54 protein-coding genes (2 of these 54 cut by a window edge) are annotated in these 54,916 nt (G+C 63.2%); 21 read left to right on the top strand and 33 right to left on the bottom strand.

The window, feature by feature from the left end:
• Nucleotides 1-363, top strand: partial view of a 2-amino-4-hydroxy-6-hydroxymethyldihydropteridine diphosphokinase gene (gene folK / locus BHMPCIPO_RS10335; protein ID WP_173516647.1) — the 3' portion only. Its footprint begins 162 nt before the window's first position; only the last 363 of its 525 coding nucleotides appear in the window; its start codon lies beyond the left edge, outside the window; the stop codon is at nucleotides 361-363.
• A gap of 87 nt (nucleotides 364-450) precedes the next feature.
• Here folK and BHMPCIPO_RS10330 read toward each other — a convergent pair whose 3' ends face one another.
• The 4 genes from BHMPCIPO_RS10330 to BHMPCIPO_RS10315 all read right to left on the bottom strand — a co-directional run bounded on the left by BHMPCIPO_RS10330 (nucleotide 451) and on the right by BHMPCIPO_RS10315 (nucleotide 4,443).
• Nucleotides 451-1,002, bottom strand: coding sequence for a hypothetical protein (locus BHMPCIPO_RS10330; protein ID WP_173516646.1), 552 nt, complete (start codon nucleotides 1,000-1,002; stop codon nucleotides 451-453).
• Between the two features lie 207 nt (nucleotides 1,003-1,209).
• Nucleotides 1,210-2,301, bottom strand: a complete 1,092-nt coding sequence (locus tag BHMPCIPO_RS10325; protein WP_173516645.1) for a YcjF family protein — start codon at nucleotides 2,299-2,301, stop codon at nucleotides 1,210-1,212.
• Nucleotides 2,298-3,794 carry a YcjX family GTP-binding protein gene (locus BHMPCIPO_RS10320; RefSeq protein WP_173516644.1) on the bottom strand — a complete coding sequence of 499 codons (1,497 nt, stop codon included), beginning with the start codon at nucleotides 3,792-3,794 and terminating at the stop codon, nucleotides 2,298-2,300. Before BHMPCIPO_RS10320 ends, BHMPCIPO_RS10325 begins: the two co-directional genes overlap by 4 nt.
• A 130-nt stretch (nucleotides 3,795-3,924) precedes the next feature.
• Nucleotides 3,925-4,443, bottom strand: a complete 519-nt coding sequence (locus tag BHMPCIPO_RS10315) for a SixA phosphatase family protein (RefSeq protein ID WP_173516643.1) — start codon at nucleotides 4,441-4,443, stop codon at nucleotides 3,925-3,927.
• A gap of 435 nt (nucleotides 4,444-4,878) precedes the next feature.
• Between BHMPCIPO_RS10315 and dksA the strand changes: the two genes are divergently transcribed.
• The gene (gene dksA, locus BHMPCIPO_RS10310; protein ID WP_043614592.1) at nucleotides 4,879-5,298 is read left to right on the top strand and encodes an RNA polymerase-binding protein DksA; all 420 of its coding nucleotides are present in this window, start codon (nucleotides 4,879-4,881) and stop codon (nucleotides 5,296-5,298) included.
• Nucleotides 5,299-5,427: 129 nt separating this feature from the next.
• Here the strand turns inward: dksA and BHMPCIPO_RS10305 are convergent, their stop codons facing one another.
• Nucleotides 5,428-6,414: a flagellar biosynthetic protein FliO gene (locus BHMPCIPO_RS10305; RefSeq protein ID WP_173516642.1), complete on the bottom strand. Its 987-nt coding sequence runs from the start codon at nucleotides 6,412-6,414 to the stop codon at nucleotides 5,428-5,430.
• A 268-nt stretch (nucleotides 6,415-6,682) separates the two neighbouring features.
• On the opposite strand from BHMPCIPO_RS10305, the gene cckA reads away from it, so the two are divergent.
• The gene (gene cckA, locus BHMPCIPO_RS10300; RefSeq protein WP_173516641.1) at nucleotides 6,683-9,307 is read left to right on the top strand and encodes a cell cycle histidine kinase CckA; all 2,625 of its coding nucleotides are present in this window, start codon (nucleotides 6,683-6,685) and stop codon (nucleotides 9,305-9,307) included.
• Nucleotides 9,308-9,433: 126 nt separating this feature from the next.
• Here cckA and BHMPCIPO_RS10295 read toward each other — a convergent pair whose 3' ends face one another.
• Nucleotides 9,434-10,363: a pseudouridine-5'-phosphate glycosidase gene (locus tag BHMPCIPO_RS10295; protein ID WP_173516640.1), complete on the bottom strand. Its 930-nt coding sequence runs from the start codon at nucleotides 10,361-10,363 to the stop codon at nucleotides 9,434-9,436.
• Between the two features lie 31 nt (nucleotides 10,364-10,394).
• Nucleotides 10,395-11,342 carry a carbohydrate kinase family protein gene (locus BHMPCIPO_RS10290; RefSeq protein WP_173516639.1) on the bottom strand — a complete coding sequence of 316 codons (948 nt, stop codon included), beginning with the start codon at nucleotides 11,340-11,342 and terminating at the stop codon, nucleotides 10,395-10,397.
• A 321-nt stretch (nucleotides 11,343-11,663) separates the two neighbouring features.
• On the opposite strand from BHMPCIPO_RS10290, the gene recA reads away from it, so the two are divergent.
• Nucleotides 11,664-12,752, top strand: a complete 1,089-nt coding sequence (gene recA / locus BHMPCIPO_RS10285) for a recombinase RecA (protein ID WP_173516638.1) — start codon at nucleotides 11,664-11,666, stop codon at nucleotides 12,750-12,752.
• A gap of 228 nt (nucleotides 12,753-12,980) precedes the next feature.
• Complete coding sequence (gene alaS, locus BHMPCIPO_RS10280) at nucleotides 12,981-15,644, top strand: alanine--tRNA ligase (RefSeq protein ID WP_173516637.1); 2,664 nt, start codon at nucleotides 12,981-12,983, stop codon at nucleotides 15,642-15,644.
• Between the two features lie 44 nt (nucleotides 15,645-15,688).
• Here the strand turns inward: alaS and BHMPCIPO_RS10275 are convergent, their stop codons facing one another.
• Nucleotides 15,689-17,362: a SulP family inorganic anion transporter gene (locus BHMPCIPO_RS10275; RefSeq protein WP_173516636.1), complete on the bottom strand. Its 1,674-nt coding sequence runs from the start codon at nucleotides 17,360-17,362 to the stop codon at nucleotides 15,689-15,691.
• Between the two features lie 173 nt (nucleotides 17,363-17,535).
• On the opposite strand from BHMPCIPO_RS10275, the gene BHMPCIPO_RS10270 reads away from it, so the two are divergent.
• The gene (locus BHMPCIPO_RS10270; protein ID WP_173516635.1) at nucleotides 17,536-18,384 is read left to right on the top strand and encodes an AraC family transcriptional regulator; all 849 of its coding nucleotides are present in this window, start codon (nucleotides 17,536-17,538) and stop codon (nucleotides 18,382-18,384) included.
• A 212-nt stretch (nucleotides 18,385-18,596) separates the two neighbouring features.
• The gene (locus BHMPCIPO_RS10265; RefSeq protein ID WP_173516634.1) at nucleotides 18,597-19,568 is read left to right on the top strand and encodes a carbon-nitrogen hydrolase family protein; all 972 of its coding nucleotides are present in this window, start codon (nucleotides 18,597-18,599) and stop codon (nucleotides 19,566-19,568) included.
• Nucleotides 19,569-19,727: 159 nt separating this feature from the next.
• Here the strand turns inward: BHMPCIPO_RS10265 and BHMPCIPO_RS10260 are convergent, their stop codons facing one another.
• A complete protein-coding gene (locus tag BHMPCIPO_RS10260; protein WP_173516633.1) occupies nucleotides 19,728-20,942 on the bottom strand; it encodes an NADP-dependent isocitrate dehydrogenase in 1,215 nt (404 codons plus the stop codon).
• A gap of 277 nt (nucleotides 20,943-21,219) precedes the next feature.
• Between BHMPCIPO_RS10260 and BHMPCIPO_RS10255 the strand changes: the two genes are divergently transcribed.
• From BHMPCIPO_RS10255 to murI, 3 genes are all read left to right on the top strand, one after another.
• Nucleotides 21,220-23,196, top strand: coding sequence for an FUSC family protein (locus BHMPCIPO_RS10255; protein ID WP_173516632.1), 1,977 nt, complete (start codon nucleotides 21,220-21,222; stop codon nucleotides 23,194-23,196).
• An 85-nt stretch (nucleotides 23,197-23,281) separates the two neighbouring features.
• On the top strand, nucleotides 23,282-24,127 hold the full coding sequence (locus tag BHMPCIPO_RS10250; protein ID WP_173516631.1) for an RNA methyltransferase: 846 nt from the start codon (nucleotides 23,282-23,284) through the stop codon (nucleotides 24,125-24,127).
• Complete coding sequence (gene murI, locus BHMPCIPO_RS10245; RefSeq protein WP_173516630.1) at nucleotides 24,114-24,959, top strand: glutamate racemase; 846 nt, start codon at nucleotides 24,114-24,116, stop codon at nucleotides 24,957-24,959. The genes BHMPCIPO_RS10250 and murI overlap by 14 nt, the downstream gene beginning before the upstream one ends.
• A gap of 36 nt (nucleotides 24,960-24,995) precedes the next feature.
• Here murI and BHMPCIPO_RS10240 read toward each other — a convergent pair whose 3' ends face one another.
• Nucleotides 24,996-25,217 (bottom strand): hypothetical protein, encoded by a 222-nt coding sequence (locus BHMPCIPO_RS10240; RefSeq protein WP_173516629.1) that lies wholly within the window; start codon nucleotides 25,215-25,217, stop codon nucleotides 24,996-24,998.
• A gap of 274 nt (nucleotides 25,218-25,491) precedes the next feature.
• Between BHMPCIPO_RS10240 and BHMPCIPO_RS10235 the strand changes: the two genes are divergently transcribed.
• Nucleotides 25,492-27,009 (top strand): helicase HerA domain-containing protein, encoded by a 1,518-nt coding sequence (locus tag BHMPCIPO_RS10235; protein WP_173516628.1) that lies wholly within the window; start codon nucleotides 25,492-25,494, stop codon nucleotides 27,007-27,009.
• Nucleotides 27,010-27,089: 80 nt separating this feature from the next.
• Here the strand turns inward: BHMPCIPO_RS10235 and BHMPCIPO_RS10230 are convergent, their stop codons facing one another.
• On the bottom strand, nucleotides 27,090-27,425 hold the full coding sequence (locus BHMPCIPO_RS10230) for a cupin domain-containing protein (protein ID WP_173516627.1): 336 nt from the start codon (nucleotides 27,423-27,425) through the stop codon (nucleotides 27,090-27,092).
• Between the two features lie 116 nt (nucleotides 27,426-27,541).
• On the opposite strand from BHMPCIPO_RS10230, the gene BHMPCIPO_RS10225 reads away from it, so the two are divergent.
• From BHMPCIPO_RS10225 to BHMPCIPO_RS10205, 5 genes are all read left to right on the top strand, one after another.
• Complete coding sequence (locus tag BHMPCIPO_RS10225) at nucleotides 27,542-28,069, top strand: MarR family winged helix-turn-helix transcriptional regulator (RefSeq protein ID WP_173516626.1); 528 nt, start codon at nucleotides 27,542-27,544, stop codon at nucleotides 28,067-28,069.
• A 227-nt stretch (nucleotides 28,070-28,296) separates the two neighbouring features.
• Entirely contained in the window at nucleotides 28,297-28,914 is a 618-nt protein-coding gene (gene rpsD, locus BHMPCIPO_RS10220; RefSeq protein WP_173516625.1) for a 30S ribosomal protein S4, read from the top strand.
• A 136-nt stretch (nucleotides 28,915-29,050) separates the two neighbouring features.
• Complete coding sequence (locus tag BHMPCIPO_RS10215; RefSeq protein ID WP_173516624.1) at nucleotides 29,051-29,998, top strand: glutaminase; 948 nt, start codon at nucleotides 29,051-29,053, stop codon at nucleotides 29,996-29,998.
• A gap of 133 nt (nucleotides 29,999-30,131) precedes the next feature.
• Nucleotides 30,132-31,016 (top strand): tRNA 2-thiocytidine(32) synthetase TtcA, encoded by an 885-nt coding sequence (gene ttcA / locus BHMPCIPO_RS10210; RefSeq protein ID WP_173516623.1) that lies wholly within the window; start codon nucleotides 30,132-30,134, stop codon nucleotides 31,014-31,016.
• Complete coding sequence (locus tag BHMPCIPO_RS10205) at nucleotides 31,013-31,837, top strand: inositol monophosphatase family protein (protein ID WP_173516622.1); 825 nt, start codon at nucleotides 31,013-31,015, stop codon at nucleotides 31,835-31,837. The genes ttcA and BHMPCIPO_RS10205 overlap by 4 nt, the downstream gene beginning before the upstream one ends.
• Before the next feature lie 120 nt (nucleotides 31,838-31,957).
• On the opposite strand, the gene BHMPCIPO_RS10200 is transcribed toward BHMPCIPO_RS10205, so the two are convergent.
• From BHMPCIPO_RS10200 to BHMPCIPO_RS10180, 5 genes are all read right to left on the bottom strand, one after another.
• Complete coding sequence (locus tag BHMPCIPO_RS10200) at nucleotides 31,958-33,247, bottom strand: multidrug effflux MFS transporter (protein ID WP_173516621.1); 1,290 nt, start codon at nucleotides 33,245-33,247, stop codon at nucleotides 31,958-31,960.
• A 148-nt stretch (nucleotides 33,248-33,395) separates the two neighbouring features.
• Nucleotides 33,396-34,634: a multidrug effflux MFS transporter gene (locus BHMPCIPO_RS10195; RefSeq protein WP_173516620.1), complete on the bottom strand. Its 1,239-nt coding sequence runs from the start codon at nucleotides 34,632-34,634 to the stop codon at nucleotides 33,396-33,398.
• A 480-nt stretch (nucleotides 34,635-35,114) separates the two neighbouring features.
• Nucleotides 35,115-35,453: a Grx4 family monothiol glutaredoxin gene (grxD, locus tag BHMPCIPO_RS10190; RefSeq protein ID WP_173516619.1), complete on the bottom strand. Its 339-nt coding sequence runs from the start codon at nucleotides 35,451-35,453 to the stop codon at nucleotides 35,115-35,117.
• A gap of 235 nt (nucleotides 35,454-35,688) precedes the next feature.
• Nucleotides 35,689-35,937, bottom strand: a complete 249-nt coding sequence (locus BHMPCIPO_RS10185; RefSeq protein ID WP_173516618.1) for a hypothetical protein — start codon at nucleotides 35,935-35,937, stop codon at nucleotides 35,689-35,691.
• Between the two features lie 6 nt (nucleotides 35,938-35,943).
• Nucleotides 35,944-36,177, bottom strand: coding sequence for a BolA family protein (locus BHMPCIPO_RS10180; protein ID WP_057248940.1), 234 nt, complete (start codon nucleotides 36,175-36,177; stop codon nucleotides 35,944-35,946).
• Between the two features lie 302 nt (nucleotides 36,178-36,479).
• On the opposite strand from BHMPCIPO_RS10180, the gene BHMPCIPO_RS10175 reads away from it, so the two are divergent.
• Nucleotides 36,480-36,935, top strand: a complete 456-nt coding sequence (locus tag BHMPCIPO_RS10175; protein ID WP_173516617.1) for an ester cyclase — start codon at nucleotides 36,480-36,482, stop codon at nucleotides 36,933-36,935.
• Here the strand turns inward: BHMPCIPO_RS10175 and BHMPCIPO_RS10170 are convergent.
• Together BHMPCIPO_RS10170 and purL are read right to left on the bottom strand one after the other, a co-directional pair.
• Nucleotides 36,921-37,826 (bottom strand): LysR family transcriptional regulator, encoded by a 906-nt coding sequence (locus tag BHMPCIPO_RS10170; protein WP_173516616.1) that lies wholly within the window; start codon nucleotides 37,824-37,826, stop codon nucleotides 36,921-36,923. The two genes, BHMPCIPO_RS10175 and BHMPCIPO_RS10170, sit on opposite strands and share 15 nt — an antisense overlap.
• 44 nt (nucleotides 37,827-37,870) lie before the next feature.
• A complete protein-coding gene (gene purL / locus BHMPCIPO_RS10165) occupies nucleotides 37,871-40,102 on the bottom strand; it encodes a phosphoribosylformylglycinamidine synthase subunit PurL (RefSeq protein ID WP_173516615.1) in 2,232 nt (743 codons plus the stop codon).
• Between purL and BHMPCIPO_RS10160 the strand changes: the two genes are divergently transcribed.
• Nucleotides 40,089-40,256: a hypothetical protein gene (locus BHMPCIPO_RS10160; protein WP_173516614.1), complete on the top strand. Its 168-nt coding sequence runs from the start codon at nucleotides 40,089-40,091 to the stop codon at nucleotides 40,254-40,256. The genes purL and BHMPCIPO_RS10160 overlap by 14 nt on opposite strands.
• Before the next feature lie 45 nt (nucleotides 40,257-40,301).
• Here BHMPCIPO_RS10160 and BHMPCIPO_RS10155 read toward each other — a convergent pair whose 3' ends face one another.
• Both BHMPCIPO_RS10155 and BHMPCIPO_RS10150 read right to left on the bottom strand, forming a co-directional pair.
• On the bottom strand, nucleotides 40,302-40,883 hold the full coding sequence (locus tag BHMPCIPO_RS10155; RefSeq protein ID WP_173516613.1) for an acyloxyacyl hydrolase: 582 nt from the start codon (nucleotides 40,881-40,883) through the stop codon (nucleotides 40,302-40,304).
• 92 nt (nucleotides 40,884-40,975) lie between these two features.
• Nucleotides 40,976-42,394 (bottom strand): aminotransferase-like domain-containing protein, encoded by a 1,419-nt coding sequence (locus BHMPCIPO_RS10150; RefSeq protein WP_173516612.1) that lies wholly within the window; start codon nucleotides 42,392-42,394, stop codon nucleotides 40,976-40,978.
• 82 nt (nucleotides 42,395-42,476) lie between these two features.
• Here BHMPCIPO_RS10150 and BHMPCIPO_RS10145 point away from each other — a divergent pair, with 82 nt between their 5' ends.
• Nucleotides 42,477-42,731 (top strand): DUF1127 domain-containing protein, encoded by a 255-nt coding sequence (locus tag BHMPCIPO_RS10145; protein ID WP_173516611.1) that lies wholly within the window; start codon nucleotides 42,477-42,479, stop codon nucleotides 42,729-42,731.
• A gap of 144 nt (nucleotides 42,732-42,875) precedes the next feature.
• Here BHMPCIPO_RS10145 and BHMPCIPO_RS10140 read toward each other — a convergent pair whose 3' ends face one another.
• The 5 genes from BHMPCIPO_RS10140 to purC are packed head-to-tail and all read right to left on the bottom strand — an operon-like array spanning nucleotide 42,876 to nucleotide 45,611.
• A complete protein-coding gene (locus tag BHMPCIPO_RS10140; protein ID WP_173516610.1) occupies nucleotides 42,876-43,283 on the bottom strand; it encodes a hypothetical protein in 408 nt (135 codons plus the stop codon).
• A gap of 57 nt (nucleotides 43,284-43,340) precedes the next feature.
• Nucleotides 43,341-44,012: a phosphoribosylformylglycinamidine synthase subunit PurQ gene (gene purQ, locus BHMPCIPO_RS10135; RefSeq protein ID WP_173516609.1), complete on the bottom strand. Its 672-nt coding sequence runs from the start codon at nucleotides 44,010-44,012 to the stop codon at nucleotides 43,341-43,343.
• A complete protein-coding gene (locus BHMPCIPO_RS10130) occupies nucleotides 44,009-44,566 on the bottom strand; it encodes an RNA 2'-phosphotransferase (protein ID WP_173516608.1) in 558 nt (185 codons plus the stop codon). Before BHMPCIPO_RS10130 ends, purQ begins: the two co-directional genes overlap by 4 nt.
• A 20-nt stretch (nucleotides 44,567-44,586) precedes the next feature.
• Nucleotides 44,587-44,829: a phosphoribosylformylglycinamidine synthase subunit PurS gene (gene purS / locus BHMPCIPO_RS10125; RefSeq protein ID WP_034794427.1), complete on the bottom strand. Its 243-nt coding sequence runs from the start codon at nucleotides 44,827-44,829 to the stop codon at nucleotides 44,587-44,589.
• Between the two features lie 17 nt (nucleotides 44,830-44,846).
• Nucleotides 44,847-45,611 carry a phosphoribosylaminoimidazolesuccinocarboxamide synthase gene (gene purC, locus BHMPCIPO_RS10120; RefSeq protein WP_173516607.1) on the bottom strand — a complete coding sequence of 255 codons (765 nt, stop codon included), beginning with the start codon at nucleotides 45,609-45,611 and terminating at the stop codon, nucleotides 44,847-44,849.
• 231 nt (nucleotides 45,612-45,842) lie between these two features.
• Here purC and BHMPCIPO_RS10115 point away from each other — a divergent pair, with 231 nt between their 5' ends.
• Nucleotides 45,843-46,157, top strand: coding sequence for a DUF1476 domain-containing protein (locus BHMPCIPO_RS10115; protein WP_173516606.1), 315 nt, complete (start codon nucleotides 45,843-45,845; stop codon nucleotides 46,155-46,157).
• 43 nt (nucleotides 46,158-46,200) lie between these two features.
• Here the strand turns inward: BHMPCIPO_RS10115 and BHMPCIPO_RS10110 are convergent, their stop codons facing one another.
• Both BHMPCIPO_RS10110 and BHMPCIPO_RS10105 read right to left on the bottom strand, forming a co-directional pair.
• Nucleotides 46,201-48,735 carry an EAL domain-containing protein gene (locus BHMPCIPO_RS10110; protein ID WP_173516605.1) on the bottom strand — a complete coding sequence of 845 codons (2,535 nt, stop codon included), beginning with the start codon at nucleotides 48,733-48,735 and terminating at the stop codon, nucleotides 46,201-46,203.
• Between the two features lie 204 nt (nucleotides 48,736-48,939).
• Nucleotides 48,940-49,494: an RBBP9/YdeN family alpha/beta hydrolase gene (locus BHMPCIPO_RS10105; RefSeq protein WP_173516604.1), complete on the bottom strand. Its 555-nt coding sequence runs from the start codon at nucleotides 49,492-49,494 to the stop codon at nucleotides 48,940-48,942.
• A gap of 259 nt (nucleotides 49,495-49,753) precedes the next feature.
• Between BHMPCIPO_RS10105 and BHMPCIPO_RS10100 the strand changes: the two genes are divergently transcribed.
• A complete protein-coding gene (locus tag BHMPCIPO_RS10100; protein ID WP_173516603.1) occupies nucleotides 49,754-50,569 on the top strand; it encodes a DUF2189 domain-containing protein in 816 nt (271 codons plus the stop codon).
• Between the two features lie 99 nt (nucleotides 50,570-50,668).
• On the opposite strand, the gene BHMPCIPO_RS10095 is transcribed toward BHMPCIPO_RS10100, so the two are convergent.
• From BHMPCIPO_RS10095 to BHMPCIPO_RS10070, 6 genes are all read right to left on the bottom strand, one after another.
• On the bottom strand, nucleotides 50,669-50,974 hold the full coding sequence (locus tag BHMPCIPO_RS10095; RefSeq protein ID WP_173516602.1) for a PilZ domain-containing protein: 306 nt from the start codon (nucleotides 50,972-50,974) through the stop codon (nucleotides 50,669-50,671).
• Nucleotides 50,975-51,229: 255 nt separating this feature from the next.
• Nucleotides 51,230-52,531, bottom strand: a complete 1,302-nt coding sequence (gene purB / locus BHMPCIPO_RS10090; protein ID WP_065373606.1) for an adenylosuccinate lyase — start codon at nucleotides 52,529-52,531, stop codon at nucleotides 51,230-51,232.
• Between the two features lie 62 nt (nucleotides 52,532-52,593).
• Nucleotides 52,594-53,151 (bottom strand): hypothetical protein, encoded by a 558-nt coding sequence (locus tag BHMPCIPO_RS10085; RefSeq protein ID WP_173516601.1) that lies wholly within the window; start codon nucleotides 53,149-53,151, stop codon nucleotides 52,594-52,596.
• Nucleotides 53,148-53,891 (bottom strand): DUF2259 domain-containing protein, encoded by a 744-nt coding sequence (locus tag BHMPCIPO_RS10080; RefSeq protein ID WP_173516600.1) that lies wholly within the window; start codon nucleotides 53,889-53,891, stop codon nucleotides 53,148-53,150. Before BHMPCIPO_RS10080 ends, BHMPCIPO_RS10085 begins: the two co-directional genes overlap by 4 nt.
• Nucleotides 53,888-54,565 (bottom strand): ribulose-phosphate 3-epimerase, encoded by a 678-nt coding sequence (gene rpe / locus BHMPCIPO_RS10075; RefSeq protein WP_173516599.1) that lies wholly within the window; start codon nucleotides 54,563-54,565, stop codon nucleotides 53,888-53,890. Before rpe ends, BHMPCIPO_RS10080 begins: the two co-directional genes overlap by 4 nt.
• 75 nt (nucleotides 54,566-54,640) lie before the next feature.
• On the bottom strand, nucleotides 54,641-54,916 hold the 3' portion of the coding sequence (locus tag BHMPCIPO_RS10070; RefSeq protein ID WP_173516598.1) for a P1 family peptidase. Its footprint extends 732 nt past the window's final position; the window shows 276 of its 1,008 coding nt (coding positions 733-1,008); the start codon falls outside the window, past its right edge; it ends in the stop codon at nucleotides 54,641-54,643.

Here is a 54,916-nt window from a genome sequence, read left to right as displayed (position 1 = left end):
ACCGACCAGGCGTGGTTCTTCAACGCCTGCGCCGCGGTCGGCACGACTTTGGAGCCTGAGGCTTTGCTCGACACCTGTCTCGACATCGAGCGTTCGATGAAGCGGGTGCGTGACGAGCGCTGGGGACCGCGCACGCTGGATATCGACGTGCTGACCTATGAAGGTGTGGCTCAGGCGGAGACACGACTGGAACTGCCGCATCCCAGGATGACGGACCGAGGCTTTGTGCTGAAGCCGCTCGCCGATATCGCCGCCGACATGCCGGTTCGCGGACGCACGGTTAGCGACTGGCTGCGTGGGGCGGATGTGACCGGCATCGAGGTCGCCGATGGCGACATGACCTGGTGGCGTGCCAAGTCCTGATCAATTCCGTTCAGCCGAGGAGCTTTCCCGAAACAGCAAAGCCCCGGCGAAGACGACCGGGGCTTTGTCGCTTGGCTGTGTCCGGAACTACTTGATCGAGCCGACAGCGATCGTGTCGACCTGGCGATTGAGGCTGACGCCGATAACCGGGACCATCGTCTCCTCGACCTTGACGGAGATGGTGATGTTCATCGTCTGGTCGTCCTGAAGGCGGGCGATCATGGCGCCGTTCAGCTTCTTGCGGTTGATGCCGACGACGACCTTGTCCTTGGCGACGTTGCCGGAAACGATATCGAGACCCTTGCCCTCGGCGCCGTCGAGAAACTTGCCCGTATAGCTGTTGCCCTTGCTGGTGATCAGCGCCGACATCGGCTGCTTGAACACGCCGACGCGGCAGAAACCGTCGAGCTTGATGCCGGTATCGTCACCGGCGACCGGTTCGCCCGAGAGGTCGCAGGTGAACTTGGTGCCCTTGTATTTGCCGGCGACGATCTCGCCCGGGCCTTTCCACTGGCCGGCGACCTTCTCGAAGAAGGCCTTGTCCTTGACGCCGGAAAAGGCTGGCGTCGCAGCGCCGACGGCGGCTGCAAGCGCGATGGCGGCAGTGCCGCGGGCGATCAAAGAAGGGCGCGAGAACATAAACGATCCTTGATGGGTCAACGTCCGAAACTGAAAGCCACATTTGCGCGGAAATGGTTAATGGAGCGTTTCCAGACGGTGGCTATCAAGGCAACTTTGTGGCCGTGACGCCGATTATGCACCGAGCTTTCGGGCCCACCAAGGCCAGCCGCCGCACGTTTTCCGCAAACCGGCTTCAGGACTCCGGCGGAAGGCCAGGAAGGCGGTTCAAGCGAATCGATCGCCGCCTTCGCTGCCGGCGCGCCCGGCGCCGGAACTCAAGTCGGCGAGAAAGTCGCCGATACCCGGGCGTTTCAAAGCGCGGAACGGCATGGGACGGCAGAGATCCATGGCCGCTATGCCGATGCGCGCGGTCATCAGGCCGTTGATGACGCCTTCGCCAAGACGCGCCGAGAGCTTCGAGGCGAGGCCGTGCCCAAGCACCTGCTGGATGAGGCTGTCGCCGGCGGCGATCGAGCCGGTGACGGCAAGGTGGGCGATGACGTCGCGCATCAGCCGCAGCAGGCCGAGGGTGCCGGGGCGGCCGCCGTAGAGCTCGGCCATGGCGCGGATCAGGCGCGCGGATTCGTAGAGCACATATCCAAGGTCGACGAGGGCGCGTGGGCTGACCGCCGTGACGATCGAGACGCGCTTGGAGGCGGCAAGGATGAGACGGCGCGCCTCGCGGTCGAGCGGGCTCAAGAGCTCGCGCTCGGTAAGCTCGATCAGATGCGGTCCATCGATGATCTCGCCCTCGGTCTCCTTCAGTCGCGTGCGGCCGCGTGCCGTTCGCGGATTGGCGGCCAGCAGATGCGCGAGCTTGGTCTGCGCCGACCGTGCGAGCTTGGTATTGCCGGAAGTCGCCGCAGTCACCGTTTCCGCTTTCAGCTTCTGGATCGCGGTAAGCTGCATCATGCCGGAAAGCTCCCGGATGACGACGATCAATAGGGCGAGGAGGCCGATGACGACGACCGCGAGGGCGGCGTAGCCAAGCCAGTCAGCACGGGTGAAGAGATCGCGCAGCAGCCGGTCGACCCACAGGCCGGCGGCAAGCGACAGGATGATGCCGAGGGCGCCGATCGCGATCTTGCCGACCGACAGACGGCGCTTGCGCGGGGCCGCCTCCGGGAGCGTCAGTGCCTCGACCACCAGCGTGGTCTCGCGGAACGGGTCTTCCGCATCGGGCGTCAGCACGACGTTGTCGTCGAAGCTCGCGGGCGAACGCGGCGCGCGTGTCTGAGGGCCGGGCTGAACGGGCTTCTCCTCTCCAACCGAAAAGGCACCGGGTCGGCGGCGGCGGTCATTGCTATCGTCACTCATGCGAGCCGGTCTCCGAACAGAAATTGCATGGCCCGGTCGAGGCGGATATGCGGTACCGACAGCTTTAAGCCGCCACTGGTTTCTTCGAGATGCGGCGGACGGAAGCGAACGAAGCTGAGCTCCGGCAGCGGGTGGGCGCTTTCGACGAAGGTAGTCCCGCCCGACTGCATCTCGATTGCTTTGAACAGCACTTCAGGATCTTCCGGCAAGTCACCGGGAAATATCGCAGTTTTCTTTTCGCCGTCAAAGATTTCGCCGTTGATCTTCTCACCGGCGATCGGCGTGCCGACGATGACCGGCAGCGTATGGCCGTCGTGGTTGACGGTTGCTTCCCGGGTCGCCCTGACCGAGGCGAGCGCCATGACCTCGAGGCCGGCGCCACTCATGCCGATGCTCTCGGCCGCGCGATCGACCAGGCGCGCGGCGATGCGCTCCAGACGGTCGTGGCTTTCGTGGTGGAGATGATCCGCCTTGGTTGCGGCGATCAGCACCTTGTCGATCCGGCGCGTCAGGAAAGACGAGAGCCAGTTGTTGGTCCCCGGGCGGAAGCAGGCGAGCACGTCGGCCAGCGCCTGTTCGAGATCGAGCAGCGCCTCCGGGCCGTTGTTGATTGCCTGCAGCGCGTCGACCAGCACGATCTGGCGGTCGAGCCGTGCGAAGTGCTCGCGGAAGAACGGGCTGACCACGTGTTTCTTGTAGGCCTCGTAGCGCCGCTCCATCATCGCCCAGAGCGAACCCTTGGGCGCGCGTCCGTCGGGAAGATCGGGAAGTGGCGAGAAGGTGAGCGCCGGCGACCCTTCGAGATCGCCCGGCATGAGGAAACGACCAGGTGGCAGGGTCGAGGGGGACCGTTCGTCCGCCTTGCAGGCCCTGAGATAGCCGGTGAAGCTCTCGGCAAGCCGGCGGGCGCTCGCCTCGTCGGCAATGGCCGTCGACCCTGCGGAAGAGGCCAGCGTCAGCCATTCCGCCGAAAAGGTGCTCCGGCTGGCGGCGCGGGCGCGCGCCACGGCGTTGTTGCTGAACGTGCGGAAATCCTGCGCCAGCAGCGGCAGGTCGAGCAGCCATTCACCGGGGTAATCGACGATATCGAGCGATAGGCGGCCCGGCGAGAACAGTCGATTCCAGCCGCTGGCGCTCTCATAGTCGAGCGTGATGCGCAGTTGCGAAATGGCGCGGGTCGAATCCGGCCAGATGCGATCGCGGACCAGCGCGGCAATATGATCCTCGTATTGGAAGCGCGGGACGGCATCATCCGGCTGCGGCTCGAGCCTGACCTTCGAAACGCGCCCGGAGCGCACCGGCTCGAACACTGGCAGGCGTCCGCCGTTCAGCAGATTGTGCACCAGCGACGAGATGAAAACGGTCTTGCCGGAGCGCGACAGGCCGGTGACGCCGAGGCGGATGGAGGGGTTGACGAGGCCGGAGGCTCGGTCGGCCAGATTGTCGAGCGCAATCAGGGCGTCGTCTTTGAAGCTGGTCAGGTTAGGCGCCAAATCTTGCTCTTTCTTGCGGCGTATGTCCGAAGGTCGATCTTCCGCCGTCGTCCGGCAGAACTGTCGCACGCAGGCAGCCACCGCGATATAGGCAATATTTCCCCGCCCGCAACGAGGCGTGGCAAATCTTCTATTGGTTCGGTAGCAGGATCGAGACCAGTGTCGCGGTCTCAATGCCGTCTTCCGGCGCGACTGCCGGCAGATCGAGGATCGAGAGCCCCGCCGGCGGATAGCCATGGGGCATTGCCTCATGCGCGGCGTCGTCGCCGATCAGGCGGTGAAGCAATTGCTCGATCATCGGATTGTGCCCCACGAGCATCAGGGAATTCAGATGCCGATGAGCGTCGATGAGATCGAAATAGACGCTCATCGGACCCGAATAGAGCGCGTCGATATAGCGGATATCGAGGTTTTCGCTGACGGTGCGAAAGAACGGTTCGGCGGTCTCGCGGCAGCGCACGGCCGTGGAGCAGAGGATACGTTCAGGGCGGATACCCCGGTCGGCGGCAATCTGTGCGAGCCGTTCCGCATCGACGTAGCCGACATCGTCCAGCGCCCGGTCGAAGTCCCGTTGCCCGGGCAAAGCCCAGCCGGAGCGCGCGTGTCGCAGCAGGTAGAGGCGAAGGACCTTGGGGGCGCTGTCTTGCATCGAGCGGGTTCCGGTGGCTGCCTGCTGCTTGTAGCGACAGGGGTCGAATTGTAGCGACAGGGGTCGAATGTGGTTGGCTGGGCAGCTTTCGCGTCGTCCGGCCGACCTTCACCTTTTCCCGCAGGGATCGCAAAGATCAAGCTGCCGGCCGCTTTTTTCCGGGGATCGGCGCGCTGCTGCGCTTTGCCGCGGTCGCGATCAGACGATCCAATGACGCAAACACATCAGTCTCACTTTTCAGCGAGGTCCGCCGAACGCAACGGTGCGCGCAAGCAGGAAATCAAGTTCCAATGTGTAATTTTGATGAAATATTCGTCAGTTAGCCTGAATCGCGAGCAATATTAAAATACCGTTGAGTGTCTGTTCCGAGGCTTGAATCACGGCTTCCATAGGTCTATACACCGCCGCAATGAGATGTTCTTCAGGAGAATCGCGTTGAGTGAGAAGATCGATCTTAGTACCTTTGTCCTCTCGGAGGACGAGGAATTCATGAATGCCAATCACCGGGCGTATTTCCGGGCCAAGTTGAACGCTTGGAAAAACGACATCCTTCGCGAGGCACGCGAGACACTGGATCACTTGGCGGAGGAGAGCGCCAATCATCCCGATCTCGCAGACAGAGCTTCTTCCGAAACAGATCGGGCAATTGAGCTCAGGGCCCGTGACCGCCAGCGCAAGCTGATCTCCAAGATCGATGCGGCGCTGCAACGGCTCGACGAAGGCACCTATGGCTATTGCGAGGAAACCGGTGAGCCGATCGGCCTGAAGCGGCTGGATGCACGCCCAATCGCAACCCTGTCGATCGAGGCGCAGGAGCGCCACGAGCGTCGGGAAAAGGTCTACCGGGACGAATAAGATATCCGGCTTTCGGAACTGTCTGAAAAAAGGCGCGGGTCAAACCGCGCCTTTTTATTTGGTCCGAAAGCATGCCAGGGGCGGACGTTTTCGCGCGATGTCGAACGGCGTCACCCCTGAGAGCGAAAGCTACGGTTTCCGGCCGGCGGAGATATCGGCCAGCATGCGGTTCATCTCTTCTTCGATGGTCGGTTCCCTGCGGCCGGCGTCGGCACCGGGCGTGCCAAGCGTCGGCTCCTGCCGGCCGGATGGCGTCAGGGAGCGGCTCTCCGGGGCGACCATGCCCAAGGCGGCAGCCGGGCCCTGGCCAAGGCGCTGGAGGTCGCCGCTGATCTCCGCATCAAGCAGGCGCTCGAAGTCCGTGAGGCCGGCCGTCGGCGCCGGCTGCGGCTGTTGGACGGAGGGGGCTGGGCGCTGCACCTGCACCGGCTGCGACGGGATTGGCTGCGGCGGGACCTGCTGGGCCGCTGCAATGGGCCTGTCCAGGGATACGTCGAAGTTTGCCTGGGGTGCCGAAGCGGCCGCCGCGGCCGGGCTCTCCTGAGCCGGCTGCACGGACGGACGGACAAGCGGACGCTGTTCGGCTGTCAACCCGGGGGCCGCCAGCGGACGCTGCTCGGCGACGATGCGTGGCGGCGCGGCCGGCTCGACACGGGTGGCCGGTTGCTGCTCCTGCGGTCGGGCAACGGGCTGCACCGGCGTGGCCGCGGCGACGGGTTCGGATTGAAGCGAAGGTGCCGTTTGCTGCGGAAGCTCCCTGGCTTCCGGTCGACTCTCCACTCCCTTCGGCTCCGCAATTTTGCGTTCTGCAATGGGCGCACGCTCTTCGGCGCTCCCGATCCGGCTCTCGATGACGATATCCGTCGGACCACCGATCATGATCAGGTGTTCGACATCGTCGCGGCGCACGAGGACCAGACGGCGGCGGGTGTCGACGGCGGCGGCGTCGAGCACGGCAAGCCGGGGCTGGCGGTTCTTGCCGCCGCGAATGAAGGGCGAGGAGGGGCGGTTGCGCATGATCCAGAGGACGACCACGAGGCAGAGAAGCCCGATCGCGACGGCCGCGGCGGCGATGACGAACCGGCTGCCGTTGTCGGCGATGATCGTTTCCATCATGGACTGAACTCCTTCTGCCTTTCGAGTGCCAGTATTTGACGGCTTTTTTCGGGCTCGGACAAGGACTTCGCCGACATTCCCTGTGAATTGGCCGCAATGCTTCCGCCGAGGTGCTTTTTGCTGTTATCTCTGATTGTTAAAGATGATTCTTGTCCGAGTGATCGAGGGCGTGTCGGGAATGGCCGATTTCGCCCGGCGGATCTTGCGGATGCCGGCCGGAAGGGCTGGGCCGCGCCCGCGCGCGGCGCCGGCCGCATAAGAGGACCCGATGACGAAATTGCGGCAGTCAGGCGACTACCAGATGCCGGTTGTTGACCGTGGCGTCAGGCCGGGCACCGTGCTGCGGATCGTTCTGCTCGCGATCGTCCTCACCGTATCGGCCATCGCCTTCGTGATCTTCAAGAACGAGATGGACAACGAGATCGTTCTCGGCATCCTCGGCGTTCTTGCCATGGTCGGCATCTTCTTCCTCGTCTCCTCCGTGATCGGTTTCATCGAGGTCATGCCGCAGTCGCGCCCGGACGAACTGGCGCGCGCTTTTCTCGACGCGCATGAGGACGGCACCATCGTCACCGATCGCAAGGGCCGGATCATCTATGCCAACGCCGCCTACGGCGCTCTGACAGGCGCCAAGAGTGCAGCCGGCATCCAGTCGCTCGAAACCATCCTGTCGCGCAACCGCGAGGCGACGGAGGCGATCTACCGGCTGACCAACGGTCTGCACGAGGGCAAGCAGGGGCATGAGGAATTTCGCCTGCTGAAGCCGCTGGCGACCACCACCTCCAGCGGTTCCGGTGCCCATTGGTTCCGCTTGAAGGCGCGGGTGCTGCCGCTCGAAGATAACGCACGCAATCCGCTCTATCTCTGGCAGATCGCCGACATCACCGCTGAGCGCGACGATCAGGAGCGCTTCTTCAAGGAATTGCAGAACGCGATCGATTATCTCGACCACGCGCCGGCCGGCTTCTTCTCCGCCGGGCGCAAGGGCGAGATCTTCTACATCAATGCCACGTTGGCCGATTGGCTCGGTATCGACCTGACCAAGTTCCAGCCGGGCTCGATCAGCATCGGCGACCTGGTGGCCGGCGAGGGGCTGACGCTCGTCCAGGCCGTACAGGCCGAGCCCGGCCTGAAGAAGACGAAGATGCTCGACCTCGATCTGCGCAAGATGAACGGGCAGAGCCTGCCGGTGCGCATGATCCACCGCGTCTCCTCGACGCGCGACGGCGCGCCTGGCGAAAGCCGCACCATCGTGATGTCGCGCGAAGGCGGCGAGGACAGCGAGCAATCGGCGTCCAGCGCGGCCATGCGCTTCACCCGCTTCTTCAACAACACGCCGATGGCGATCGCCTCCGTCGACGGCAATGGCCGGATCCTGCGCACCAATGCGCCGTTCCTGAAGCTCTTCTCCGGCCTCGTCTCGCAGGACGACGTCGAGCGCGGAGCGCTGATCGAGGCCGTGGTGCACGAGAACGAGAAGGGTCGCCTGCACGAGGCGCTGGCAGCCGCGAAGGATCGGCAGGGCGACATCGCGCCGATCGATGCGCTGCACCCGACGGACGGAGAGCGTCACTTCCGCTTCTACGTCAATGCCGTGATCGACCAGAGCGATCAGTCGCCGGAGGAAGCGGCGATCATCTATGCGCTTGAAATCACCGAGCAGAAGGCGCTCGAGAACCAGATGGCGCAGACCCAGAAGATGAACGCCGTGGGCACGCTCGCCGGCGGCATCGCGCACGATTTCAACAACGTGCTGACGGCGATCCTGCTCTCGTCCGACCACCTGCTTCTGTCGGCCCGTCCGGCAGATCCGAGCTTTGCCGATCTCATGGAGATCAAGCGCAATGCCAACCGCGCCGCGGTTCTCGTGCGGCAGCTGCTCGCCTTCTCGCGCAAGCAGACGATGCGGCCGACGGTGCTCAACATGACCGACGTCATCGGCGACCTGCGCATGCTGGTCGACCGCATGACTGGAACCAACGTCAAGGTCGAGGTGGAGTACGGCCGCGATCTCTGGCCGGTCAGGACCGATCTCGGCCAGTTCGAACAGGTGCTTTTGAACTTGGCGGTCAATGCCCGCGACGCAATGCCCGAGGGCGGCACGATCACGCTTCGCACCCGCAACCTGCCTGCCGCCGAGGTTGCGGCGTTCGGACGACGCGAGTTGCCGGACGAAGATTTCGTGATGGTCGAGGTCGCCGACCAGGGGACCGGCATCCCGCCGGAGATTCTCGACAAGATCTTCGAGCCGTTCTTCACCACCAAGGAAGTCGGCAAGGGCACGGGTCTCGGCCTGTCGATGGTCTATGGCATCGTCAAGCAGTCGGGCGGCTACATCTATCCGGAATCGGAAGTCGGCAAAGGCACCACCTTCCGCATCCTGCTGCCGCGCTACGTCGAGGCGCCGGCAGCGGTCGGAGAGACCGAGGCGGCGACCGCAGCGGCGCAGGCCGCGCCAGCGCCGGCGGCGCAGGCGGTTGCGACACCGACGGCAAAAGCCGAGGAGCCGGCCGATCTCACGGGCGATTCAGCCGTCGTCCTGCTCGTCGAGGACGAGGAGGCGGTGCGCCGCGGCGGCAAGCGCATGCTGGAAACGCGCGGCTACACGGTCTACGAGGCCGGCTCCGGCGTCGAGGCTCTCGATATCATGGATGAGCTCAACGGTGCGGTCGACATCGTCGTTTCCGACGTGGTGATGCCGGAGATGGATGGGCCGACGCTTCTGAGCGAACTCAGAAAGAAGTATCCGGACCTGAAGTTCATCTTCGTCTCCGGCTATGCCGAGGACGCCTTTGCCCGCAACCTGCCGGCGGATGCGAAGTTCGGATTCCTGCCGAAGCCGTTCTCGCTGAAGCAGCTTGCGGTCGCGGTGCGCGAGATGCTGGACTCCTGAATTAGGGCCGCAGATCCAAGGGAGACGGTCCGGATCGATGGGTGCTCCCGCCGTTAATCGCCAATGTAAAAGCCCGGCGCTTGCGTGCCGGGCTTTTCAATTTATCCGCGTCTTTGCGGAGGGGAATTACTTGGCGTTCAACGCGACCGCGATCTCGCCGGCGAGGCGCGCATTGTTCTCGACCAGCGCGATGTTGGTCTCGAGGCTGCGGCCTTCGGTCATGTGGAAGAGATTGTCGAGCAGGTAAGGCGTGACGGCCTTGCCGGTGATCTCGTCGCTCTCGGCATTGTCGAGCGCGCGGGCGATGTAGATTTCCATTTCCTCGCGCGGGATTTCGCTTTCCGCCGGGACCGGATTGGCGACCAGCATGCCGCCGTCGACACCGAGCAGTTCGCGCATGTTCTGGAAGTTTGCGATCGCCGCCGGGCTGTTCAGCATCAGCGGGCTCTTGAGGCCGGAATCGCGCGACCAGAAGGCCGGGAAGATTTCGCTGTCATAGGTGACGACGGGGACGCCGCGGGTTTCGAGCACTTCGAGCGTCTTCGGAATGTCGAGGATCGCCTTGGCGCCGGCGCAGACGACGATGACGGCGGTGCGGGCGAGCTCATCGAGGTCGGCGGAGATGTCGAACGAGAGTTCGGCTCCGCGGTGCACGCCGCCGATGCCGCCGGTCGCAAAGACGCGGATGCCGGCGCGGGCGGCTGCAATCATCGTCGCGGCGACGGTGGTCGCGCCGGTGCGGCGTTCGGCGATCGCGAAGGCGAGGTCGGCGCGCGAGACCTTCATCGCCCCTTGCGTCTTCGCCAGTTCTTCGAGCTTGGCGTCATCGAGGCCGATGTGCAGCACGCCATGGATGACGGCGATCGTTGCCGGCACGGCACCCTGTTCGCGGATGATCGCTTCGACGCTGCGGGCCATGTTCAGATTGCCCGGATAGGGCATGCCATGGGTGATGATGGTCGATTCCAGCGCCACGATCGGCGCGCCACGCGCCTTGGCGGCGGCGACCTCGTCGGAAAATTCCATCGGCAGGGAGGGAGAAGCGGGTTTGGTCATGGTCGTTCCTTGGGAGTTCTGCTGGCAAGTGTCATGACAGCATTTGGGGCGCGGACACAAGGGCCAGCGCCTGTTCGAGATTGGCCGCGGACATCTCTTCGGATGCGGCCAAGGGAGAGCGCAACGTGATTCCGGCGGCTGCGATGCCGTGCCGCAGGCACTCGGCAAGATTGCGGCCCGCGAGGCGCGCGGAAAGGAAGCCGGAGGCAAGCGCATCGCCTGCACCGGTGACATCGGCAAGTGCCGGGAGCGCCGGCGGAACGGCGACGCAGGCGCCATCGGCGTCAAAAGCGACGACCGCGCGGCCGCCGCGCGTCACGACACCGCCCTTGAGACCCGCGTTTCTCAGCAACGACGGCCATTCCTCCGCCTCGGCCGTATCCTTGCCGGTCAGCGCCCGAGCCTCGGCTTCGTTCATGAACAGGAACGAGAGATGCGGGAGGCACGGCCGGTAGCGGATGACCTTGGCGGGCGACACGGCAATGCCGGCGACGAGGCGTCCGTTGCCTGCGGCCGACTGGGCGAGCGCCGTGATCGTTTCTTCCGGCAGGTTGGCGTCCGTGAGCACGAGCTTGCTCGCGGCGATGACGTCGCGGAACGCGCGGCGCTGCAACTGCCGCGGCGAAAACAGCCGGTAGAGCTCCATGTCCGCGAGCGCGATGACCAGGTTGCCGTCGTTTTCGAGGATTGCCGTGTAGCTCGGCGTCTGGCGATCGAGAAAGGTGAGGGGGCTGTCGATGACGCCGGCAGCGGCGGCCGCCGCCGTCACCATCTCGCCGGCGGCATCGCCGCCGCGGGTGCTGATCATACGCACCCCGTGGCCAAGGCGAGCGAGGTTGCGGGCCGCGTTGAAGCCGCCGCCGCCGGCCTCCTCGAACCAGGTGCCGGGATTGCTGGAGCCCGGTGCGGTCGCGCCCGATATGCGGCCGCGCCTGTCGATGTGCGCGCCGCCGAAGACGGCGATTTCAGCTTCCGTCATGAATATTCCTCTGCTTGGCCCATCGGCCGAAAAATCTGTTGGCTTTCTGCAATGGCCGAGGCGCGAATTCCAAGGGCCGGATGCGCCCGACGTCTCCGTCTCAGGCGAATCGGCTCAGCCTCGCCGGGCAGCTTCGAAGGCGTGGCGCGCGCATTTCAGAACCTATGGTTTCAATCCGTGAACATGAAAAGAACGAAACAAAGATAATGGTTGTTTTTCAATGCGTTGCCCTGCGCTTGCAAATACGGAACAAAACATGTACAAAAACTCCTGCGGCGGCTTCATTGCCTCGGTAGCTTCAATAACCTAAAGGTGGACCAAATGGCACAAAACTCTTTGCGGCTCGTAGAGGACAAATCGGTGGATAAAAGCAAGGCACTTGAAGCGGCACTTTCCCAGATCGAACGGTCGTTCGGCAAGGGATCGATCATGAAGCTCGGTGGGAAGGACAGCATCATCGAGATCGAAACCGTCTCGACGGGTTCGTTGAGCCTCGATATCGCGCTCGGCATTGGCGGCCTGCCGAAGGGCCGCATCATTGAAATCTACGGCCCGGAAAGCTCGGGCAAGACGACGCTGGCGTTGCAGACCGTCGCGGAAGCACAGAAGAAGGGCGGCATCTGCGCCTTCGTCGACGCCGAACACGCGCTCGATCCGGTTTACGCCCGCAAGCTCGGCGTCGATCTCGAAAACCTCCTGATCTCGCAGCCGGACACCGGTGAGCAGGCGCTGGAAATCACCGACACGCTGGTACGCTCGGGCGCGATCGACGTTCTCGTCGTCGACTCGGTTGCAGCGCTCGTGCCGCGCGCCGAAATCGAAGGCGAAATGGGCGACAACCTGCCGGGCATGCAGGCCCGTCTGATGAGCCAGGCGCTGCGCAAGCTGACCGCTTCGATCTCCAAGTCGAACTGCATGGTCATCTTCATCAACCAGATCCGCATGAAGATCGGCGTTATGTTCGGTTCGCCGGAAACCACCACCGGCGGCAACGCGCTGAAGTTCTACGCTTCGGTTCGCCTCGACATCCGCCGCATCGGCTCGGTCAAGGAGCGCGAAGAGGTCGTCGGCAACCAGACCCGTGTCAAGGTCGTCAAGAACAAGATGGCGCCCCCCTTCAAGCAGGTCGAATTCGACATCATGTATGGTGAAGGCGTATCGAAAACCGGCGAACTCGTCGACCTCGGCGTCAAGGCCGGCATCGTCGAGAAGTCGGGCGCCTGGTTCTCCTACAACAGCCAGCGCCTCGGCCAGGGCCGTGAAAATGCCAAGCTGTTCCTGCGCGACAATCCGGATCTCGCCCGCGAGATCGAGATGGCGCTTCGCCAGAACGCCGGCCTGATCGCCGATCGGTTCCTCGAAAACGGCGGCCCGGAAGCGGACGACGGCGACGAGGCTCCCGAAGCGTAAGCCGCTGCGGCCCACGGAAGCTGCCTGGAAACCGGTCGTCCCATGGCGGCCGGTTTTTGCTGCCGTCTGGACAGTATGGTACGTGAACGATAAAAGCCTTTGGTTCCGGCGACCGAGGGCGTTGGAGGGCGCAGCCATCAAGGGTGGCTGCGGGGTTTAAGGACAACGGCTGATGGCGCGGCGATGGCCGCGGCCGGGCCGGAATTGGTGCTAAGAATAGGACGCAAGATGAGCGGCGTGAATGAAATCCGGTCGACCTTTCTCGACTATTTCCGCAGGAACGGTCATGAGGTCGTGTCGTCGAGCCCGTTGGTGCCGCGCAACGACCCGACATTGATGTTCACCAATGCCGGCATGGTGCAGTTCAAGAACGTCTTCACCGGGCTGGAGCAGCGTCCCTATTCGACGGCGGTGACCGCGCAGAAATGCGTGCGCGCCGGCGGCAAGCACAACGACCTCGACAATGTCGGCTACACCGCGCGCCATCACACCTTCTTCGAAATGCTCGGCAACTTCTCCTTCGGCGACTATTTCAAGGAGCGCGCGATCGAGCTTGCCTGGAACCTGATCACCAAGGAATACGGTCTCGACGCCAAGCGCCTGCTGGTCACCGTCTACCACACCGACGACGAAGCCTTCGGCCTCTGGAAGAAAATCGCCGGCTTCTCCGACGACCGCATCATCCGCATTCCGACCAGCGACAATTTCTGGGCCATGGGCGATACCGGCCCCTGCGGCCCGTGCTCGGAAATCTTCTATGACCACGGCGACCAGATCTGGGGCGGACCGCCCGGTTCGACCAATGAAGACGGCGACCGCTTCATCGAGATCTGGAATCTCGTCTTCATGCAGTACGAGCAGGTCACCAAGGAAGAGCGAGTCAACCTGCCGCGTCCTTCGATCGACACCGGCATGGGCCTCGAGCGTCTTGCGGCCGTGCTGCAGGGCGAGCACGACAACTACGACATTGACTTGTTCCGTGCGCTGATTGCCGCTTCGGAAGAAGCGACCGGCGTCAAGGCGGCGGGTGACCGCCGCGCCAGCCACCGCGTGATCGCCGACCACCTGCGTTCGTCCGCCTTCCTGATCGCCGACGGCGTGCTGCCGTCGAACGAAGGCCGCGGCTACGTTCTGCGCCGCATCATGCGCCGCGCCATGCGCCACGCCCAGCTGCTCGGTGCGCAGGATCCGTTGATGTGGAAGCTCTTGCCGGCTCTCGTCGGCCAGATGGGCCGCGCCTATCCGGAACTGATGCGCGCCGAAGCGCTGATTTCCGAGACGCTGAAGCTCGAGGAAACCCGTTTCCGCAAGACCCTGGAGCGCGGCCTCAACCTCTTGTCCGACGCCTCGGCCGACCTTTCCGAAGGCGACCAGTTCAGCGGCGAGACCGCCTTCAAGCTCTACGACACCTACGGCTTCCCGCTCGACCTGACCCAGGATGCGCTGCGCGCCAAGGGCATCACCGTCGACACCGATGCCTTTTCGGCAGCGATGGAACGGCAGAAGGCCGAAGCCCGCGCCAACTGGGCCGGCTCCGGCGAGGCTGCGACCGAGACGATCTGGTTCGAGCTCAAGGAAAAGCACGGTGCAACCGACTTCCTCGGTTATGACACCGAGACGGCCGAAGGCGTGATCCAGGCGATCGTGCGCGATGGCGCCGTTGTCGCTTCCGCGGCCAAGGGCGACACCGTTCAGGTGGTCCTCAACCAGACGCCGTTCTACGGCGAATCGGGCGGCCAGATGGGCGACACCGGTACGATCACCACCGAAGGCGGCAAGCTCACCGTGACGGATACGCAGAAGCGCGGCGAGGGGCTCTTCGTCCACTACGCCGTCGTCGCCGAAGGTTCGATCAAGACGGGCGATGCCGCCCAGCTCGACGTCGACCATGCGCGCCGCACCCGTCTTCGCGCCAACCACTCGGCAACCCACCTGCTGCACGAGGCGCTGCGCGAAGTGCTCGGCACCCATGTCGCCCAGAAGGGCTCGCTGGTGGCACCGGAGCGGCTGCGCTTCGACGTTTCACATCCGAAGCCGATGACGGCCGAGGAGCTGAAGGTCGTGGAAGACATGGCCAACGAGATCATCGTGCAGAACACGCCGGTGACCACGCGCCTGATGAGCGTCGACGATGCGATCGCCGAGGGCGCCATGGCACTCTTTGGCGAAAAGTATGGCGACGAGGTCCGCGTCGTCTCGATGGGCCGCGGCATTCATGGTTCCAAGGCCAACCGGCCTTACTCCGTCGAACTTTGCGGCGGCACCCACGTGTCGGCCACCGGTGACATCGGCCTCGTCCGCGTCGTCTCGGAAAGCGCCGTCGGCGCCGGCGTCCGCCGCATCGAGGCGCTGACCGGCGAAGCTGCGCGCGCTTATCTCAACGAGCAGGACGAGCGTGTGAAGACGCTTGCCAGCACGTTGAAGGTTCAGCCGGCCGACGTGCTCGGCCGCGTCGAGGCGCTGCTCGACGAGCGCCGCAAGCTGGAACGCGAGCTGACCGAGGCGAAGAAGAAGCTGGCGCTCGGCGGTGGCGGCGAGGCCGGTTCTGCCGATGCGGCCCGCGACATCGCCGGCGTTCGCTTCCTCGGCAAGGTCGTCTCGGGCGTCGAGCCCAAGGACCTGAAGAGCCTTGCTGACGATGGCAAGAAGAGCCTCGGCTCCGGCGTCGTTGCCTTCGTCGGCGTTTCCGGCGACGGCAAGGCGAGCGCCGTCGTGGCCGTCACCGACGACCTGACCTCGAAGCTCAGCGCCGTCGACCTGGTTCGCGTGGCCTCTGCCGCACTCGGCGGCAAGGGCGGCGGCGGACGCCCGGACATGGCGCAGGCCGGCGGTCCGGATGGCGGCCGCGCGGCGGAGGCCATCGAGGCCGTCGCGGTAGCGCTGGCGGGCTGAGCGTCTGTAGAGAACAATGAAAAGGGCGCTGCGGGCGCCCTTTTTTATGCCGCCTTTTCGCTTGCGGCCTTTTCGCTCCGGATGGTCTGGAGCGCCGCCTCGACCGAGGCGCGCATCAAAACCCGCGGAGGCCGGACGTCATGCTGGTAGAGCGTGCGGCGCACCTGTGACCTGGCGCCCGTGATGATGAATCGAACCCCCGTCCGCTCGGCTTTCCGCAGCGTTCCCTCGATGACGTTGGCGGCGGTCGAATCCATGAAAGGCACTTCCGAGCAATCGAGGACGAAATTCTGCCGCTGGTCGGCGATGCGGTCGAGGACCGTGCCGACGGTTGCGGCCGAGCCGAAGAAGAAAATGCCGGATATCCGATAGATCACCGTATCCGGATCGTCGGCGATGAGGGGATGTTCCTCCTCGCCGTTCTCCGGCTTGCCGGGCGCCAGCGGTTTGGTTTCACCGATGGAGATGCTCTTGGCCATGCGGTCGATGAAGAGAACCGCGCCCAGAGCGAAACCGATGACGATGCCCTCCGTCAACTCACGGAAGACGACGATGAGGAAGGTTGCGAGCAGCACGACCGCATCACCGTAGGAGGAGCGCAGCAGCGCCATGAAGGCCGGCTTCTCGATCATGTTCCAGGCAACGATCGCGAGCACGCCGGCAAGCGAGGCGAGCGGGATGTAGCTCGCGAGCGGCGCCGCGAGCAGCATGAAGAGCAGCAGAAAGACGGAATGCAGCATGCCGGAGACCGGGCTGGTGGCGCCGGCCCGGACATTCGTCGCCGTTCGTGCGATCGTGCCGGTGACGCAGATGCCGCCGAAGAGCGCTGAACCGATGTTCGCGATGCCCTGGGCGATCAACTCGACGCTGGAGCGATGCCTGCGCCCGGTCATGCCATCGGCAACGACGGCCGACAACAGCGACTCGATCGCACCGAGCAGAGCAAACGAGACCGCATCCGGAAAAACGGCCATTGCCTTTTCGAGCGAAAGCGGCGGCAGGGCGGGAAGCGGCAGGCCGCGCGGAATGCCGCCGAACCGCGTGCCGATCGTTTCCGCCGGAAGTTGCAGCAGGGCGACGAGGGCCGATGCCGCGGCCACGGCAATCAGCATGCCGGGCCAATGCGGTCTCAACCGACGCAGGCCGAGAATGATGCCGATGGTCAGGCCCGCCGTCAGCACCGCCGCCCCGTTGAGCGTACCTGCGGCGTGGGCGAGCACCGCGACCTTGTCGACGATCGGACCGGGCTCGGGGCCGCCGAGCGTCAGGCCGAATAGGTCACGCAACTGGCTGGCGAAGATGATGACGGCGATGCCGGCGGTGAAGCCGACCGTGACGGGGTAGGGTATGAACTTGATGTATTGCCCGAGCCGGAGATAGCCTGCCGCAACCAGCATGATCCCGGACATGGCGGTCGCGAGCAGCAGGCCGTCGAGGCCGTGCCGGGCACCGGTTGCCGCAACGAGCACGATGAAGGCCCCGGCGGGACCGCCGATCTGCACCCGGCTGCCGCCGAGAAGCGAAACGAGGAAGCCGCCGACGATCGCGGTATAGAGTCCACGGTCGGGCGTCACCCCCGAGGCGATCGCGATCGCCATGGAGAGTGGCAGTGCGACGATCGCGACGGTCAAACCAGCGAGCGCGTCTGCTTTCAAGCGGGTAAAGCCATATCCTTCCGCAAGAACGCTGATTGTTTTCGGAACAAGAGAATCGGGCATCGGACTCTCCAGAGGCACCGCGTTGGCTGGATCGAACATGGCGGGCATGCTCAGCCTATCTGAGTCGCGATGCGGTACAAGCGGGCGCGGCAGAGGTCCGCAGGATTTGTCAATTCGATCTGTGATTTGAAGGGTTTCGAGCGAAACGCGAGAGGTTCGACAGGGAGCACGACATGGGTGACGATACATGGGCAATCTACGAGCGGCGGCTCCACCGCGTCTCGGCCTATATTTACGCACATCTCGACGGCGATCTCGATCTCGATCGTCTTTCCGAGATCGCTTGCCTGTCGCCGCACCATTGGCACCGGATTTACCGGGCCGTTCATGGTGAGACGCTGGCGGCCACGGTGAAGCGGTTGCGGCTGCAGCGGGCCGCGGCCGACCTTGCCCAGTCCGATCTTCCTGTCGAAACGATCGCGCAGCGCTCTGGCTATCCCAATCTGCAGTCCTTTAACCGCACGTTCAAGGCGTCCTATGGGCTGCCGCCGGTGCGCTATCGCAAGGAGGGAAGCCATGTGGCCTTTGAAACCGACTCAACGGAAGGAATTACGGATATGTATGAAGTCACCCTCAGGGATGTCGAAGCCATCGACCTCGTCGGCGTCGCCCATAGCGGCTCCTATATGGAAATCGGGCGAGCGTTTGAGACGCTTTACGGCACCCTATTTTCACGGCAATTGTTCCGGCCGGACATGGAAATGATCGGCATTTATCTCGACGATCCGGAACTGGTGCCAGTCGAGAATCTGCGCTCCTTCGCCTGCGTTAGTGCGCGTGAACAGATGCCGACTGACGCTCCATTGACACGACAGCACATCGACGGCGGCCACTACGCGGTACTGCGCCACAAAGGCCCCTATGCGGATATGCCGAAGGCCTATCAATGGCTCTACGGTACCTGGCTGCCGCAATCCGGCCGTGAGATCCGCGACAGCCTGATGTTCGAGAAATATCTCAACAATCCCCGCGAGGTTCCGCCGACGGAACTGTTGAGCGAGATCTATCTGCCGTTGAAATGACTGGCGTCGGGTCGCCGCGTTGGAATTGACGAATCGGCGGCTCAGCGGCGCCTTTGGTTCGGCGTGGCCTGCGCCGAACCTCCAAAGATCGTCCCCAGCACGGTCCTTTCACGGGGGGCAAAGGGACTTCAGTCTCGGGTCTGCAAACCTCGGTCCCACCGTTTCGGGTCCGGTTGCTGGGGAACTTGCCCGAGACGCGAAAGGCCTTCGCTATGACTGAAAACCGAAATTTCAAACGGCGCGTTCGCGCCCGCGCCGCCAAGACCGGCGAATCCTATACGACCGCGCTCATGCATCTTCGCGATGCGAAGGCGCGTGGCGCGCCTCGTCAATCAAAGTCGCTGCGCTTGGCCGTGGCGCAATCCGGCTATTTCGACGACCCCCGCGACGCGGCAGCACTTCGGCTTGCCGGAGAAAAAATCCGGAACCTGATGCAGGAGGCGCATCGGGCACGAGCCCGCGTAGTGCATTTCCCGGAGGGAGCGACGTGTTTTCCGAACAAGCGCATTATGTCCGCTATCGGTCCCCGCGAAATAGGTCCATCCGATTGGCACCGGTTCGATTGGGCAGTTCTGCGCGAGGAGCTTGATGCCACGCGAACGCTGGCGCGGGAACTCGGCCTATGGACAGTCCTCGGGTCAGTACATCCGCTCACCGAACCTCATCGCCCGCACAACAGCCTGTATGTAATCTCGGACAAGGGAACGGTCGCAACACGCTACGACGAGCGCATGCTGTCGAACACGAAGATCTCGTTCATGTACACGCCCGGATCGATCCCGCTGACATTCGACGTCGACGATGTCCGCTTCGGCTGCACGCTTGGTATCGAGTGCCACTTTCCCGAGCTTTTCATCGAATACGAGCGGCTGAATGTCGATTGCGTCCTGTTCTCGACTTCCGGCGGCCCTATGCCAATCGACCTGGCTTTTGCCGCCGAGGTGCAAGGGCATGCGTCGAGCAATTGCTATTGGGCGAGTTTCGCCGTTCTCGCACAGCCGGGCCTCGCGGCTCCCTCGGGTATCGTTGCCCCCGACGGCCAATGGGCCGCGCGATGCGCCGGAGACGGGCCTTCGATTGTCGTGGCCGATATCGGCAACGATCCCGGCGATCCGGCCCGGCCATGGCGTCGACAGGCCCGAGACGGAATCTACGCTCCGCATATCGTGGGCGACGACCCGTGAAGCAACAGCCGTGACATGTTCTAGGCGATTCTGGGAAGCTCGGCTCTAGCGGAGGCGAGCGCAGGCCGCGGAACGGTGATCGGGGCTTCGGAATTGCGATCAGCCAAAAAGAAACCCGGCTCGAGGCCGGGTTTCGTTGCCTTCGGGTCCGGCGCCTTATCAGGCGGCCATGGCCTTCTTCAGGTTCTCGTCGATCTTGTCGAGGAAGCCGGTGGTCGAGAGCCAGGGCTGATCGGGACCGATGAGCAGCGCCAGGTCCTTGGTCATGAAACCGGCTTCGACGGTGTCGACGCAGACCTTCTCGAGCGTGTCGGCGAACTTCGCGAGTTCGGCATTGCCGTCGAGCTTGGCGCGGTGGGCGAGGCCACGGGTCCAGGCGAAGATCGAGGCGATCGAGTTGGTCGAGGTTTCCTCGCCCTTCTGGTGCTGGCGGTAGTGACGGGTGACCGTGCCGTGGGCGGCTTCGGCTTCGACCGTCTTGCCGTCCGGCGTCATCAGAACCGAGGTCATCAGGCCGAGCGAGCCGAAGCCCTGGGCAACGATATCCGACTGGACGTCGCCGTCGTAGTTCTTGCACGCCCAGACATAGCCGCCAGACCACTTCAGCGCCGAGGCAACCATGTCGTCGATCAGGCGGTGTTCGTACCACAGCTTTTCGGCCTTGAACTTCTCGGCGAATTCTTCCTCGAAGACCTTCTGGAAGATGTCCTTGAAGCGGCCGTCATAGGCCTTGAGGATGGTGTTCTTGGTCGAGAGGTAGACCGGAACCTTGCGCTGCAGGCCGTAGTTGAACGAGGCGCGGGCGAATTCGGTGATCGATTCGTCGAGGTTGTACATGGCCATCGCAACGCCGGCGCCGGGGGCGTCATAGACGTCGTGTTCGATCGTCTGGCCGTCATCGCCAACGAACTTGATCGACAGTTTGCCCTTGCCCGGGAACTTGAAGTCGGTGGCGCGGTACTGGTCGCCGAAGGCGTGACGGCCGACGATGATCGGCTTGGTCCAGCCCGGAACCAGGCGCGGAACGTTCTTGCAGATGATCGGCTCGCGGAAGATGACTCCGCCGAGGATGTTGCGGATCGTGCCGTTCGGCGACTTCCACATCTTCTTCAGTTTGAATTCCTCGACGCGGGCTTCATCCGGCGTGATCGTGGCGCACTTGACGCCGACGCCATGCTTCTTGATCGCGTTGGCGGCGTCGACCGTCACCTGGTCTTCGGTGGCATCGCGGTTTTCGACGCTGAGGTCGTAATATTCCAGATCGATGTCGAGGTAGGGATGGATCAGCTTGTCCTTGATGAACTGCCAGATGATGCGGGTCATCTCATCGCCGTCGAGCTCGACGACCGGATTGGCGACCTTGATCTTTGCCATGAATATGCCTCGTAGCTTGTGCGGGACAGCGGGAGCGATGTCCCTTCCTCTCTGAAAAATCCTGTGCCCTATAGCACTCAGAACCGGCAAGGCAAAGCATGCTTGGCTGAAACTTTGGATCGAGCCGAAGGCTCGCGTCGACCGAGCGTTCGGCAACGCTTTGCGGGGCGGCCCAGGACGCCATCGGCCTTGCAAAGATCGCTTCTGTCGTTATGCAGGAAGGAACCGGCGAGGCGGCGCCCGTTTGAGGCGAGCGCAAACAAGCAATAGGCGTCCGATGGCATTTCGCTCCCGCGTGCGTGACTGGCTTCTTGCCAACGATCCCGCTTTCTCCCGCCTGCGGCAGGCCTCCCGCATCACCACGACGATCGTCGTTTCAATCCTGATCCTGATGGCGGTCCATTACCTGATCGCGCCCTTGCCGCCGGCGGCCTATGGTCTTGCCGCATCGCTTTCCATCGAGGGCGGGCTGGCAGTCCGCGACCACACCGTGGCCGGCCAGCGCCTCACGCGCATCATCGCCGTTCTCGTCGGTGTTTCGATGGTCGGGCTCGCCTCGCTCCTGGAAGATCATCGCTACGTCTCGGACGTCGTCTTCCTGCTGATCATCTTTCTCGCCGTCTACGGCCGATCCTTCGGTCCCCGCGGATTTGCCGTCGGCATGTTTGCTTTCATGTCCTACTTTACCGGCGCCTACCTCCAGCCGACCGCGGACCAGTTGCCGGCACTGTTCTTTGGGGCGGCGGTGTCCGCGACGGTCGCGCATCTCGTTCGCACGCGGCTGCTGCCGGATGACCGCTACCGTGACCTGCTGCGCGCTGCAGCGAGCGTGCAGCGTCGTGTCGACCGCATGCTTCTCGAATTGGCGGAGATTGCCCGCAAGCCGGTTCTTTCCGAGGTCGATCGGCGGAGGCTGCACACGGCCGAAGAGCGGCTAAAGGAAGCCGTGCTGATGGCCGAGAGCTTCATTCCGACCGAGAACCGACGGCCGCAACCCGAGCCCGGAGTGGCGTCCGCCGATCTCGTCATCAATCTTTTCGATCTGCATCTCGCGGCCGAAAGCGTCATCGTCCTAAGCTTCCAGTCGATGCCACCGCCAGCGCTGGTGGAGGCGATGATCGCGCGCGACGGCGAGAGGATCGACGAGGAGATGGCCCGGCTTGGCGATGCCGCACCGCGCCGCCAAGAAACGGTGAAGGCGCTGCTCTGGCTTCGGAATGTCAGGCAGAGGCTCGCCCGCAGTCTGGCGAAGCTGACACCGGCCGATCTCGAAGAGCCGCTGGCGCAATCAGGTGGCGCGGCAAGCCGATGGAAACCGTCGCTTGCCGAACCGGCGCTGAAGGCCGCGATCCAGATCACCCTTGCCTCCGGCATCGCCATGGTGTTCGGGCTGATGCTATCGCGCGAGCGCTGGTTCTGGGCGGTGCTTGCGGCGTTTCTGGTCTTCACGAACACGCGCTCGCGTGGCGATACGGCGGTGAAGGCCCTGCAGCGCTCTGCCGGCACGCTCTTCGGTATCGTAGTCGGCATCGTCGTCGGCACGCTGGTCGGCGGCAACATCTATCTGGTGCTGCCGCTGAGCGCGCTCTGCGTCTTTCTCGCCTTCTATTTCCTCGCCGTGTCCTATGCGACGATGACCCTCTTCATCTCCGTCGTGCTGTCGCTGGTCTACAGTCTCATGGGCGTGCTGACGCCGCATCTGCTGCAATTGCGTCTCGAGGAAACCATGATCGGCTCGATCGCCGGTGCGGCCGTTGCCTTCGTCGTGTTTCCGACCCGGACCCGCACCACGCTCGATGCGGCCGTCGCTGCCTGGTGCGACGAACTGACGGGTCTGCTGCAGGCGGCGAGGGACGGGGCTTCGGGCTTGGCGCTCATCACCCGATCGCAGGCGCTCGATCGCGCCTATCGCGATTTGGCGGCGGCGGCAAAACCGCTCGGGCTGCCCTGGCAACTCGTCACCCGCCCTGGCCATGTTCGTCAGGCACTGGCGATCTTCATGGCCTGTACCTATTGGGCACGGGTCTTCGCGCGGCGCGTCGGCACGGATGCCGAACTGGAGGGGGGCGATTTCAACGACGACATCGACGCCAATCTCGAACTCGTCCAGTCGGTTCGCGACAAGGCTTCGGCCTATTTCTATCAAGTCGGCAGGATCGGCGCGCCGGTCGATCGTCACCTGCCGATATCGAAGGACGACGCCGAGCTTGGTCTGGAGATGATCGGGATCTCTCTCAACCGTCTTCATCTGTAGCTGCACTGCCCAAAGCCAAGCCGGACTTTAATTTCGCCAACATTTGTGCAAGGGAAGCGCCGAACGAGAGGCAAAGGCTAAGGAAATGGCAGGCACGAACAGCGAGCGCGAACTTCTGGCGGAAGGACCGGCCATCATTCTCGCCTATCCGCAGCTCGGCGAAAACATCGGCATGGTCGCCCGCGCGATGGCGAATTTCGGCCTGGCCGAGCTTCGGCTCGTCAATCCGCGCGATGGCTGGCCGAGCGAGAAGGCGCGTTCTGCCGCGAGCCGCGCCGATCACGTCATCGACGCGGCCAAGCTCTACGGCTCGCTCGAGGAGGCGATCGCCGACCTCAATTTCGTCTATGCGACGACGGCCCGGGACCGCGACGGCTACAAGCCAGTGCGCTCGCCGATCGTCGCGGCGCGCACGCTTCGCCAGCGCTTCAACGGCGGCGAAAAGATCGGGATCGTCTTCGGGCGCGAGCGCACCGGACTTACCAACGAGGAAGTCGCGCTTGCCGACGAGATCGTGACCTTTCCGGTCAATCCGGCCTTCGCGTCGCTCAACCTCGCCCAGGCCGTGCTGCTGATGTCCTACGAGTGGATGAAGACGGGCATGGAATCGGAGGACCAGACCTCGTTCCAGGCGATCGAGCAGCGACCGGCGACCAAGGAGCATCTGCAGGGCCTCTTCGACCATATCGAGGATGCACTCGATGCGCGCAACTATTTCCGCTCCGCCGACAAAAAGCCGAAATTGGTCGAGAACCTGCGCGCCGTTCTGACCAGACCATCCTTTACCGAATCGGAAATCCAGGTGCTGCGCGGCGTTATTTCTTCGCTCGACCGGTTCACGCGGGAAAACCCGCGCGGCTCCGGCGCTCCGAGTGATCACAGCAGGGGCGAGCACAGCAGGAAAGCGCGGGACAACGGTGACAGCGAGTGAACTGAAACCCATCCTCGTCTTCGACAGCGGTATCGGCGGCTTGACCGTGCTGCGCGAGGCGAGGGTGCTGATGCCCGAGCGGCATTTCATCTATGTCGCCGACGATGCCGGCTTTCCCTATGGCGGCTGGGAAGAGGCGGCGCTGAAGGAAAGGGTGATCGCGCTCTTCGGCCGGCTGCTTTCCGAGCATGATCCGGAAATCTGCGTGATCGCCTGTAACACCGCCTTCACGCTCGTCGGCGCCGATCTGCGCGCAGCCTATCCGCAGATGACCTTCGTCGGGACGGTGCCTGCGATCAAGCCGGCGGCCGAGCGCACGCGCTCCGGGCTCGTTTCGGTCCTGGCGACGCCGGGCACGGTCAAGCGCGCCTATACGCGCGATCTCATCCAGTCCTTCGCCAGCCAGTGCCATGTGCGGCTCGTCGGCTCGGAGAACCTCGCCAAGATGGCAGAGGCCTATATCCGAGGCGACAAGCTGGACGACGAGACCGTGCTTGCCGAAATCGCCCCGTGCTTCGTCGAGATGGACAGCAAGAAGACCGATATCGTCGTGCTCGCCTGCACGCACTATCCCTTCATGGCCAACGTCTTCCGCAGGCTTGCACCCTGGCCGGTCGACTGGCTGGACCCGGCGGAAGCCATTGCCCGGCGGGCGCGGTCACTGGTGCCGCTGCCAAACGGTTTTGAGCCGCTGAACGGGCAGGATCCGGCGATCTTCACCTCGGGCAAACCGGATTTTGCCACCCGACGGCTGATGCAGGGCTTCGGTTTGACGGTGGCACCTAATGCCACCGCCGATGGGCGCGTGGGGCAGGCAGAAGCGATCGGCTAGGGCGCTCTTTATGCCTTCGTATGACCGCCCCGCTCCCTAAAAGAAGATCGCCAGCAAGAGGCCGATCAGAACGGCCAACACGCAGGCGGCGAGAAAGCGCATGCGGCTGGCGCGCGCCGCGTCGCCTTTCGAGGCGACCCGTTGCGTCTCCTTGTAAGCATCGCGCATACGCTGATCGAGATTATTCAGCTCCATTTGCTGTTCGGTCTCGTAATGTTCCATTGCTGCCCCGGGCAAATCGCTTCGATCCAAAACCATATGGGCATCCCTCTTTGCTCGTAAAAGTACGATCTTTGGTCGGCCTCAATTCAGTCTTGCGGCTATCGGATTCTGCATTCGGCTCTCTCCCGGGTGACGCTCCTGCACGTATTCCCTGTGGGTTTTTGTGTCGGCGGCACGATTTTCCGGGAAACCGTGCTAGGTGTCGCCTGATCGGCGGTCTTCATATGACCGCGAATCAGTCCAGAGCATTTCAAAAGTGAGCAGCGATTTTGCGTCCGGAAATGCGCGAGCGTAGCGCGAAGAGGTGGAAATGAAGGTCGGCATCGACATGGGAACGACGTCCGAAGGGACCTCGGCCTCGCTCGATATCGAGGAGCTTCTGGCCACCCGTCTCCTGGTGCAGGGCAATTCCGGTTCGGGCAAGTCGCACCTTCTGCGCCGGCTGCTGGAGCAATCGGCACCCTGGGTGCAGCAGTGCATCATCGATCCGGAAGGCGATTTCGTCACGCTTGCCGACAAGTTCGGCCATGTGGTCGTCGAGGGCGAGCGGACCGATGCGGAACTGATCGGCATTGCCACCCGCATCCGCCAGCACCGCGTTTCCTGCGTGCTGTCGCTGGAAGGTCTCGATATCGAGCAGCAGATGCGCAATGCCGGCGTGTTCCTCAACGCCATGTTCGATGCGGATCGCGAATATTGGTATCCGGTTCTCGTCGTCGTCGACGAGGCCCAGATGTTTGCGCCGTCGGTCGCCGGCGACGTTACGGAAGAGGTGCGCAAGATCTCGCTCGGCGCCATGACGAACCTCATGTGCCGCGGCCGCAAGCGCGGCCTTGCCGGTGTCATCGCCACCCAGCGCCTGGCAAAGCTTGCCAAGAACGTCGCGGCGGAAGCCTCGAATTTCCTGATGGGCCGTACCTTCCTCGACATCGACATGCTGCGCGCAGCCGATCTGCTCGGCATGGACCGGCGCACGGCGGAAATGTTCCGCGACCTGAAGCGCGGCTCCTTCGTCGCACTTGGCCCTGCGCTGTCGCGCCGCCCGCTCAAGGTGACGATCGGTACGGTCGAGACGTCGGCCCGTTCGACGAGCCCGAAGCTCATGCCGCTGCCGGAGGCGCCGCAGGACGTCGAGGACCTGATCTTCACCCCGGATCCGGACGAGTTGACGCGGCCGATCATGCGCCGCACGGTCGCTCCGCCGCGTCCGACGACCGACATCCTCGCCGAATTGTCACGTCCGCGACCGGAAGCGGCGGCCCCGATCGAGCCGAAGCCGGCCCAGCCGGAAATGACCGCCGAAGAGAAAGAGAACCTGCTCGACAGCGTGTTTGCGGAAATCCTCGCCAATCCCGAGGCAGCCTTCCGGCCCGATGCGGAATTGTTCCAGGATTTCCTGGTGCGTTGCCGCATACGCCGCCTGCCATCGGGTGCGGCCCTGTCACTCAGTGCCTTCCGCCGCAAGATGGCGGTCGCGCGTTCGGGCGTCGACGCGGAGACGGCAGCGACCGAAACCTGGGCGCAGGCGCTGCAGCTTGCCGATCGTGTGACCGAAGATCTTCAGGCGGTGTTCCTGATGATGGCGCAGGCTGCTGTCCGCGGCCTGCCGTGTCCTTCGGACGCGATGATTGCGCGCGCCTATGGCACGCATTCGGCCCGCCGCGCCCGGCGTCTGCTCGGCTATTTCGAGGAGCATGGGCTGATCGTCATCCATGCCGATTTTTCCGGCAAACGGATCGTCGCCTTTCCGGATCTCGGCAGCGAAACCGCGCCGGGCGACGCGAACGGGCCCGACATGGCAAACCCAGCTGCGACCGCTGCCGAGTAGACCCGCCTGGCAAGAGGGAATATTCCTTATTCAGACTGGCGCCGCAGGCTGCGGCGCCGCACCCCTTCGGGTAGCCGGCGTCAGACCCAGCTTTGAATGACCCGGTCGGACGCATGGATGCAGGTCATCTGCAACCGGCTGGTGCCGGTATTGACGAAGCGGTGCGGCGTTTCCGGGGCTACGACGATGATGTCGCCGGCCTTGCCCGTGATGGTCTGTCTGCCGACGGTGAACTCAGCCTCGCCAGAGTGGATGATCCAGGTCTCCGGGTAAGGATGGACATGAAGCGCCGGTCCCTGGCCTGGCTCGGCATCCATCAGGAAGAGCGTAATCGGCGTACCGTATTGGCCGCCTTCGAAGAGGATCGTTCGGTTGGGGCTTTGCTTCTGCTCCGCACGCGGAATGACGTGAAACATTCTGGCCTCCATCTTCGGTCCGGTTGGCTTTAGGCGCGGCGTGATTTATCTTCGTGAGAAGGTATTATTCAAAACTATCTTCTCGTCAAGATATATCGGGAGACCCGGAGTGAACGATGCAGGATGAGGAAGCGGAGAGGGACCACGTCGACCGGTTGCAGGCGCAGTGGGCGCGGGAATTGCCCGATCTCGACACCGAGCCGATGACGATCCTGGGGCGGGCCTACCGGCTCTCCAATCTGGTGCGTCCTTCAATCGAGGAGACCTTCGCCGCCTTCGGCCTCGACCGCGGCGAGTTCGACGTGATCTCGACGCTGAGACGATCCGGCCCGCCCTACCGGCTGACGCCGACCGACCTCTATAGGTTTCTGATGATTTCGTCGGGCGGGCTCACGCACCGGCTCGACCGGCTGCAGAAGGCCGGGCTGATCGTGCGCGAGCGCTCGGCATCCGATGGCCGCAGCAGCGTCGTCGGACTGACCGAGAAGGGAATGGCGCTTGCGGAGGCGGCGATTCGTGCGGATATGGCCAGCGAAGCGCGGTATCTCGAAGGGCTGAGCAAGGAGGACCGCGCCGCATTGGCTGGGCTCCTCAGGAAACTGCTCGTCTCGCTGGAGCGGGCAGACGCCGTTGAGCCGGCATGAACGGATGCCGATTGCCACGATTTCGTTTGACAAGAGGGGCCGGACCCACTAAAGCCGCCCCAACGCCGGGCAGAAATGTCCGGTGTTTCATTTGACATGTCCCGTGGCTTCTCCGTCAGCGTGATCGTGAGAAACCTGTCAGAACCCCGAAAATGGGTTCAGAGGAGGGCGTGTTTCCTTGATCCGGTTTGGAAACAGGCCGGTGTAACTGTTTGAAAGGAAATGCGATGAGCAAGCGCGAATCGTCCAAGTACAAAATTGACCGCCGTATGGGCGAAAACATCTGGGGCCGTCCGAAGTCTCCGGTGAACCGCCGCGAATACGGCCCGGGCCAGCACGGCCAGCGCCGCAAGTCCAAGCTCTCGGACTTCGGTGTACAGCTGCGCGCCAAGCAGAAGCTGAAGGGCTACTACGGCGACATCCGCGAGAAGCAGTTCCGCGCGATCTTCGCTGAAGCTGCCCGCCGCAAGGGCGACACCCCGGAAAACCTGATCGGCCTGCTCGAGTCGCGCCTCGACGCGATCGTCTACCGCGCCAAGTTCGTTCCGACGGTCTTCGCTGCCCGTCAGTTCGTCAACCACGGCCACGTCAAGGTTAACGGCGTCCGCGTCAACATCGGTTCCTACCGTTGCAAGCCGGGCGACGTCATCGAAGTCAAGGAAAAGTCCAAGCAGCTCGTGACCGTTCTGGAATCGGTTTCGCTCGCTGAGCGCGACGTTCCGGACTACATCGAAGTCGACCACAACAAGATGGTTGCGACCTATGTCCGCGTTCCGGTTCTCTCCGACGTTCCGTACCCGGTCGTCATGGAACCGCACCTGGTCGTCGAATTCTATTCGCGTTAATCCGGGGCTTACGCCTTGTGACGTATCGAAAACCGCCCGGAAACGGGCGGTTTTTTTGTCGGCGGCGGTCACCGTTGCGCTGCCGTCCATGGCGCGATTTCATCCCTTCAACAGGCGATGAGTGAGAGGGAAGCCGATGCCCGAGCAGAACGCTCCGCAGGACCTGCAGGCGATCATCGAGGATATCCATCAGGAGCTGAGCCCGAGGTTCGGCCAGGGCAGGGTTGCCGACTACATCCCGCAGCTCGCGCGCGTCGACCCCAAACATTTCGGCATGGCGATCGTAACGACCGATGGCAAGGTGCATCGGGTCGGCGACGCAGAAGTGCCGTTTTCGATCCAGAGCGTCTCCAAGGTCTTCACGCTGACGCTGGCACTCGGCAAGCACGGTGAGAACATCTGGCACCGTGTCGGCCGCGAGCCGTCCGGCTCGGCGTTCAATTCGATCGTCCAGCTCGAGCATGAGGGCGGAAAGCCGCGCAATCCCTTCATCAATGCCGGCGCCATTACCATCAGCGACCTGATCCTCGCGGGTCATACGCCGCGGGAACTGATCGGCGAGATCGTGCAGTTCATCCGCTACCTTGCCGACGACGACCAGATCGTCATCGATCACGAAGTGGCGCGCTCCGAGACGGCCACGGGCTACCGGAACTTCGCACTTGCCAATTTCATGCGTTCCTATGGCCGGCTCGACCATCCGGTAGAGCATGTGCTCGGCGTCTATTTCCACCATTGCGCGCTTTCGATGACGTGCAGCCAGTTGGCCAAGGCCGGGCTGTTCCTGGCCGCCGGCGGCAGCAATCCGCTGACGGGTCACAACGTCGTCTCGCGCCAGCGGGCACGACGCATCAACGCGCTGATGCTCACCTGCGGCCACTATGACGGCTCGGGCGACTTTGCCTACCGCGTCGGCCTGCCCGGAAAGAGCGGCGTCGGCGGCGGCATTCTGGCGGTGGCACCGGGCAAGGCGTCCGTTGCCGTCTGGTCGCCGGGGCTCAATGAAAACGGCAATTCGCTGCTCGGCTCGCTGGCGCTCGAAATGCTCGCGGCGCGCACCGGCTGGTCGGTGTTCGGCCCCTAGAACGAGCTCCGTCTCCGTCAGTCTCCTTCATCCGGCCGATTTCCCTTGATCTTGACGGCCGGAGTGGGCAAGTGCTGGCCCAAGATTTGCCGGGCGCCGGTTGCGCCCGCGCCTGCCGCACAGGATCCCCGCCATGGACCTTTCGCTCAACGCGTCGCAAGATCAGGCCGAAACCGCTTTCGATGAGGGCGAGTTCGACGCCGGCACACATCCGCTGTTCAGCCGCATGCCGTCCTCCGTCTCGTTCAACAAGCTGCGCAAGCGGCTCCTTCGCCAGACCCGCCAGGCGCTCGACGATTTCGGCATGCTGAAGGGGGCGAAGCGCTGGCTGATCGGCCTTTCCGGCGGCAAGGACAGCTACAGCCTGCTGGCGCTGTTGATGGACCTGCAATGGCGCGGGCTGCTGCCGGTGGAACTCATCGCCTGCAATCTCGACCAGGGGCAGCCGAACTTCCCGAAGCACATCCTGCCGGAATATCTGCAGTCGATCGGCGTCAAGCATCGCATCGAGTACCGCGACACCTATTCGATCGTGAAGGAGAAGGTGCCGACGGGAGCCACCTACTGTTCGCTCTGTTCGCGGCTGCGCCGCGGCAATCTCTACCGCATCGCTCGGGAGGAGGGTTGCGACGCGCTGGTGCTCGGCCACCACCGCGAGGACATTCTCGAAACCTTCTTCATGAACCTCTTCCACGGCGGGAGGCTCGCCTCGATGCCGGCAAAGCTTCTCAACGACGAGGGCGACCTGATGGTGCTCCGTCCGCTCGCCTATGCGGCCGAGGACGATCTCGCCAAGTTTGCTGCGGCCATGGAGTTCCCGATCATCCCCTGCGATCTCTGCGGCTCGCAGGACGGCCTCGAGCGCAACGCGATGAAGGCGATGCTCTCCGATATCGAGCGGCGCATGCCCGGCCGCAAGGACACGATGCTACGCGCGCTCGGCCACGTGAACCCGTCGCATCTGCTCGATCCCAAGCTGTTCGATTTCCTGTCCCTCGCTCCGGAGCCCAAAGAATGAGCCATTCCGTCGATATCGCCGGCCTTGCCAACCTCATGCAGGAGGCGGCGGTCAAAGAGATCCTGCCGCGGTTCCGCAATCTCGGGGCAGACGACGTCCGGATGAAGACGGAGGCGATCGATCTCGTGACCGAAGGCGACGAGGCCGCGGAGCGGCTGATGAAGTCGCGTATCGAGGAGGTGGCTCCGGGCGCTCTGTTCGTCGGCGAAGAATCGGTTGCGGCCGATCCGGCGCTGCTCGACAAGCTCACCGATGCCGATCTCGCCGTGGTCATCGACCCGATCGACGGCACCTTCAACTTCGCCGCGGGCCTGCCGCTCTTCGGCGTTATGGCAAGCGTCGTCTCGAAGGGTGAGACGGTCGCCGGCATCATCTATGATCCGCTCGGCAACGACTGGGCGATCGCCGAGAAAGGCTCTGGCGCCTGGATGTGCCGTCCGGATGGATCGCAGGAGCGTCTCTCGGTCACGGCCGGCGTGCCGCTCGAAGCCATGGTCGGGGTTGCATCGACAGGCTTCTACAAGCAGGAAGCACGGCGCGAAGTCATGGCCAATATGGCGAAGGTCCGCATGGCCACCAGCTACCGCTGCGCCGCCCACGAGTACCGTATCTTCGCCGCCGGTCACATCCACTTCCTGATGTACCAGAAGCTGATGCCCTGGGATCACCTGGCGGGAACGTTGATCGCGCAGGAGGCCGGTGCCCATGCCGCCCGCTTTGACGGTTCGCCCTACCTGCCGGCGCATCTCAATGGCGGACTGCTGCTCGCGACCGACAAGGAAAGCTGGGAGACGCTTCGCCGCGAGGTCTTCACGGTCTGATTTCGACAGCCGATCCTGAATCAAAAGGCCCGCCCGGGATCGTTCCGGGCGGGCCTTTTCATGTCATGCGGCAACTGAAAGTGACCTTTTGCGCATCTCAAGCGACGCGCGGCGCTGCAGTTACATGTGGCCACCGTGATCCATGGCGACATCCTTGTCGCCGGGATGGGTGAAGAGCTTGCCCTTCTCCGCCCAGAGCGTCGCCAGGATCGTCAGGATGCCAAAGAGGGCGAAACCGCCGAAGAGCGGCTGCAGCGTGCCGTTGAAGAGTTGGCCGACGGCGCCGCCGATCAAAGCTCCGCCCGTGGTGGAGACGAAGCCGGTGATCGCCGTCGCTGTGCCTGCGAGGTGCCCCATCGGTTCCAGGCTGATCGCGGTGAAGTTCGTCGCGATCACCGCAAAGAACATCAGGAGCACCGAGAACATCAGGTAGCTGACGACGAAAGCCGGCGTGCCGGATAGCGACATCACGAAGCCTGCGACCGAGATCAGCGTGAACAGCATCATCGCGACGTGCGAGATGCGGCGCATGCCGAAGCTGCGGACGAAGAAGCCGTTGGCGAAGTTCGCCACCGCAATGCCGCCGGCCGTGCCGGCGAAAGCGATCGGCAGCCAGTCACCGAGGCCGTAGACCTCGCCGAAGATCTGCTGGACCGTGACGATGTAGGCGCAGATGACCGCGGTGAAAAGCGTCATGCCGATCATGTAGCCGCAGGTGATGCGGTTGGTGAGAACGGTCTTGAAACCCGAAGCGACGGCGCCAACGGAGAGCGGCATACGCTCCTCGCGGGGCAGGGACTCCTTCATGCGGGACAGGGCCCAGGCGAACAGGACCGCGCCGATGACGCCGATCAGGATGAAGATCCAGTGCCAGTTGGCATAGAGGATCACGAGCTGGCCGATCGAGGGCGCAACGATCGGCACGATCATGAAGACGATCATTACATAGGACATGACGCGCGCCATCTCGCGGCCGCCGAAGCAGTCGCGCACGATCGCCATGGTGGTGATGCGGATTGCGGCAGCACCGATGCCCTGGATGAAGCGCAGGACAAGCAGCGTCTCGAAGCTTTCGGTGAGGGCAGCCGCAAACATCGACGCGGTGAAGAAGGCAAGGCCGCCGAGCAGCACCTTGCGGCGGCCGAAGGCATCGGAAAGACTGCCGAAGAAGATCTGCGAAATGCCGAAGCCGAGGAAGAAGACACCGATCACCAACTGGCTGTCGTTGGTGCTGGCGACGTTCAAGGACTGGCCAATGGCCGGTAGCGCCGGCAGCATGCTGTCGATGGCGATCGCAACACTCGCCGTCATGACGGCGATGGTGATGATGAATTCGAAGAGGCCCATGTTGAGGCGCTCTGCTCCGGAAACTCCGTCGATATGTTCGGATTGATTGGTGATGGTGGACATTGGGAAACCCGTAAATTCAATCTTGAAAAAGACTGGCCGGCTCGACTGCATGTTTCCTGGAGGCGTCCCCGATAGGGACAAAACATGCAGCATTTCAAAGCGCTACAGCGATCTTTTCGAGTCGATGAGACACGCCTCGCTGTAGCGATCAGCCGGCCGGCTGATGGTGTGGTTTGAAGAGCTTGCCGCCTTCGGCGATGAAAACGAAAACGAGACCGATTACGGCGACGGTGAAGTAGCCGGTTGCAAGAGGTGTCGCGGTTCCATCGAACAACTGGCCGATGACAGCGCCGATCACGCTTCCTCCGATCGTCTGCGTGAAACCGAGTACCGAGGAGGCTGTGCCGGCAACGTGGCCGAGGGGCTCCATGGCCATGGCGTTGAAGTTCGGCGCGATCAGCCCGAACTGGAACATCGTGGCGCAGTAGAGGACCACGAAGACCGGGAAGGGCAGCGGCGCATAGAGCGAGGCCGACATCCAGATGAAGCTCGCCAGCGTGAAGCCGATGAGTGCCGCATGGGACAACGGCCGCATGCCGAAGCGGCGGACGAGGCGGGAATTGGTGAAGGAAGCGACCGCCATCATACTGGCAAATGCCGCGAAGACAAGCGGAAACCACACGCCGAGGTCGTAGACGCCGACGAGCACCTGCTGCGCCGAATTGATGAAGCCGAAAAGCGCGCCGAGAATGACGGAGGTCGCAAGCGTATAGAGCAGCGACAGCCGGTTCGTCAGCACGATACGAAATCCGCTGAGTATGACCGACGGCGTAAAATCGCGGCGATGGGCCGGATCGAGCGTCTCGCCGAGTTTTGAGGAGACGATCGCAATGTTCATCACGGCATAGAGCGCGACGACCACGAAGATCATGTGCCACTCGGTAAGGCTGATGATGAGCTGGCCGATCGAGGGGGCGATGACCGGCACGATCATGAAGACCATCATGACCAGCGACATCACCTCTGCCATCTGCCGGCCGCCATAGACGTCACGGACGATCGAGATGGTGATGACGCGCGTGGCCGCAGCACCGGCGCCCTGTACGAAGCGCAGCGCCAGCAGGAGGCCGAAGCTCGGCACGATTGCGATCGCCAACGCACAGACGGCGTAGAGAATGAGGCCGGCGAGAAGCGACGGCTTGCGCCCGAAGCGATCCGAAAGGGGGCCGAAGAACAGCTGCGCCACGCCCATGCCGAGCAGATAGGCGGTGATGATGTATTGCCGCTCATTTTCAGAGGCAACGCCGAGGCTGGCGCCGATCTCCTGCAGACCGGGCAACATGATGTCGATCGAGATCGCGTTGGTCGCCATCAGCATGGCCATCAGCGCGATGAACTGAGATTTGCTGAGGCCTGGCAGGGCGTCGTCGTTGGTCGTGCTTGTCATTTTCAAAAAGTCCTAACGGCGCACGGGGCGCAAGCGGAACAGGTTGATCCGGAGAGATCCGGAAAAGAAGGTGCCGGTTGGCGTCATGCCGACTGGCTTTTCAAATCTCGAGCGGGGGCAGCCGGGGCGATTTGAAACCGCGCGGACCGGGCCGGCATGAAGCAAGGGAAGCGTCGACGGGCAGGGAACCGGACTTTCCGGCGCCAAAGGGCGAGGCGAGAGCCTCTCGCAGGCAGCTTATGCCGAACGATCGCAACCGATTCATGACAGGCCGGGCCCCGACCCTTCGCTCCACACTCGAACGCTGGAATGCGTTCATGAAGGAAGCACGCTCTGAACGTATCTTGGCGGCACCTGCGCGAACCGCACGCGCAAGGCCTTCAGAAGGACAACGAAAATTAGGCAATCCGGAAGTACGGCCGGAATCAAAAAAGGCGGTTGCCCGCCTTCTCCGATGGATCGGGACGAGGCGTCCTTAGATCAGGCGACGGCGCCCTTGACGGCAATGCCCTGCGCCTCGAGGTGCGACTGCAGCTCGCCGGCCTGGAACATTTCACGCACGATGTCGCAACCGCCGACGAATTCGCCCTTGACGTAGAGCTGCGGGATCGTCGGCCAGTTGGAGTAATCCTTGATGCCCTGGCGCAGGTCCGCATCGGCGAGCACGTTGATGCCCTTGTAGTCGACGCCGATGTAATCGAGAATCTGGACCACCTGACCGGAGAAGCCACACTGCGGGAACTGCGGCGTACCCTTCATGAAGAGTACCACATCGTTCGTCTTGACTTCGTTGTCGATGAATTCGTGAATTCCGCTCATCTTGTCTTCCTTCCTGCGCCGGCTTCAAGGGCCGGATATCGATTGGGTCTTAGATAGCATGCATATCGGTGATTTTCACCACCCAATCGCAACAAATATTGATGGTCCTCAAGATGTGGTTTTATTACCACTACCGCTTCACGCGCCGTACCAGACGCGGAAAGATCGCTGCAGCACCATGATCTGCTGCATGTTTATCCTTAAATCGGCTAGGAATTAAGGAAACATGCAGTCGTCAGGCCGTGCGGCGCCGGGTCTTGCTGCGGGCCGCGGCCGTTCGACGACGGCTGACCTGCTTCTTCGCCGGTTTACGAATGGCCGCCTCGAGGATATCCCCGAGGATACCGCCGCCGGCGGACGAGGTTGTCCGTGCCCGGCGCTTTGTCCGCTTGGTCGAAGTTCGCTTGACGCCGGTCTTCTTGAGGATTTCCTTCAGCGCGCTGTCAACGACGCCGCTGACAAGTTCCTTGATCAGATCAGCCATTCCGGCTCACTCCGGCGCGCTTGTCTGCAGGGCGAGGGCGTGCAGAACACCACCCATGTTGCCCTTGAGCGCATTGTAGACCATCTGGTGCTGCTGCACGCGGGTCTTGCCGCGAAACGCTTCGGCCACGACTTCGGCGGCATAGTGGTCGCCGTCACCGGCCAGATCGCGGATCGTGACCTTGGCACCGGGAATCCCGGCCTTGATCATGTCTTCGATGTCGCCTGGTGTCATGGGCATGATACGCCAACTCCTTGTTTTTCTGCAGTGCCGGCAGCGTCGCCTGCACCGCTCCATACTATCAGGGAACCACGATTCAGGGGCGGAACGCAAATGCTGAATCAGGTGAGCAGCAACGAGGTGTCGACAGCAATCGCCGTTCTGCAAATCTGCAGAGGGTCGCTGCGACAAAGCTGATAGCAGCGAAATGCGGGTTCCTCTCTAATGCGCGACGGGGCGGCAAGACGAGGCGAAAGGCCATTGCCGCCCCGTCATTTCAACAGCGCCCGTGCCGATGTGCCGGGCGCCGGCAGGGAGGTCATATGCCACGAGATCAGGCGAACAGGGCGACGGTCAAAGCCTATGTGCAGGCGATGAATGCGGGGGACATCGAGGCGTTGCGCCCGCTCTTTACCGCCGACGCGGAGATCCAGGGAGTGGTGGGCGCCGGTGCCTTCGATTTTGCGGCACGCGTCTGGCACGACCTTCATCATGGGCTGAACATGAGGCTGGAGGTCCTGTCCATGGTTGCCGACGGCGACACCGTCGTGGTTCGCCTGCGCGAAAGCGGCAAATGGACCGGGCCGTTTCTAGACTTCGAGCAACCGACCGGCCGTTCCTACGAGCTGCAGGCGATCGAATGGTTCGAGCTCGCCGACGGCAAGATCGCCCGGCGTTGGGGCGCACGGGACGGCGGCTCGCAGGCGCGGCAACTGGGCTTTCCAGGCTCGGCGAGCCATTGTCCGGCCGCAACGGAAGATAGGTCAGAAACCGCCTAGGCCCTCGAACCGGTGGCGAACGGCTTCGAAGCGAGCCGTCACCGCTTCGCGGAACAGCCGCACGTGCGGGCTCTCGCGCAGGCTTTCGTGATAGAGGAGCCAGATATCCGAACGGGCCTCGAGTTCGGGAATGGGACAGCGCAGCAAGTCGTCGTCCGCGGAAGCGGCCCAGCACGGAAGCGGGCCAACGGCGACCCCGGAGCGGACCGCCGCGATCAGATTGGGCACGGAATTGCAGTGGATCCCGATCGAGGCGTCAGGTGCCGCTTTCCGCAAGGCGATGAGAGGTCCCAATCCCGCGAGGCCGCCGGTGCCGCCGACGATCTCATGTCGGCCGAGGTCGGTGATGGCGCCGGGCAAGCCGTGGCGCGCGGCGTAGGATTTGGCGCAATGAAGTGCCCACACGCTGGTCGCAAGCCGGCGCCGCACGATGCCCGGCTCTTCCGGGCAGGAGCCGACGCGCAGCGCGACATCCACTTCACCGCGCGACAGATCGAGCCTGCGATCATCGGCGATCAATTCAATGGACAATGACGGGTGCTGGCTGCGCAGTTCGGAGACCAGCGGCGCCACCACGTCGATCGCAAGAATCTCCGTCGTGGTCACACGCACGGTTCCGGCGATCGCCCGGTTCCACCCGCGTGCGGTGTCGGCCAGCGTGCTCGCGCCTTGCTCGACCTGTTCGGCGAGCGCGATGGTCGCTTCCCCGCGCTCCGTCAGGCGATAACCGTTCGGGAGGCGCACGAAGAGGGCAAGGCCGAGACCGCGCTCAAGAGCATCGATCCGGCGAGCGACGGTCGTCTGATTGACCCTGAGGCTACGTGCAGCGGCAAGCGTAGAGCCGGTGCGCGCCACGGCGAGAAAATATTTCAGGTCGTTCCAATCGAACATGGCGCGTCCGGAAAATCATCCGCCGTGATGGCGCTGTTCCTGTCTCAGTTCTCCGGCGCGAGGTCGCCCTGCATGAACTCCGGGAACCAGGCTTCGTGGGCAGCACGCAGATCGGCGACCGGAACCGCCCCGGCGTCGCCGAGCTTGACGGCATCGCCGCCGGTCTTGCCGATGACCGGGAGCGAGACGCCAGCGGCTTTCGCCCGTGCTGCAACCGCGTCGAGCGCGCCGGCAGCAACGGTGACGACGTAACGGCCCTGGTCTTCGCCATAGAAGGTCGCAATCGGGTCGTGACCGGCAACCGTGTCGACGGTAGCGCCAATGCCCGAGGCCATCGCCATTTCGGCGACGGCAAGCGCCAGGCCACCCGACGAGCAGTCGTGCACGGCCGTCGCAAGGCCGTCGACGATCAGGCCGCGGACGAAGTCGCCGACCTTGCGCTCGTGGGCGAGATCGACATGCGGCGCCGGACCGTCGGTGCGGCCATGGATGTCACGCATGTAGACCGACTGGGCGATGTGCGAACCGAGGCCTTCCGGCGCGCCGGCGAGCAGGATCGTCTCGCCTTCCGCCGCGAAGCGGATGCGCGCCATCTTCGACCAGTCCTTGATCAGGCCCACCCCGCCGATCGTCGGGGTCGGCAGGATCGCCTGACCGTTGGTCTCGTTGTAGAGCGAGACGTTGCCGGAGACGATCGGGAAATCGAGCGCCGTGCAGGCTTCGCCGATGCCTTTGATCGCATGGACGAACTGGCTCATGATCTCCGGACGCTCCGGGTTGCCGAAATTGAGGTTGTCGGTGGCCGCCAGCGGTAGCGCGCCGGTTGCCGTCAGGTTGCGCCAGCACTCGGCGACGGCCTGCTTGCCGCCTTCGTAAGGATCCGCCTCGACATAACGCGGCGTCACGTCGGACGAGAAGGCGAGCGCCTTGGAGGCGTGGCCCTCGACGCGGACGACGCCGGCGTCACCGCCGGGAAGCTGCAGCGAGTTGCCCTGGATCAGCGTGTCGTACTGCTCGTAGACCCAGCGGCGCGACGAGTTGTTGGCCGAACCGACGAGCTTGACGAGCGCGTCTGCGACATCGGCAGCCGGGATGTCGTTGGTTGCCAGCGGAGCAGGGGTCTTTGCCGGGGTCCAGGGGCGGTCATATTCCGGTGCCTGATCACCCAGTTCCTTGATCGGCAGATCGGCGACCTGTTCGCCCTGGTGCAGGATGCGGAAGCGTAGGTCGTCGGTGGTCTTGCCGACGATCGCGAAATCGAGGCCCCACTTGACGAAGATCGCCTTGGCAACCTCTTCCTTGGCGGGCTCCAGCACCATGAGCATGCGCTCCTGGCTTTCCGACAGCATCATTTCGTAGGCGGTCATGCGCTCTTCACGCACCGGCACCTTGTCGAGATCGAGCTCGATGCCGAGGTCGCCCTTGGCGCCCATTTCGACCGCCGAGCAGGTAAGGCCGGCTGCACCCATGTCCTGGATGGCGATGACGGCGCCGGTCTGCATCAGTTCGAGGCAGGCTTCGAGCAGGCACTTTTCGGTGAAGGGGTCGCCGACCTGAACGGTCGGGCGCTTCTCTTCGATCGACTCGTCGAACTCGGCGGACGCCATGGTCGCGCCGCCGACACCATCACGGCCGGTCTTGGCGCCGAGATAGACGACCGGAAGGCCGACGCCTTCGGCCTTGGAATAGAAGATAGCGTCGCTCTTGGCGAGGCCGGCGGCAAAGGCGTTGACGAGGATGTTGCCGTTGTAGCGGGCGTCGAACTCGACCTCACCGCCGACGGTCGGAACGCCGAAGGAGTTGCCGTAACCGCCGACGCCGGCAACGACGCCCGAAACCAGGTGGCGGGTCTTCGGATGATCCGGCGAGCCGAAGCGAAGCGCGTTCATCGCCGCAACCGGGCGCGCGCCCATGGTGAAGACGTCGCGCAGGATGCCGCCGACGCCGGTCGCGGCACCCTGGTAGGGCTCGATATAGGATGGGTGGTTGTGGCTCTCCATCTTGAAGACGACGCAGTCGCCGTCATCGATGTCGACGACGCCGGCGTTTTCGCCCGGGCCCTGGATGACGCGCGGTCCCTTGGTCGGCAGCGTGCGCAGCCACTTCTTCGAAGACTTGTAGGAGCAGTGCTCGTTCCACATCGCCGAGAAGATGCCGAGTTCGGTAAAGGTCGGCTCGCGCCCGATCAGGCTCAGGATGCGCTCGTATTCGTCGGGCTTCAGCCCGTGCGATGCGATGAGGTCCGGGGTGATGGGGCGGGTGTTGGAAATCGTCATCGTCGACCGTCAAATCCTTCGGGCGGCGCGCAATTCACTTAAGAGGAATATGGCGCGTGCGAACCGCAACAGAAACAGGGGGCGCTTTGCGGCTTCTTTAGCCTATGCTGCGGCGCGGCGCGACAGAAAAATACGGGCGATCAACAGCGGCTGACGCCCGTGGAGAGAGCTTTCCCGAAGGCTCGTGCGGCGGCCGCCGTCAGAACTTGTAACCGAGCGCGAGGCCGGCGCGTGTCAAGCCATTGTTCGGACCGTCGCACAGATTGGCATGCGAAGCATGTTCCACGGTTGCCGAGACGTTCCAGTGCTCATCGAGACGGACACCGGCAGCGGCGTATTCGCGGAAGAGGAAGCGGCAGCCGAGCTCCGGCCCGGAACCATTCGGATTGTCGAGGTCGCCGTCATGAACCGTACCGCCGGCGCCGAACTCGACGAACAGGCGCTTCGTCATGTCGAAGGTCCAGCTCAAACCGGCATAGGCCTGATTGACGCCGTTGGACGACGTCGCAACCGCTGCGCCCGCATGGATGCGCGGCCGCAGCAGCTTTTCGCCGAGGTCGATCGCCCCATCGGCATCGAGCGGATCGAAATACACGGTGAACGACGGAAACACCCCGTCCTCCTGCTTGTCGCCGGAAGCGATCGACGTCGTGACGCCGAAGCGCATCTCATCGAAAACGCCATCCGCAGCAAAGGCCGGTGCGGCGATGGTCAACGTGGTCGTAGCGAGAAGAAGATAGGCGAGGCGAAGCGACGAGGCGGCGTTGACGGGTAGCGGCATGCGGAATCCTTACGAGCGAATCATGTGCGCAAAACTGCTAAAGTAGTATGTTGCGCAACCTTGCACGAAAGTCACCCCGTCGATTTTCATAGTTACTCGAAACTGTCGTAACCGGCGCGCCCGCTGTCGAGCAGCCGCTTCAGCGTCTGAAAACCTGCGCTCACCTGGGCCCGGTCCGGCGGCGAGGAAAAGCCGATGCGAATCCGATGGAAGACGCGGTCGGTGCGTCCGCCCTTGAACTCGTCCTCGTCATCGACGAGCACGCCTTCCTGCAGTGCCGCTTGCTTGAACGTGCCGGAGAGCCACGGATCCGGCAACTTCATCCAGAGGAACGGAATGCAGGGGTGCGAGGTGAACTCGATGCCCTCGAAGATTTCGCGAGCCATCGCCTCGCGGGCACGCACCTCTTCGATGCCCTTGCTGCGCAGGATTGCAGCCGAGCCGGAAAGCACGAGCCGTGCGCAAAGCTCAGCCAGGATGAACGGCAGGCCGCCGCTCACCATCTTGTGCGCAATGCGGATGCGCTGGCTGAAATGCGGAGGGCAGGCGACCCAGCCGCCGCGAACACCGGCTGCCACCGACTTAGAAAGACCGCCGACCAGGAAGGTGCGTTCCGGCGCAAGCTCAGCCAAGAGCGGCGTCTGATCACCGGTCATCGCACCATAGAGATCGTCCTCCACCAGCCAGACGCCATATTTGCGGGCGATCTCGGCGATCGCCTGGCGGCGGGCAAGCGGCATGACGGCGACGGTCGGGTTCTGTGCGCTCGGCATCAGGAAGGCGAGCTTCGGATGCTGTTGGGCGCAGACGCGCTCGAAATCCTCCGGGATCATGCCGAACTCGTCGGATTCGACCAGCGTCGTGCGGCGGCCGACGAGGCCGGCGCTGCGACTCACCTGCGAATAGGTGAGCGTCTCGAAAGCGATGCGGTCGCCGGGCGCCGTGACCGCAGTGATGACCGCGACGACGGCCGCATGGGCACCGAGCGTCGGCACGATGTTTTCCGGCTTCGGGCGGAAGCCGCCGCGCGCCAGCCACAGGCAACCCGCCTCGAACCAATGGTCCGGAAAGTTGCGTGCGTAGCTTGCAATGTCCGCATGGTGGTCGTGGCTGATTTCGCCAAGCAACTCGCTCAACACCGTGCCTTGGCCGATATCAGGTGCCGCCGTGCTGTCAAATCGCAATTTTCCGGCAGGTGCCACGAGCGGCCGGGTGCCGGCGAGAGAGGTCGTCAGCGGATCCGCCTGTTCCGGCGGGCGGCTCTCGGGATGATCGAGCACATAGGTGCCGCGGCCGACTTCGCCGCTCACCAGTCCGCGTTCGCGCACGATGTTGTAGGCGCGCCCAATCGTACCGATTGTCACGCCGATATCGTAGGCGAGGTTGCGCTGGGGTGGCAATTTGGCGCCGACGGGAAGGGCGCCACTGCCGATTGCCTGTTCGATCTGGTCGGCAATCCGCGCATAGAGCGGACCGTGACCCTGCTGAATGTCCGGGAGCCAATTTGTCATAGTGACAATTCTTTAGGTTACAGCGCGAAATATGTCAATTATCACCAAGACAACGATAGCAATCGCTGCATTGGGGTTATCAATGAGTACAATCGATACAATTTGTTTGTCCCGCCCGGGTGCTAAGTCCGTCGCGTGCAGCAGCGCATTGCTGGGCGGCGATTATTCGCAACAGCGCGAGAGCGTGCTTAGGCGACTTTGGGGTTTTTATTGCGAACTGGCGGCGAAGCGGCGCGGCCGTCTGGCCCTCGGGGAAATGAGCGACTGGCAACTTAAGGATATCGGCGTTTCCGCGAAGGATGCGCGCCGGGAGTCGGCTGTGCCGTTCTGGCGCTGAGAATGTCGACAAAGCTGCGCAACCGTTTTGCGACAACGGCATGCTTTACCTTATTGGGTCGGAAACGACTGACGGACAATACACCAAGGGCCGGCGCCCTCAGGACGGCCGGCCCTTGCATCGATTCGACAATTCGCCTTGGGGCTATTTGCAGCCCTGGCCGCCGGCGGCCCAGCGCTTGATATCGGTGGCCATGCGCGTGCCGACCGGTTCGCTCATCAACGGCCCGAAGGCCTGCAGGCGTGCCGGGTTACCCTCGGCCTGAACAACGGCGAGCGGTCGGGCCTCCGGCGACTTGCGCGGCACGATCAGAACGCGGGGGCGGCCGGAGAAGGAATTGAGCTCGGGCGCCAGGCGATAGGACTTGAACTCCGGATCGCCCGATTTGAACCAGCAGCTGTTGGCACCAAGCGCCACGCGCTCCATCGTCGGCAGCGCGGCCGTATTCGGGCTTGGCGCCGGCGGCTTTGGCGACTGGCAGGCTGCGAGCAGGGTCAGGCCAAGCGTCGCACAGGCGAGGCCGGTCAGGCGTCCAGGGAAGAATGAAGGCATCGACGGTCTCGATCGCATTTGGGGATGGGTCGGAGATGCCTTCTATCAGCCGGATGGTTAAGCGGCGATTACTTCGAGCGCCGATGCGAAGAGACCGCGGCCGTCAGAGCCGCCATGTGCCGCTTCGATCAGGTTTTCCGGATGCGGCATCATGCCGAGCACGTTGCCCCCGGCATTCATCACGCCGGCGATATCGTTCATCGAGCCGTTCGGGTTGGTGCCTTCGGCATAGCGGAACACCACCTGGCCGTTGCCTTCGATCGTCTTCAGCGTCTCGGCGTCGGCAAAATAGTTGCCGTCATGGTGGGCGACCGGCGAGCGGATGATCTGGCCCTTCGAATAGGCGCGGGTGAAGTCGGTCTCGGCATTGACCACTTCGAGCTTGATCTCGCGGCAGACGAACTTGAGCGAGGCGTTGCGCATCAGCGCGCCGGGCAGGAGGCCGGCCTCGACGAGGATCTGGAAGCCGTTGCAGACGCCGAGAACCTTGACGCCCTTTTCCGCCTTGGCCTTGATCGCCTGCATGACCGGCATGCGCGCCGCGATCGCGCCACAGCGCAGATAGTCGCCATAGGAGAAGCCGCCGGGAATGACGATCAGATCGACATCCGGAATGTCGGTCTCCGTCTGCCAGACGGTGACCGGAGCCTTGCCGGAAATCTTGGTGAGGGCCGCGATCATGTCGCGGTCGCGGTTGAGGCCCGGAAGCTGGACGACGGCTGACTTCATATCTCTGTCTCCGTTAGCGGCGAGATGTAATCTGGCTTTACAGTTTCGGTGAGCCATACACCGTTTTCCGACAGGAAGAATACCCCGCCGTCCAAATGCATGTGCTCGGCATCTATTTTCAGTATCGCCGACTGGCCGCGCCGGCGCTTCGCAACGGTTTCCGCTGTCATCCGGTCGGTCGACAGATGCACATGCTGGCGATCCATCTTCAAGAGACCGACATTCAGGATGGCAGTGACCTTGTCCGCCTGGGTGCCGTGATACAGCGCCTTGGGCGGCACCCGAGCCTCAAGCCCGATGTCGATCGTGACGCTGTGGCCCTGGGCCGCTCTTATGCGTTCGCCGGCCAGCGTAAAACGCTGCTTCGGATTTTGCTCGATGATCCGCAGCAAATCCTCGTCGCCGATGCCGAAACGTGCCCTTACGGCTGCAGCCAGATCAGAAAAGGCGACCCAGCCCTGAGCATCGAGTTTCAGGCCGGCTTCCTGCGGCGCATGCCGCAGGATATAGCTCATGAACTTCGATACTGCCGTATCCTGACTTTGCGCCGACATCGGCAGCACCCTCAAGCAGATCAGGCGAACGAGATGCTGTAGTTCTCGATCACCGTGTTGGCGAGCAGCTTTTCGCACATGGCCTTGAGGTCTTCCTCGGCCTTGGCCTTGTCTGCGGATTCGATCTGCAGATCGAAGACCTTGCCCTGGCGGACCTGGCCGATGCCGTCGAAGCCGAGCGCGCCGAGAGCGCCTTCGATTGCCTTGCCCTGCGGATCGAGAACGCCGTTTTTCAGCGTCACGGTTACACGTGCCTTGATCACTTTGATTTTCCCCGAAGTTATTTCACCAGAACCGGACCGGTGCCGCGCACAGGTTCGTTCTCGTTCATGATGCCGAGACGGCGGGCGACTTCCTGGTAGGCCTCGACGAGGCCGCCGAGGTCGCGGCGGAAGCGGTCCTTGTCGAGCTTCTCGCGAGTCTCGATGTCCCAGAGCCGGCAGCTATCCGGCGAGATCTCGTCGGCCAGCACGATACGCATCATGTCGCCCTCGAACAGGCGGCCGCACTCGATCTTGAAATCGACGAGCTGGATGCCGACGCCCAGGAACAGGCCCGAAAGGAAGTCGTTGATGCGGATGGCAAGCGCCATGATGTCGTCGAGTTCCTGGGGGCTTGCCCAGCCGAAGGCGGTGATGTGCTCTTCGGAGACCATCGGATCATCGAGCGCGTCGGCCTTATAGTAGAACTCGATGATCGAGCGGGGCAGGACGGTGCCTTCCTCGATGCCGAGGCGCTTGGCCAGCGAGCCGGCGGCGACGTTGCGCACGACGATTTCGAGCGGGATGATCTCGACTTCCTTGATCAACTGCTCGCGCATATTGAGGCGGCGGATGAAGTGCGTCGGGATGCCGATCTTGTTGAGATGCGTGAAGATGTACTCGGAAATGCGGTTGTTCAGCACGCCCTTGCCGTCGATGACGTCATGTTTTTTCTTGTTGAAGGCGGTCGCGTCGTCCTTGAAGAACTGGATGAGCGTGCCCGGCTCCGGACCCTCATAGAGGATCTTGGCCTTGCCCTCGTAGATACGGCGGCGACGATTCATGGATTCTGTCTCTGTGGTTGTTGGCGCTCTTGGGTCGCGCTCGTGGAATATCTCCCGGGGTCCATAGCTGAAAAGAACGGATTTCACAATCGGCGTATCTTTTCCGTCCCCCTGATTTGCAGAGGGTAGCATGAAAGTCGCGAAACCCGAAAACGACGCAATTCAGTTTGACCTCCATTTTGGTTATGGCGATAACTGTTCAAGGCACCGAATTCTCAAGGAGATCAATCGATGACCACTATCCAGGATCGCGAAAAAGCCTTTGAAGCGAAGTTTGCGCTGGACGAAGAACAGAAGTTCAAAGCTGAGGCGCGCCGCAACAGACTGCTTGGTCTCTGGGCTGCCGGCCTGCTCGGCAAGCCCGATGCCGAAGCCTATGCCGCGGAGGTGGTGACCGCTGACTTCGAGCGTGCCGGTCATGAAGAGATCATCCGCAAGCTCAAGGCGGATTTTGATGCCGCGGGGGTTGCCCAAACGGAAGAGCAAATCCGCAAGCGCATGCTCGAGCTTCTCGCCGAAGCGATCCAGCAGATACAGAACAGCTGATAGACGAGCACGCTCGCGGCGACCGCCCGGCCATCGGGCCGGGCTACCTGTCGGCTTTGCCGAAGATCGGCTTCCATCCGCGCCGCAGGCGCCGCTCGAGTTCCAGCCGGTCCATCGGCCGGGCCAGCGCATAACCCTGCAGCACATCGCAGCCGAGATCGCGCAGCATTGCCGCATGCTCCCAGGTCTCGACGCCTTCCCCGACGACCTCGATGTTGAGCGAATGGCCAATGTCGATGATTGCGCGGACGAGCTTGGCCTGTTTCGCACTCTCCGTGATCGGCCCGACCAGCGCCCGGTCGATCTTGAGCCGCGCCGGGTTGAGGTTGAGCAGGCCGATGATCGAGGCGTGCCCGGTGCCGAAGTCGTCGATCTCCACCTCGATGCCAAGAGCGCCGAGGGCCGAGATCGTCTCGGCGATTTCATCCTCCGGATCGTCGAGGAAGATGGATTCGAGCAATTCGAACGAGAGGACGCCAGGCGGAATCCGCAGATCCCGCAGGTCGGCGATCAGGCCGGGATCGCGCAGGCGTGGCGACGACATGTTGACTGAGATCTTGGGAATGGCGAAGCCGGCCTGCCGCCACGACTGAAAATCGGCATAGGCAAGCTCCACGACCTTGCGGTCGATCGCCGGCAGGACATTGATCTCCTCCGCGACCTTCAGGAAGTGGAAGGGCGCGAGCACGCCGCGCTCCGGATGGTTCCACCGCACCAGCGCCTCGACGCCGGTGATCTCGAGCGAAGTCGCATCGAACTGCGGCTGATAGTAAACCGTGAACTGCCCTTCCTCGATCGCCAGGCGGATGTCGTCGCCAATCCGCTTGGCCGTCAGGATCTGTGTCTGGATCTGCTCGGAGAAGACCTCGACGCGGTCGCGGCCGAGGCTCTTTGCCCGGTAGAGCGCGATGTCGGCATTCATCAACAATTGCTTCGCATCGAAATCGTCGTGCCCTTTCCAGGCGATGCCGATGCTTGCGCCCAGGCGGCAGAGCTGGCCCTCATAGGGAATGGGGCGACGGAAGGCGTGGACGATGCGCTCGGCGAGTTCGGAGAGCTGCGGCAGGTTTCGTCCCCCGCGGCATAGAATGACGAATTCGTCGCCGCCGATCCGGGCAATGAAATCGTCGTGTCGGGCATGCGCGCGAAGGATGGCTGCCGCGTGGCTCAGCATGGCATCGCCGGCCTGGTGCCCGAGTGTGTCGTTGATCTGCTTGAAACGATCGAGATCGATATGCAGGATGGCGTTGACCGCGACATTCTCCGCCAGCATCTGATCGAGGTAGCGCCGGTTGGGCAGATCCGTCAGATAGTCATGCAGGGCGTTGTATTCGATCCTGACCCGCGCCTGCTCGAGCTCGCGGTTGCGCGCCTCGGCGGAGGCCTGAGCCTGGCGCAACTCCTCCTGCAAGGCGACGTCTTCGGTGACATCCCAATTCGCCCCGATGAGCTTTCGCGTGCCGCGATGATCGACATAGGTCGCGGCATTGGAGCGGATATGCCGGATCGAGCCGTCCGGCCGCACGATTCGAAAGGCATTGCTGTAGGGCTTGCCGGAGGCGATCCCTTCGATCGTCCGGGCGATGGCCTTGTCGCGGTCGTCGGGATGCAGCATGTTTTCCCAAGCCTCGGAGTTCGGCGGACCGTCGCTTGGATCGAGGCCGTAGATCTCGAACATGCGCTCGTCCCAGTCATCACGCTCAGCGTCGAGGTTGAAGTCGAACACGCCGATCTTCGAGACGTCGAGCGCGAGTCTCAGGCGGCGCGAGACCTCTTCGAGCCGCGCCTCCGCCTCCTTGCGGGCGGTAATGTCCGTGTCGGTGCCGATGATGCGGCTGGGCCGGCCATCCGGCCAATAGCCAACGGACGCACCGCGGCTCTCGATCCAAACCCAATGCCCGTCCGCGTGGCGCTCGCGGTACTCGAAGGTGTTGAATACAGCCTCGCCGGAATCCTGCCGCTCGATTGCGGCCCGCACATGCGCGCGGTCGTCGGGATGGACGTTCTGGATCCACGTCTCAAGGGTCCCGTCGACCTCGGCATCGTCAGGCAGGCCACGGAGCCGCTTCCAGGTGGTGGAGTAAAACAGGTTACCGGTTTCGAAGTCGTGGTCCCAGACGCCTTCAAGCGCGCTGTCGAGCGCATATTTCCAGCGGGTTTCGTCATTGCGCAGACCGGCGATTTCGTCGACGAGATCTTGGACCGGGAGCATCAGCAGGAAAAAGGCGTCCTGTTCGGCGAAAGACACCGGCGACCAGGAGACGAGCATCGGCAAGGGGCCGGAGAGGCTTTCGAAGCGGAGCGTCGTGCACGACGTAGCCGCCGGCGGCAATCTATCCCGGCCCGGCAACAGGGGCTGGTCTTCATCCAGGACGAGATCTCCGAGGAGGGCTCTCCGCAGCGAAGCTGGCGTCCTTAGCAGCAATTCACCGGCGCGCGCATTGGTCGTTATGATCCGGCCCAGATCATTGGCAATGATTGCCCCGGCCGGCAAGCGCTCCAGGGCGGCCTGCGTGAGGACATCCAAATTTGCCGGCGCACCACGCGCACCTTTGGTGAGACCTTCGTTGACGGCCACGTATCCCATATCCAGCGTTTGCGGCCGCAAATTCCAAGGCACTGAGGGCCGGAAATCAGGCTGCAAATCAAGATTCTACAGCGCTCGACGCCCCTTCGAGGACGAGTCGCGCTGCCATGCCGACCGATGATGACGGCGGACAATGAACGTCGGATTAACGGGAAGTTGCAGGATTAAGGGGCCATCAACCAGCTCGCCGAAGGGTCAGGGCTTCAGGCGGCTCAGGAACTGGGCGAACACCATCGTGCCTTCCGGCCAGGGACCATGTCCGGACTCGGTGTTGATATGGCCGGATTCGCCGGCGTCGACGAGCAGCGAACCCCAGGCGTTGGCAATGTCGTCGGCGTGATCGTAGGAGCCGAAAGGATCGTTGCGGCTCGCGACCATCAGCGACGGGAACGGCAAGGGATCACGCGGATAGGGGCCGAACGTCATCAGATGTTTCGGGCGGATCGTCGGATTGGCCACGTCCGGTGGCGCGACGAGGAAGGCGCCGGCGATCGGCTTGTTGATATGGGGCAGGGCGTGCACCGCAGTCGCGACGCCAAGCGAATGGGCGACGATGACGACCGGCTTCTCGGCGGCGTTGACCTCTTCGACCATGCGCGCCACCCAATCTTCGCGCACGGGCTTTGCCCACTCGGCCTGCTCGACGCGGCGCGCGGTGGACATCTTGCGCTCCCAGCGGGTCTGCCAGTGCTCCGGTCCGGAGTTGGTATAGCCAGGGACGATGAGGATATGGGCGTCGGATACTTTCATGATCGCCGCGATGTGGCGCTGAAAGCGGCCGAAGTCAAGGCCCGCGGCGCCGCGGGCCACTTGAGAGGCGCTATGGTCGCGGCAAGATTTCGGAAGTGATGCATGTTTTCTCCGAAATCGGCGACGATCCAATGAAACATGCGGCAGGCGACAGCGCCTTCATTTTCTGTATAATCGGCGTGACGGTCGCGGTTGGTGCGACTTTGTTTCGTCGCATCGCTGTTCCGTGGCCGCTCGGGTTCGTTGAGGAGTGTGAGCCATGACAACATTCCATGTTCTGTCGGGGCCGGACGCGAGTGTCGCCCACCCCGGGATAAAAAAGATCGGCGTCTCGGATGTGTTCGACGCCCTGCGTCTCGGATTTGACGATTTTCGCGAGAAGCCGTCGCATTACGTCTTCCTTTGCCTGATTTACCCGATTGCCGGCGTCGTGCTGATCACCTGGAGCGCCGGCGCGAACATGTTGCCGCTGCTTTATCCGCTGGTCTCGGGCTTTGCCCTCATAGGCCCCATCGCGGCGATCGGCCTTTACGAGATCAGCCGACGGCGTGAACTCGGTATGGACTATTCATGGCCGCATGCGCTTCGCCTGCATCGCTCCCCGGCCTTGCCATCGATCATGGCCGTCGCTGCCATGCTCTTCGTGGTCTTCATCCTCTGGCTGCTGGTAGCCCAGGCGCTCTACGTACAAATCTTCGGAGCCGAACCGCCGGCTTCGATCACCGCCTTCTGGAATGGCATCATCGGTACCGAGCAGGGTTGGAACCTGATCCTCGTCGGCAATGCCGTCGGCTTCGTCTTCGCCGTCATCGTGCTGTCGACGACGGTCGTATCCTTCCCGTTGCTGATCGATCGTGACGTCGGCGCGGTCGCGGCAGTCGAGACATCGATCCGCGCGACCCTGGTCAATCCGGTACCCGTTGCGCTCTGGGGCTTCATCATCGCGGCTGGCCTGGTGATCGGATCGATCCCGATCTTCGTCGGCCTCGCCGTCATCATGCCGATCTTCGGCCATGCCACATGGCATCTCTATCGCAAGATTGTGGAACCCGGTCCGCGCCCCCGTACACGATAGGCCTGGCGCCGCCCGGCGAAGATCGGCGCGACCTCTCAAAGCGAAAAGCGCCGCAGGTCAATTGACTTGCGGCGCTTGACGGTGTCGGCGTCGACCGGTCTAGCGAAAGTGCTTGTAATAGGACGATATCTGGGCCGCCGTGTTGGACGACAGATTGAGCTTGATGCCGATCCTGTCGCCGCGGCACCAGCGCACCATGCCGGTCAGGAAGCCCAGTTCTTCGCTCCGGATCGTCACTTCCTGTCCGGTTCTGGCGCCGATGTCGAAATAGAGCTGGAAGCAGATGCCTTCGTCCGAAAGGTCCTTGACGACGCCGTTGCTTGACCCGGTCTTGCAGGTGACCATGCCGGTGATCTTGGTCTGTGTGCGTACCCCCGTACGCTCCGTGCTGTCCTTGTAGGCCATGTGTTCCCCGAACCTGAATTGACCGGCCTACAGCGCCGCGCGTCTTATCAGACGCGCAAAGGTCGCTGTAGCACTTTAATTTGCTGCATGTCTTCGTCCCCAAATCGAGGTCGATTTAAGGAGACATGCAGTAGATCGTCGCACGCGATCACTGAACATCGCGCTAAAAGAAATGCCCGCATTTGAGCGATCTGCGCCAAATGCGGGCATATTCATGAGACGCAACGCGGGCGCGTGACCCGCACGTTGTCAGGCTCAGCCGAAGACACGCTTGAAAATCGTGTCGACGTGCTTGGTGTGGTACCCGAGATCGAACTTCTCGCGGATGTCTTCCTCGGAAAGCGCTGCGCGGACTTCCGTATCGGCCAGCAGTTCTTCGAGGAAGTCCTTGCCCTGTTCCCAGACCTTCATGGCGTTGCGCTGCACGAGGCGGTAGGCATCCTCACGCGAAACGCCGGCCTGGGTCAGCGCCAGCAGCACGCGCTGCGAATGCACGAGACCGCGGAACTTGTTCATGTTCTTGATCATGTTCTCGGGGTAGACGAGCAGCTTGTCGATCACGCCGGTCAGGCGAGCGAGCGCGAAGTCGAGCGTCACCGTCGCGTCCGGTCCGATCATGCGCTCGACGGACGAATGCGAAATGTCACGCTCGTGCCAGAGGGCAACGTTTTCCATGGCGGGTACCGAGAAGGCGCGGACCATGCGGGCAAGGCCCGTCAGGTTCTCGGTCAGAACCGGGTTACGCTTGTGCGGCATTGCCGACGAACCCTTCTGGCCCGGCGAGAAATACTCTTCGGCTTCGAGGACCTCGGTGCGCTGCAGGTGACGGATTTCCGTCGCCAGGCGCTCGATCGACGAGGCGATGACGCCGAGGGTCGCGAAGTACATGGCATGACGGTCGCGCGGGATGACCTGGGTCGAAACCGGTTCCGGCTTCAGGCCGAGCGCCTTGGCGACGTGTTCTTCCACGCGCGGGTCGATGTTGGCGAAGGTGCCGACGGCGCCGGAGATCGCGCAGGTGGCGACTTCCTCGCGCGCGGCCAGCAGGCGCTGCTTGCAGCGGTCGAACTCGGCATAGGCAAGCGCCAGCTTGACGCCGAAGGTGGTTGGCTCGGCATGGATGCCGTGCGAGCGGCCGATCGTCACCGTGTCCTTGTGTTCGAAGGCGCGGCGCTTCAGCGCTTCGAGCAGCTTGTCGAGGTCCGCAAGCAGCAGATCGGTCGCGCGGACGAGCTGCACGTTGAAGCAGGTGTCGAGCACGTCGGACGACGTCATGCCCTGGTGGATGAAGCGGCTGTCCGGGCCGACGAATTCGGCAAGGTGCGTCAGGAAGGCGATGACGTCATGCTTGGTGACGGCTTCGATCTCGTCGATGCGCGCGACGTCGAAGGTGGCAGCGCCGCCCTTTTCCCAGATCGTGCGGGCGGCATCCTTCGGGATCACGCCGATTTCGGCAAGCGCATCGCAGGCATGGGCCTCGATCTCGAACCAGATGCGGAACTTGGTTTCCGGCGACCAGATGGCCACCATTTCCGGACGGGAGTAGCGCGGGATCATGGGCTTTAGCTTTCGTCGTCAGTGGAGGATGGCCGTGCCTCTAGCAAAGATAGCCGTGAAGCTCAACGCCATTGGCGCCGGCCTTTTGCCAGCCACAGGCTGACGCCGACGAGTATAGCACCGCCGATGGGCAGATAGAGGCGAAGCCCGAGCACCAGAAACTGGTAGAAAGCGATGAGCGAGGTGAAGGCGAACTGGAAAAACCAGGTCCTGCTGCCGGCAGGCGCATGCCACTGGGCGTAGAACTGCCGGTAGTCGAGGGCGTAGAGCATTGCCGTCATCGCGACGGTTCCGAGCGAAAGGAAGAAGAGGTAGGCCGCAAAACGTGTTTCGGGCCCGCGGCCCAGGGCTGCCAATCGGGCGAGCAACAGCGATGGCGCCCAGGCCAGAAGCGCCCCGGAGCCAAAGATCAGAAGCAGTTCGGACAGATGAAACGTGAGAGCACGCTCACGAAGCCAGAGCCCGCACCAGGCCGAAAGCATCATCGCGCCGCCCCAGAGCGGCGCACCGATGAGAAGCTCCCGCATTGTCGGAAGGGATTGTGCGAGCCGGCCGCGCTGCAGGGCGCCGTGCGGCACCAGATCTGCTTTTGCCTCGACGCCGGCGGCCGCGTCGTTCATTTCGCGATCCGGGTAGGGATCGCGATCCAGCGTCCATCGGTCGTGCCTTCGAAGCCGAGCGACTTGACGAGAACCATGATGACATGGGTTTCGGAGCCGTCGTCATTCCTGTGGGTGACGGCGCCACCGACCTGGTAGCCGGTCGGGCAGCGGCGGCTCTCCGGTATGCGGTTATCGTCCTGCAGGACATCAGTCGCCGGCGTGCCCGCCTTCATCGTCATCGACAGGCGAAAGCCCTTCACTTCCTTGAGGAAATCCTTGCAGATGCCTTCCGGCTCGAAGGTCTTCTCTTCGAGCGCCACCGAATAGGTCTCGCGGAACCCTTCGTCGGCCGCAAAGGAATCGTAAGTCAATCCCAGCGGCTCGGCGTTCGCCTCGGTGATCGGATTGAAGGCAGCGAGCAATCCGGGTGCGTCGGCCAGGCGATAGGCGTCGATCAACGGTGCCGCGCGGCGGCGGGCCTCATGACGCGCCTTGGAGAGCGGACTGCCATCCTCGCGGCCGACGGCACGCACCGGCGCGCTAGGCAGGAAGCTGTCGTTGCGCGTGTCGATCACGTAGATGGTCGAATAGGGAAAGCCGGAGCCATCCTGAACACCATACTCCTCGAAGGCGAAGATATTGCCGTCGGCCGAAAAGCCGATCGGCTGGAGCGCGGCATAATCGCCCGCTAAGGCCGGCGCTGCGACGGCCGCAGCGCCCGCGAAAAGCACGCCGGATACTGCCGCGCGTGTCTTCATCGATAGGCTTTCTCTGCCGGCTTACGGATCGCCTCGATCGCCGCGCGATAGGCTTCGACGGAGCCGCCCTTGAAGATCGCCGAACCGGCAACGAGGACGTTGGCGCCGGCGCCGGTGGCAATGGCCGCCGTATCGGGCGCGATGCCGCCATCGACTTCGATCTCGATCGGCCGGTCGCCGATCATCGCCTTGATGCGGCGGATCTTCTCAGCCGTGGCGTCGATGAACTTCTGTCCGCCAAAGCCCGGGTTGACGGTCATCACGAGGATGAGATCGACCTGATCGAGCACGTATTCGATCGCGCTTTCCGGCGTTGCCGGGTTGAGCGAAACGCCGGCCTTCTTGCCGAGCGAGCGAACGGTCTGCAGCGAGCGATGAAGATGCGGGCCCGCTTCGGCATGCACGGTCAGGATATCGCAGCCGGCTTTCGCAAAGGCTTCGAGGAACGGGTCCGCCGGCGAAATCATCAGGTGGCAATCGAAGGTCGCGTCGGTGTAGCGGCGCAGCGACTTGATCACATCGGGCCCGAAGGTGATGTTCGGCACGAAATGACCGTCCATGACGTCGAGGTGGATCCAGTCGGCGCCGGCATCGACGACATCGCGGACTTCCTGTCCGAGCTTGGAGAAATCGGCCGCCAGGATCGACGGGGCAATGCGGATGGGATGGGTCATGGCGCACTCCAGCGTGTTTTCCGCGCAATAGCACCGGCGGACCGCGCAAACAACATGTCGGCGATCAAAGCTGCGTCAGGCGCCTTCAGACCAGGAGCGCATGAGGTCGTTATCCGCCGGCGTCGCATCGTGCACGCCACGGGCAATGGCGCGCGCCATGGTCGACGCCGCCACCGCGCCGAGGTCGATGAAATCCTCGAGCGTCGGGGTCTTGCCGCTGGCGCCGGTGGCAAGCGCGAAGATCAGGTCGCCGTCGAGCGGTGTGTGCGCCGGCCAGAGACCCCGGGAGAAACCGTCGTGGGCGGCGATTGCCAAGCGCTTTGCTTCGGCCTTGGTGAGCACGGCATCCGT

This window comes from Ensifer sesbaniae (assembly GCF_013283665.1).
GTDB classification, from domain to species: Bacteria; Pseudomonadota; Alphaproteobacteria; order Rhizobiales; family Rhizobiaceae; genus Ensifer; species Ensifer sesbaniae.
The sequence above is the reverse complement of the archived record's forward strand: the minus strand, read 5'-3'. Positions and strand labels throughout refer to the sequence as shown.

Coding starts and splice junctions, on each gene's coding strand:
- BHMPCIPO_RS10265 (WP_173516634.1), top strand. CDS start 18,597: ATGACTGAAAACCGAAATTTCAAACGGCGCGTTCGCGCCCGCGCCGCC.
- BHMPCIPO_RS10225 (WP_173516626.1), top strand. CDS start 27,542: ATGCAGGATGAGGAAGCGGAGAGGGACCACGTCGACCGGTTGCAGGCG.
- grxD (WP_173516619.1), bottom strand. CDS start 35,453: ATGAGCGGAATTCACGAATTCATCGACAACGAAGTCAAGACGAACGAT.
- purL (WP_173516615.1), bottom strand. CDS start 40,102: ATGACGATTTCCAACACCCGCCCCATCACCCCGGACCTCATCGCATCG.
- BHMPCIPO_RS10175 (WP_173516617.1), top strand. CDS start 36,480: ATGCCACGAGATCAGGCGAACAGGGCGACGGTCAAAGCCTATGTGCAG.
- BHMPCIPO_RS10170 (WP_173516616.1), bottom strand. CDS start 37,826: ATGTTCGATTGGAACGACCTGAAATATTTTCTCGCCGTGGCGCGCACC.
- purC (WP_173516607.1), bottom strand. CDS start 45,611: ATGAATCGTCGCCGCCGTATCTACGAGGGCAAGGCCAAGATCCTCTAT.
- recA (WP_173516638.1), top strand. CDS start 11,664: ATGGCACAAAACTCTTTGCGGCTCGTAGAGGACAAATCGGTGGATAAA.
- BHMPCIPO_RS10150 (WP_173516612.1), bottom strand. CDS start 42,394: ATGACAAATTGGCTCCCGGACATTCAGCAGGGTCACGGTCCGCTCTAT.
- BHMPCIPO_RS10215 (WP_173516624.1), top strand. CDS start 29,051: ATGCCCGAGCAGAACGCTCCGCAGGACCTGCAGGCGATCATCGAGGAT.
- BHMPCIPO_RS10105 (WP_173516604.1), bottom strand. CDS start 49,494: ATGAAAGTATCCGACGCCCATATCCTCATCGTCCCTGGCTATACCAAC.
- BHMPCIPO_RS10325 (WP_173516645.1), bottom strand. CDS start 2,301: ATGAGTGACGATAGCAATGACCGCCGCCGCCGACCCGGTGCCTTTTCG.
- BHMPCIPO_RS10140 (WP_173516610.1), bottom strand. CDS start 43,283: ATGCCTTCATTCTTCCCTGGACGCCTGACCGGCCTCGCCTGTGCGACG.
- BHMPCIPO_RS10080 (WP_173516600.1), bottom strand. CDS start 53,891: ATGAAGACACGCGCGGCAGTATCCGGCGTGCTTTTCGCGGGCGCTGCG.
- BHMPCIPO_RS10155 (WP_173516613.1), bottom strand. CDS start 40,883: ATGCCGCTACCCGTCAACGCCGCCTCGTCGCTTCGCCTCGCCTATCTT.
- BHMPCIPO_RS10100 (WP_173516603.1), top strand. CDS start 49,754: ATGACAACATTCCATGTTCTGTCGGGGCCGGACGCGAGTGTCGCCCAC.
- BHMPCIPO_RS10240 (WP_173516629.1), bottom strand. CDS start 25,217: ATGGTTTTGGATCGAAGCGATTTGCCCGGGGCAGCAATGGAACATTAC.
- BHMPCIPO_RS10085 (WP_173516601.1), bottom strand. CDS start 53,151: ATGAACGACGCGGCCGCCGGCGTCGAGGCAAAAGCAGATCTGGTGCCG.
- rpe (WP_173516599.1), bottom strand. CDS start 54,565: ATGACCCATCCCATCCGCATTGCCCCGTCGATCCTGGCGGCCGATTTC.
- BHMPCIPO_RS10260 (WP_173516633.1), bottom strand. CDS start 20,942: ATGGCAAAGATCAAGGTCGCCAATCCGGTCGTCGAGCTCGACGGCGAT.
- BHMPCIPO_RS10205 (WP_173516622.1), top strand. CDS start 31,013: ATGAGCCATTCCGTCGATATCGCCGGCCTTGCCAACCTCATGCAGGAG.
- BHMPCIPO_RS10130 (WP_173516608.1), bottom strand. CDS start 44,566: ATGTCGGCGCAAAGTCAGGATACGGCAGTATCGAAGTTCATGAGCTAT.
- purB (WP_065373606.1), bottom strand. CDS start 52,531: ATGATCCCGCGCTACTCCCGTCCGGAAATGGTGGCCATCTGGTCGCCG.
- BHMPCIPO_RS10275 (WP_173516636.1), bottom strand. CDS start 17,362: ATGCCCGATTCTCTTGTTCCGAAAACAATCAGCGTTCTTGCGGAAGGA.
- BHMPCIPO_RS10235 (WP_173516628.1), top strand. CDS start 25,492: ATGAAGGTCGGCATCGACATGGGAACGACGTCCGAAGGGACCTCGGCC.
- BHMPCIPO_RS10115 (WP_173516606.1), top strand. CDS start 45,843: ATGACCACTATCCAGGATCGCGAAAAAGCCTTTGAAGCGAAGTTTGCG.
- BHMPCIPO_RS10290 (WP_173516639.1), bottom strand. CDS start 11,342: ATGACGGAAGCTGAAATCGCCGTCTTCGGCGGCGCGCACATCGACAGG.
- BHMPCIPO_RS10185 (WP_173516618.1), bottom strand. CDS start 35,937: ATGGCTGATCTGATCAAGGAACTTGTCAGCGGCGTCGTTGACAGCGCG.
- BHMPCIPO_RS10295 (WP_173516640.1), bottom strand. CDS start 10,363: ATGACCAAACCCGCTTCTCCCTCCCTGCCGATGGAATTTTCCGACGAG.
- BHMPCIPO_RS10255 (WP_173516632.1), top strand. CDS start 21,220: ATGGCATTTCGCTCCCGCGTGCGTGACTGGCTTCTTGCCAACGATCCC.
- purQ (WP_173516609.1), bottom strand. CDS start 44,012: ATGAAGTCAGCCGTCGTCCAGCTTCCGGGCCTCAACCGCGACCGCGAC.
- cckA (WP_173516641.1), top strand. CDS start 6,683: ATGACGAAATTGCGGCAGTCAGGCGACTACCAGATGCCGGTTGTTGAC.
- BHMPCIPO_RS10330 (WP_173516646.1), bottom strand. CDS start 1,002: ATGTTCTCGCGCCCTTCTTTGATCGCCCGCGGCACTGCCGCCATCGCG.
- alaS (WP_173516637.1), top strand. CDS start 12,981: ATGAGCGGCGTGAATGAAATCCGGTCGACCTTTCTCGACTATTTCCGC.
- BHMPCIPO_RS10270 (WP_173516635.1), top strand. CDS start 17,536: ATGGGTGACGATACATGGGCAATCTACGAGCGGCGGCTCCACCGCGTC.
- BHMPCIPO_RS10095 (WP_173516602.1), bottom strand. CDS start 50,974: ATGGCCTACAAGGACAGCACGGAGCGTACGGGGGTACGCACACAGACC.
- rpsD (WP_173516625.1), top strand. CDS start 28,297: ATGAGCAAGCGCGAATCGTCCAAGTACAAAATTGACCGCCGTATGGGC.
- ttcA (WP_173516623.1), top strand. CDS start 30,132: ATGGACCTTTCGCTCAACGCGTCGCAAGATCAGGCCGAAACCGCTTTC.
- BHMPCIPO_RS10250 (WP_173516631.1), top strand. CDS start 23,282: ATGGCAGGCACGAACAGCGAGCGCGAACTTCTGGCGGAAGGACCGGCC.
- BHMPCIPO_RS10180 (WP_057248940.1), bottom strand. CDS start 36,177: ATGCCCATGACACCAGGCGACATCGAAGACATGATCAAGGCCGGGATT.
- BHMPCIPO_RS10305 (WP_173516642.1), bottom strand. CDS start 6,414: ATGATGGAAACGATCATCGCCGACAACGGCAGCCGGTTCGTCATCGCC.
- BHMPCIPO_RS10315 (WP_173516643.1), bottom strand. CDS start 4,443: ATGCAAGACAGCGCCCCCAAGGTCCTTCGCCTCTACCTGCTGCGACAC.
- BHMPCIPO_RS10200 (WP_173516621.1), bottom strand. CDS start 33,247: ATGTCCACCATCACCAATCAATCCGAACATATCGACGGAGTTTCCGGA.
- BHMPCIPO_RS10230 (WP_173516627.1), bottom strand. CDS start 27,425: ATGTTTCACGTCATTCCGCGTGCGGAGCAGAAGCAAAGCCCCAACCGA.
- BHMPCIPO_RS10145 (WP_173516611.1), top strand. CDS start 42,477: ATGAGTACAATCGATACAATTTGTTTGTCCCGCCCGGGTGCTAAGTCC.
- BHMPCIPO_RS10195 (WP_173516620.1), bottom strand. CDS start 34,634: ATGACAAGCACGACCAACGACGACGCCCTGCCAGGCCTCAGCAAATCT.